At 69.2% G+C, this 42,621-nt stretch carries 31 protein-coding genes; 16 read left to right on the plus strand and 15 right to left on the minus strand.

Annotated elements, in window-relative coordinates:
- Positions 1 to 139: 139 nt before the first annotated feature.
- On the minus strand, positions 140 to 1,132 hold the full coding sequence (locus tag ESP51_RS15610) for a lipid II:glycine glycyltransferase FemX (RefSeq protein WP_164990552.1): 993 nt from the start codon (positions 1,130 to 1,132) through the stop codon (positions 140 to 142).
- Positions 1,133 to 1,334: 202 nt separating this feature from the next.
- On the opposite strand from ESP51_RS15610, the gene ESP51_RS15615 reads away from it, so the two are divergent.
- Genes ESP51_RS15615 through ESP51_RS15625 form a run of 3 tightly spaced genes read left to right on the plus strand, consistent with a single transcriptional unit; the run spans position 1,335 to position 4,696 of the window.
- Complete coding sequence (locus ESP51_RS15615; protein WP_129521822.1) at positions 1,335 to 2,147, plus strand: spermidine synthase; 813 nt, start codon at positions 1,335 to 1,337, stop codon at positions 2,145 to 2,147.
- A 3-nt stretch (positions 2,148 to 2,150) separates the two neighbouring features.
- A complete protein-coding gene (locus ESP51_RS15620) occupies positions 2,151 to 4,040 on the plus strand; it encodes an LVIVD repeat-containing protein (RefSeq protein ID WP_129521823.1) in 1,890 nt (629 codons plus the stop codon).
- Positions 4,037 to 4,696, plus strand: a complete 660-nt coding sequence (locus ESP51_RS15625; protein WP_164990553.1) for a DUF305 domain-containing protein — start codon at positions 4,037 to 4,039, stop codon at positions 4,694 to 4,696. The genes ESP51_RS15620 and ESP51_RS15625 overlap by 4 nt, the downstream gene beginning before the upstream one ends.
- 5 nt (positions 4,697 to 4,701) lie before the next feature.
- On the opposite strand, the gene ffh is transcribed toward ESP51_RS15625, so the two are convergent.
- From ffh to ESP51_RS15665, 8 genes are all read right to left on the minus strand, one after another.
- Positions 4,702 to 6,285: a signal recognition particle protein gene (gene ffh, locus ESP51_RS15630; protein WP_129521825.1), complete on the minus strand. Its 1,584-nt coding sequence runs from the start codon at positions 6,283 to 6,285 to the stop codon at positions 4,702 to 4,704.
- Positions 6,286 to 6,297: 12 nt separating this feature from the next.
- Positions 6,298 to 7,527 (minus strand): ROK family protein, encoded by a 1,230-nt coding sequence (locus tag ESP51_RS15635; RefSeq protein ID WP_129521826.1) that lies wholly within the window; start codon positions 7,525 to 7,527, stop codon positions 6,298 to 6,300.
- Positions 7,528 to 7,529: 2 nt separating this feature from the next.
- Positions 7,530 to 8,963: a GH1 family beta-glucosidase gene (locus ESP51_RS15640; protein WP_129521827.1), complete on the minus strand. Its 1,434-nt coding sequence runs from the start codon at positions 8,961 to 8,963 to the stop codon at positions 7,530 to 7,532.
- Positions 8,960 to 11,281, minus strand: coding sequence for an alpha-xylosidase (gene yicI, locus ESP51_RS15645; RefSeq protein WP_129521828.1), 2,322 nt, complete (start codon positions 11,279 to 11,281; stop codon positions 8,960 to 8,962). Before yicI ends, ESP51_RS15640 begins: the two co-directional genes overlap by 4 nt.
- Positions 11,281 to 12,198, minus strand: coding sequence for a carbohydrate ABC transporter permease (locus ESP51_RS15650; protein WP_422386857.1), 918 nt, complete (start codon positions 12,196 to 12,198; stop codon positions 11,281 to 11,283). The genes yicI and ESP51_RS15650 overlap by 1 nt, the downstream gene beginning before the upstream one ends.
- Positions 12,195 to 13,175 carry a carbohydrate ABC transporter permease gene (locus ESP51_RS15655; protein WP_241843205.1) on the minus strand — a complete coding sequence of 327 codons (981 nt, stop codon included), beginning with the start codon at positions 13,173 to 13,175 and terminating at the stop codon, positions 12,195 to 12,197. The genes ESP51_RS15650 and ESP51_RS15655 overlap by 4 nt, the downstream gene beginning before the upstream one ends.
- A gap of 66 nt (positions 13,176 to 13,241) precedes the next feature.
- A complete protein-coding gene (locus ESP51_RS15660; RefSeq protein WP_129521829.1) occupies positions 13,242 to 14,534 on the minus strand; it encodes an ABC transporter substrate-binding protein in 1,293 nt (430 codons plus the stop codon).
- A 107-nt stretch (positions 14,535 to 14,641) separates the two neighbouring features.
- Positions 14,642 to 15,688, minus strand: coding sequence for a LacI family DNA-binding transcriptional regulator (locus ESP51_RS15665; protein ID WP_129521830.1), 1,047 nt, complete (start codon positions 15,686 to 15,688; stop codon positions 14,642 to 14,644).
- Between the two features lie 190 nt (positions 15,689 to 15,878).
- Between ESP51_RS15665 and ESP51_RS15670 the strand changes: the two genes are divergently transcribed.
- The 7 genes from ESP51_RS15670 (at position 15,879) to ESP51_RS15695 (ending at position 25,966) form a co-directional block, all read left to right on the plus strand.
- The gene (locus ESP51_RS15670; protein WP_129521831.1) at positions 15,879 to 18,368 is read left to right on the plus strand and encodes a glycoside hydrolase family 3 protein; all 2,490 of its coding nucleotides are present in this window, start codon (positions 15,879 to 15,881) and stop codon (positions 18,366 to 18,368) included.
- Positions 18,365 to 19,789 (plus strand): glycoside hydrolase family 43 protein, encoded by a 1,425-nt coding sequence (locus ESP51_RS15675; RefSeq protein ID WP_129521832.1) that lies wholly within the window; start codon positions 18,365 to 18,367, stop codon positions 19,787 to 19,789. The genes ESP51_RS15670 and ESP51_RS15675 overlap by 4 nt, the downstream gene beginning before the upstream one ends.
- A 197-nt stretch (positions 19,790 to 19,986) precedes the next feature.
- The gene (locus tag ESP51_RS15680; RefSeq protein WP_241843206.1) at positions 19,987 to 21,024 is read left to right on the plus strand and encodes an ABC transporter permease; all 1,038 of its coding nucleotides are present in this window, start codon (positions 19,987 to 19,989) and stop codon (positions 21,022 to 21,024) included.
- 13 nt (positions 21,025 to 21,037) lie between these two features.
- Positions 21,038 to 21,958: a carbohydrate ABC transporter permease gene (locus tag ESP51_RS15685; protein ID WP_129521833.1), complete on the plus strand. Its 921-nt coding sequence runs from the start codon at positions 21,038 to 21,040 to the stop codon at positions 21,956 to 21,958.
- A gap of 31 nt (positions 21,959 to 21,989) precedes the next feature.
- Positions 21,990 to 23,741, plus strand: a complete 1,752-nt coding sequence (locus tag ESP51_RS15690; protein ID WP_129521834.1) for a type 2 periplasmic-binding domain-containing protein — start codon at positions 21,990 to 21,992, stop codon at positions 23,739 to 23,741.
- A gap of 274 nt (positions 23,742 to 24,015) precedes the next feature.
- Positions 24,016 to 24,186 carry a hypothetical protein gene (locus ESP51_RS20680; protein WP_164990554.1) on the plus strand — a complete coding sequence of 57 codons (171 nt, stop codon included), beginning with the start codon at positions 24,016 to 24,018 and terminating at the stop codon, positions 24,184 to 24,186.
- 31 nt (positions 24,187 to 24,217) lie between these two features.
- Positions 24,218 to 25,966, plus strand: coding sequence for an extracellular solute-binding protein (locus tag ESP51_RS15695; protein ID WP_129521835.1), 1,749 nt, complete (start codon positions 24,218 to 24,220; stop codon positions 25,964 to 25,966).
- Positions 25,967 to 26,057: 91 nt separating this feature from the next.
- On the opposite strand, the gene ESP51_RS15700 is transcribed toward ESP51_RS15695, so the two are convergent.
- From ESP51_RS15700 to ESP51_RS15710, 3 genes are read right to left on the minus strand one after another with little or no spacing between them, the layout of a single operon-like run.
- The gene (locus ESP51_RS15700) at positions 26,058 to 26,663 is read right to left on the minus strand and encodes a YesL family protein (RefSeq protein ID WP_129521836.1); all 606 of its coding nucleotides are present in this window, start codon (positions 26,661 to 26,663) and stop codon (positions 26,058 to 26,060) included.
- On the minus strand, positions 26,660 to 27,664 hold the full coding sequence (locus ESP51_RS15705; RefSeq protein WP_129521837.1) for a LacI family DNA-binding transcriptional regulator: 1,005 nt from the start codon (positions 27,662 to 27,664) through the stop codon (positions 26,660 to 26,662). The genes ESP51_RS15700 and ESP51_RS15705 overlap by 4 nt, the downstream gene beginning before the upstream one ends.
- Positions 27,658 to 29,991 carry a glycosyl hydrolase family 95 catalytic domain-containing protein gene (locus ESP51_RS15710; protein ID WP_129521847.1) on the minus strand — a complete coding sequence of 778 codons (2,334 nt, stop codon included), beginning with the start codon at positions 29,989 to 29,991 and terminating at the stop codon, positions 27,658 to 27,660. The genes ESP51_RS15705 and ESP51_RS15710 overlap by 7 nt, the downstream gene beginning before the upstream one ends.
- 54 nt (positions 29,992 to 30,045) lie before the next feature.
- Here ESP51_RS15710 and ESP51_RS15715 point away from each other — a divergent pair, with 54 nt between their 5' ends.
- The 4 genes from ESP51_RS15715 to ESP51_RS15730 all read left to right on the plus strand — a co-directional run bounded on the left by ESP51_RS15715 (position 30,046) and on the right by ESP51_RS15730 (position 37,458).
- Positions 30,046 to 32,130, plus strand: a complete 2,085-nt coding sequence (locus tag ESP51_RS15715; RefSeq protein ID WP_241843207.1) for a beta-galactosidase — start codon at positions 30,046 to 30,048, stop codon at positions 32,128 to 32,130.
- The gene (locus tag ESP51_RS15720) at positions 32,127 to 34,712 is read left to right on the plus strand and encodes a glycoside hydrolase family 3 C-terminal domain-containing protein (RefSeq protein WP_241843208.1); all 2,586 of its coding nucleotides are present in this window, start codon (positions 32,127 to 32,129) and stop codon (positions 34,710 to 34,712) included. Before ESP51_RS15715 ends, ESP51_RS15720 begins: the two co-directional genes overlap by 4 nt.
- 113 nt (positions 34,713 to 34,825) lie before the next feature.
- Positions 34,826 to 36,019 carry a xylose isomerase gene (xylA, locus tag ESP51_RS15725; protein WP_129521838.1) on the plus strand — a complete coding sequence of 398 codons (1,194 nt, stop codon included), beginning with the start codon at positions 34,826 to 34,828 and terminating at the stop codon, positions 36,017 to 36,019.
- Between the two features lie 5 nt (positions 36,020 to 36,024).
- Positions 36,025 to 37,458, plus strand: coding sequence for a xylulokinase (locus ESP51_RS15730; RefSeq protein ID WP_129521839.1), 1,434 nt, complete (start codon positions 36,025 to 36,027; stop codon positions 37,456 to 37,458).
- Positions 37,459 to 37,460: 2 nt separating this feature from the next.
- On the opposite strand, the gene ESP51_RS15735 is transcribed toward ESP51_RS15730, so the two are convergent.
- Positions 37,461 to 37,943, minus strand: coding sequence for a DUF2004 domain-containing protein (locus ESP51_RS15735; protein ID WP_129521840.1), 483 nt, complete (start codon positions 37,941 to 37,943; stop codon positions 37,461 to 37,463).
- 15 nt (positions 37,944 to 37,958) lie between these two features.
- Positions 37,959 to 38,834, minus strand: a complete 876-nt coding sequence (gene ftsY / locus ESP51_RS15740) for a signal recognition particle-docking protein FtsY (RefSeq protein WP_129521841.1) — start codon at positions 38,832 to 38,834, stop codon at positions 37,959 to 37,961.
- Between the two features lie 109 nt (positions 38,835 to 38,943).
- Between ftsY and ESP51_RS15745 the strand changes: the two genes are divergently transcribed.
- Positions 38,944 to 39,912, plus strand: coding sequence for a TIGR03885 family FMN-dependent LLM class oxidoreductase (locus ESP51_RS15745; protein WP_129521842.1), 969 nt, complete (start codon positions 38,944 to 38,946; stop codon positions 39,910 to 39,912).
- Positions 39,909 to 41,573, plus strand: coding sequence for an alpha-amylase family protein (locus ESP51_RS15750; protein ID WP_129521843.1), 1,665 nt, complete (start codon positions 39,909 to 39,911; stop codon positions 41,571 to 41,573). The genes ESP51_RS15745 and ESP51_RS15750 overlap by 4 nt, the downstream gene beginning before the upstream one ends.
- A gap of 30 nt (positions 41,574 to 41,603) precedes the next feature.
- On the opposite strand, the gene ESP51_RS15755 is transcribed toward ESP51_RS15750, so the two are convergent.
- On the minus strand, positions 41,604 to 42,621 hold a 1,018-nt coding region (locus ESP51_RS15755), incomplete at its 5' end, for an AAA family ATPase (protein WP_164990555.1).

Genomic DNA, 42,621 nt, shown 5'->3' on the forward strand with positions numbered 1-42,621 from the left:
GAGGCCGCCGGCGGCGACCTCACGGCCGTGGTGGCACACCTCGCGCGCGAGCTCCGCGCCGGGGTCACGCCGACGACGGGCGCCGCGGCATCCGCCTCGTGACGCCGGTGCCCGAGGTGCCCGCGTCACCGGCGGGCGCTCAGTACCAGTCGTCGCCGGTGCGCTCCCGGTAACGGGCGACGAACCCGCTCTCGCCGAGGCGCCACTCCTCGGCACGGTCGGCGTGCGAGAGCTGGAACGCCGGCATGTACTCGATCACGTCGCTCGTGAATGCGCTCTTGAAGGTGAGCACGCCCTGGCCGGGTGCTTCGGGCTCGGCCGGCGGCGGCACGTGCCCGAGGTCGTAGCGTTCGATGCCGGATGCCGCGAGGTCGCGCATGATCGCCCACTGCAACAGTCGCGAGGCCATGAGCTGCGGCTGGTCGCGCAGCGAGCCGCCGTCCTTGAACCACGCACTCCTGCCGAAGAGGGTGACGAACGCCCCAGCCACCACCCGACCGTCATGCCAGGCGAAGTACAAGCGGCCGCGGTCGTCGTCGACGAACGTCTGCCACACCCGATCGAGGTAGGCGGTCGGCCGGAAGAACGCGCCCGACCGCTCCTCGGTCTCCCGCACGAGCCCGAGCATGCACCGCCGGTTCTCGTCGGTGAGCGGCACGCGGCCCGTCACGACGCCGTTCCGCTCGGCGATCCGAATCTCGTTGCGCGCGCGCTTCTTCATGCCCGCGAGGATCCGCTCCTCGCCTCCGGCGGTCTCGACGACGACGGCGTATCGGTACTGGGAAGCGCGGGTGGGGAGCCATCCGTGCGATTCGAAGGCGGCGACGAGCCGCTCGTCGCGCGGCTGGTACACCTCGATCTTCGTCGCGAACGCCGTGCCGCGATCGGCGCGGATGCGCTCGGTGAGTTGCGCGACGTCGTCGGGAGCGAGTCCGCTCACGCGCGCCAGGTGCTGCAGGGTGCCGAACCCCTCGGCGTGCCGCTCGAACACGAGCACGGGGTAGTCGCACTCGGTGCCGAAGCCGCGCTGGGACGCATGCCATGGGCCATCGGACCGGACGGAACCCCACGTGCTGCTCTGCATGAAATGCGGCGACGTGTGCGTTGCGAGCACACGATCGTCCCACTCCACCGAGACATTCTCCGTTTGAGCCGTTCGCACTGTGCCCCCATCCCCGGACATCCCAGATCGATCCGCCCCCGCCGTTGGGATGTACGGCTCTTGGCGCACAGCTTAGGGCGTGGACGCGTCCGGCAGGCGGACTCCACCCCGATGGTTCGGATATCGCCGCGTCGTCTGGCCTGCCGGCCCGAGCCGACCTAGTGTGGTGGACATGGGCGAACCCCGGCTTGAACTCGACGGCGAGCAGGTGAGCGCTCGGCTGCTGCCCGAGCGCGGAACGCACGGCGGATACAGCCTCGTGATCGAGGGCACGACGCAATCGCACGTCAATCCGCTCGATCCCCTCGATCTCCAGCTCGAGTACACGCGCGTGATCGCAGCGGTGATCGACGGATGCCGCGAGCGCGGGCTCCCCATCCGCGTCCTGCACCTCGGCGCGGGCGGCCTCACCATCCCGCGCTACGTCGGCGCCACCCGCCCGGGCTCGGTGCAGCATGTCGTCGAGCTGCACCGCGAGCTCTTCGACTTCGTGCTCGACGCGCTGCCGCTCGACGACGAGATCGAGCTCACGGTCGAGTTCGACGACGGTCGAGCCGCGGTCGAGCGAGCGGCGCGCACCGGCGGCGGCTACGACCTCGCGATCGTCGACGTCTTCTCGGGCAGCGTGGCTCCCCAGCACATGTCGACGGCGGAGTTCTTCACCGAGCTGCGGCAGCTCCTCGCGCCCGACGGCGTCATCGTGGTCAACACGCTCGCCGCACCCGGACTCGTGATGAGCCGGGAGGTCGGCGCGACGCTCGCGTCACTGCATCCCGTGGTCATCGCCCTCGCCGCTCCCTCTGTCGTCCCCGACGCGAGTCTCGGCAACGTCGTGTTCGCGGCATCCGGAGTCCCACTGGCCGAAGACGAGATCGAGCGGGGTGCGAACAGCGGCCCGCGCCCGATCGACCTCTTGCGCGGTGCCGCGCTCGACGCGTTCATCGACGGCGCTCCGGTGCGCCGCGACGACGACACCCTGGACTGAGCCGTGCCCGGCCGCGGCGCCGTGCAGCGCGCGAGGTCGGTCGCGCTGGGAGCCGTGATCGTCGCCGTCGGCGCTGCCCTGATGGCATCGCCCGCCACGGCACAACCAGCCGACCGCGAGCCGTCGATCGGGCCTGGACTCGAGTGGGTCGCGCACCGGGACAATCCCTTCCGGCAAGGTGACGATCCGAACTTCATCAACGCCGATCTCGCGTTCACGGGCGACTATCTCGTGCAGGGCAACTTCGCCGGGTTCTCCCTCTGGGACATCGCCGACCCCGCGGCGCCCACCCTCGCGAGCGCCGTCTCGTGCCCCGGGGGCCAGGGCGATGTGAGCGCTGTCGGCGACCTCGTGTTCGTCTCGATCGACGAGCCCATGTCCGACGACTCCTGCGAGGCCGCGCGCGTGCCCGAGACCGTGGAGCACTGGGAGGGCATCCGGATCTTCGACATCAGCGATCCGAGCGAGCCCCGCTATGTCGCTGCCGTGCGCACGCGCTGCGGTTCGCACACGCACACGGTCGTGCCCGATCCCGCGAGCTCGGCGCGGGTGTTCGTCTATGTGAGCTCGTACAGCCGCGGCGCATCCATCGACTGCACGGGCCGGAACCCACTGCAGATCGTCGAGGTCCCGCTCGACGCCCCCGAGGACGCCGCCGTCGTGGGGGCCCTCGACCTCTTCGACGATGCCACGGCATTCCGGCCCGAGGATCGCGTCGCGGGCGGCGCCGAGACCCGGTCGACCACCGGATGCCACGACATCACCGCCTACCCCGCCAAGGCGCTCGCCGTGGCCGCGTGCCGCGGTGACGGGCTGCTCCTCTCGATCGCCGACCCGCTCGCCCCCGTCGTCCTGCACCGCGTGCGCGACCCCGCCGTCGCGTTCTGGCACTCCGGGATCTTCGACAACGACGCGACCCGGATCGTGTTCCAAGACGAGCTCGGCGACGGGTTCATCAACACGTGCTCGCCCGCCTTCGGCGCCGATCGCGGCGCCGACGCGGTCTGGCTCATCGAGCCCGGCGGCCTCGCCAAGGTCGGGACGTTCAAGCTGCCGCGCGCCCAGTCCGACCTCGAGAAGTGCGTTGCCCATTCGGGTGGACTCGTGCCCGTGCCCGGGCGCTTCATCGTGGCGCAGGCCTGGCTCGAGGGCGGGGTATCCGTCATCGACTTCACCGACCCGGCCGCACCGGTCGAGCTCACGTGGTTCGACCGCCCGGGCTACGGCTACTCGATGGACTACACGGCGGGCATCTGGGCCGTGTACGCGTACGACGGGTACCTCTACGCGAGCGACATGTACGAGGGGCTCGAGGTGCTGCGTCTCACGGATCCGCTCTTCGCCGACGCGGCCCGGTACGACAGCACCGGCTTGAATCCGCAGACGCAGCCCGAGTACGCGTGGGTGTGGCGCGAGGCGCCCGTGGTGCCGACGGCGAACGCCGAACGCGCCCCGCTCGAGACGCTCTCGGTTGAGCCTGCCGAGCTCGAGCCCGCGGCCACGGCGACCGTGACCGTCTCGCTGCCGCCCGGCTCGCTCACGCCCGGCGAGACCGCCGACGTCTGGTGGATGCCGACGCAAGCGGTGCTCGCGACCCTCACGGCAGGCGAGGACGGCTCCCTCGCCGCTGCCGACGTGACCGTGCCCGGTCCGCTCGAGCCCGGACGGTACGACCTCGTGGTGCGCGGCGACGTGTCGGCGCCGCGTATCGCGCTCGCGAGCGTGGAGGTGGCGGCACCTGCCCCGACCCCCGAACTCGCACCCGCCGACGGCGACGACGCGCCATGGTGGCCGTTCGTGGTCGTTCCGGCCGTGGTGCTCCTGATCGCGGCGGGCGTCGTGGTGGCGCTGCGCCGAAGAGCGGTGCTGCGGCGCCGCAGGACCGCGACATGAGCGAGCGGATGCCGCGGCACGGCCTCGCCCTCAGCGCCGCCCTCGCGGCCGCACTGTCCGTCACGGGGTGCACGGCGCAGGCGCCCGACGAGACCGGCACGGCGACCGGGTTCGTGACCCCTTCTCCGCCCGGAGGCGGAACCCGCACCGACGATGAGCGCCGCGACGACGTCACCTCGGAATCGGAGACGACGGCGGCCGACCTCGCATTCATCGATGCGATGATCGCGCATCATGAGCAAGCCGTGGAGCTCACCGCCCTTGCGCACGGGCGCGCAGCCGACCAGGAGCTCGCCGACCTCGCGAGCCGGATGCACGCGGTGCAGGCGGCAGAGGCGGAGGCGATGCGCTCATGGCTCGACCGGCGACGCACGCGCGACCTGCCCGGCGACGAGCACAATCACGACGAGACGATGCGTGGAGAGATCAGCCGCTCGACCCTCGACCGCGCCGCGGAGCTCGAGGGGGCGGCCTTCGACGAATTGTTCGTCGACACGATGGTGGCGCATCACCGTGGTGCGATCGAGATGGCCGAGGCTCGACTCGCGGAGCAGGGAGACCCCGCGGTCGCGCGGTGGGCGCGTGCGATCGCGACGGCCCAGGCGCTCGAGGTCGATCGGCTCCTCGAGATCGAGACGCGACTCGACTCGGAGTAGGCGCGCTATCGCCCGAGGAGCTTCTGGAGCGCCGCGAGTTCCTCCTCGCTCGGTGCGCCCTTCGCCCCTGCCGCTCCGGCACCAGCACCGAGGCCGAAGCCGGATCCGGCGGGAGCCGCAGGCCCAGCGGGCGCCCCAGAGGCGAGCGCCGCGTTCTCGGCCGCTCGCTTCGCGGGATTGCCCGAACGGGAGCCCGAGGACTTCTTGCCCTTCGGCGGCCGCTTTCCGCCGCCGGAGAAACCCGCGCCGGGGATGGGGCCCATGCCGGGGATCTGCGGCATGCCGCCGCGCGCGACGGTCTTCATCATCTTCGCGGCCTGCTCGAAGCGGGCGACGAGCTGGTTGACGTCGGTCACGGTCATGCCGGAGCCCCTCGCGATGCGAAGCCGTCGTGACCCGTTCAGGAGCTTCGGATTGCGCCGCTCGGCGATGGTCATCGACTGGATGATCGCCTCGGTGCGCACGATCTCGCGCTCGTCGAAGTTCTCGAGCTGCTGCTTCATGCCGCCCGCGCCGGGGAGCATGCCGAGCATCTTCTTGATCGAGCCGGCGCCGCGCAGCTGCTGCATCTGGGCGAGGAAGTCTTCGAGCGTGAACTGATCGGTCGCGAACTTCTCGGCGACCTTCATCGCCTCTTCCTCGTCGAAGGCCTGCTGGGCCTGCTCGATGAGGGTGAGGATGTCGCCGAGGTCGAGGATGCGGCTCGCCATGCGGTCGGGGTGGAACGGCTCGAAGTCGTCGAGCGACTCGCCGGTGGAGGCGAAGATGATGGGACGGCCCGTGACGGACGCGACCGAGAGCGCGGCGCCGCCGCGGGCATCGCCGTCGAGCTTCGTGAGCACGACGCCCGTGAAGTCGACGCCCTCCTGGAACGCCTTCGCGGTGGTCACGGCGTCTTGGCCGATCATCGCGTCGATGACGAAGAGCACCTCGTCGGGCTTCGTCGCGTTGCGGATGTTCGCGGCCTGCTTCATGAGCTCGGCGTCGACGCCGAGACGACCCGCGGTGTCGATGATCACGACGTCGTGGTGGCTGCGCTCGGCATGCTTCACGGCGTCTTTCGCGACCTTCACAGGATCGCCGACGCCGTTGCCGACCTCGGGCGCGAAGACCGGGACCCCGGCCTGTCCGCCCACGACCTGCAGCTGGTTCACGGCGTTCGGGCGCTGGAGGTCGGCTGCGACGAGGAGCGGCGTGTGCCCGTCTTTCACGAGCCACTTCGCGAGCTTGCCGGCGAGCGTGGTCTTGCCGGTTCCCTGGAGGCCGGCGAGCATGATGACCGTCGGCGGGTTCTTCGCGAACTGCAGGCGGCGCTGCTGGCCGCCGAGGATGCCGACGAGCTCTTCGTTGACGATCTGCACGACCTGTTGCGCGGGGTTCAGCGCACGATTGACCTCGTCGCCGAGCGCGCGCTCGCGCACCTTGGCCGTGAACTGCTTGACGACGTCGAACGAGACGTCGGCGTCGAGCAGGGCCCTGCGGATCTCGCGCACGGTGCCGTCGACGTCGGACGCCGAGAGCTTGCCCTTGGTGCGGAGGTTCTTGAAGGTCTCTGCGAGCCGGTCAGAGAGGGTTCCGAAGGTAGCCATGATCCATCGATTCTAAGCGAGCGCGCCGAACCCGCTCGCCGATCGGGCGACCGTGGGTCCGCGGCCGCGCTCGAAGGCGGCCGGGTCGGCGAGCACCGGTTCGAACGCGAGCTCGGCGGCGCCGATCATGAGGATGTCGCGGCCGAGCGCCGGTCGCTCGAGTCGCACCGAGGCGAGCGGTGCATCGAGCGACGTGGCCGCGAGCGCTGCCTGCACCGTGTCGGGCGCCGCATCGAGCAGGATGCCGAGGAAGCCGCCGAGCAGCACGAGCTCGGGATTCAGCACGTTCACGATGCCGCCGATGGCGACGCCGAGGTAGCCGGCCTGACGCTCGATCTCGGCGCTCAGGGCACCGCCGTCGGCGCGCACGCGACGCTCGAGCTCCGCATCGTCGACCGTTCCGAGCTCGCCGAGCTCGAGCAGCCGGCTTCGGCGCACCTCAGACTCGAGGGTGCCGGAGAGGCCGGCCGTGTCGACGTGGTCCGATCCGCCGACCCGCAAGTGCCCGAACTCCCCCGCGTACCCGTCGAGACCGCCGAGGAGACGATCGCCGGCCATGATGCCGCCGCCGATGCCGCTCGCGCCGCCGTTCACGTACACGAGCTCGCCGATGCCGCGCCCGGCGCCGAAAAGTCGCTCGGCGAGCGCGCCGAGGCTCGCGTCGTTGGCCGAGAAGGCGGGCAGCGACGTGGCGGCGGCGAGCTCGGCGGCGAGCGGAGCGTCACGCCAGCCGAGGTGAGGGGCGTGCCGCACGAGCCCGTCGGAGGCGCGCACGAGCCCCGGCACCGCGACGCCGATGCCGGCAACTGTGGCGCCGCCGCCGGCAGGGACCTCGGCCGACGACCACTCCGCGAGCCGGCCCGCGACGAGTGCCACGACGGAGTCGACCGACGGCACCTCGCGTTGCACGTGCCGTTCCCGCCGGAGGATCTCACCGCCGAGACCGACGAGCGCGAGCTCGACGGCGTCGACCTCGGGGTTGAGCGCGAGCACGGCGACATCCGGCCGGGGGGCCACGACGGGCGACGGCCGGCCGACCTGCTTCGTCGACTCGGGCTCGGTCTCGGCGACGAGCCCGAGTTCGACGAGCTCGGCCACGAGCGCGGCGATCGTGGAGCGGTTGAGGCCCGTCGCCCGCGTCAGCTGCGAGCGCGCGGACCCGCGATCGTGGTGCACGAGGCGCAGCACGGTGGCGAGGTTGTGCCGCCGCACGTGGTCGAGGTTGTTGCCCCGTGCACTCATGATCACTCCGGAATCGTGCGCGTGCGGATGAGCTCGGCGTACCAGCGCGCGCTCGCCTTGGGAAGCCGCTCGAGGGTGTCGTAGTCGACTCGCACGATGCCGAACCGCTTCGAGTAGCCGTAGCCCCACTCGAAGTTGTCCATGAGCGACCACACCTGGTAGCCCCGCAGGTCGACTCCGCGGTGGATCGCCCGGTGCGCGGCCGTGAAGTGCCGGCGCAGGTAGTCGATGCGATCGTCATCCTGCACGACCGGCCCATCGGGGCCCTCGGTCACGACGTCGTCGAAGGCGGCGCCGTTCTCGGTGACCATGAGCGGCAGCGACGGGTAGGTCTCGTGCAGCGAGACGAGCAGGTCCTCGAGGCCCGAGGGGTCGATGTTCCAGCCCATCGCGGTGTAGGGCCCCGGTTGCACGAGGAACTCCACGTCGTCGGATCCGGGCCAAGTGGTGCCGCCCATGTCCTTGTGCCCGTCGGCGTTCGCCTTCGGCGACGTGCCGTCCCACATCTGCACGGTGACCGTCGAGTAGTAGTTCACGCCGAGCAGGTCGATGGGCTGCGCGATGAGCTCCGTGTCGCCGGGGAGCACGAAGGACCAATCGGTCACGTCGGCGGTGTCGGCGATGACGTCGGCCGGATAGCCGTCGCCGAGCAGAGGTCGGAGGAACACCCGGTTGGCGAGCCCGTCGATGCGGCGTGCCGCCTCGGCGCCCGTCGGGCCCGACGGACGGATGACGTGGAGGTTCAGCGTGATCGAGTACCCGGGGTCGTTCGTGACGACCTCGCGCAACGCAGCCACCGCGAGTCCGTGCGCGAGGTTCAGGTGATGCACGGCGGCGAGCGCCTTGGCACCATCGGTGAGTCCGGGGGCGTGCGCACCCGAACCGTAGCCGAGGTACGCGCTGCACCACGGCTCGTTGAGCGTCGTCCACACGGCGACGCGGTCGCCGAGGCGCTCGCCGACGAGGCGCGCGTACTCGGCGAATGCCTCGGACGTCGCACGATTCGTCCAGCCGCCCTCTTCTTCGAGGGCCTGCGGCAGGTCCCAGTGATAGAGCGTCGCGATGGGACGGATGCCGCGGGCGATGAGCCCGTCGACGAGGCGCTCGTAGAACGCGAGCCCCGCCTCGTTCGCCGGCCCGCGGCCCGTCGGCTGGATCCGCGGCCAGGCGATCGAGAACCGGTACGCCTCGAGCCCCAAGTCGCTCATGAGGTCGAGGTCGGACTCCAGACGGTGGTAATGGTCGTCGGCGACGTCGCCGGTGTCGCCGTTCCAGACCTTGCCGGGAGTGTGGCTGAACGTATCCCAGATCGAGGGCCCGCGCCCGTCTTCGTCGACCGCCCCCTCGATCTGGTATGCCGCCGTCGCCGACCCGAACACGAACGCGTCGGGGAAGACGAGGCCGGCGTCGCGGTAGTCCGCATTGCCCGTGGTCATCTGTGCAACTCCACTTCACCGTCGACCGACTCGATCTCGCCGGGCGTCCCGATCACCTTAGCGACGAAGTCGCGCCCGTCGAGCGAGCGCAGCCGCACCCGACCGCCGCGGCGCTCCGCCTCGAAGGCGATGACGGTTCCATCGGGCTCGACGACCTGCACGGACTCGACACCGTCGACGCCGCCCGGCGCGACAGCGAGGGTGAGGCCGGTGCCGTAGGCGTAGTCGGGCCGATCACGGCGCGCCCCGAGCGGCAGCACGGCACCCCCGCGCACATAGAGCGGCAGCGAGTCGAACCCGTGCTGCTCGCGGCGCCAGCAGCCACCCTCGACGACCTCGCCGCTGAGCAGCGACGTCCACGTACCGGCCGGGAGGTAGACGTCGACCTCGCCGTGCTCGGAGAACACGGGGGCGACGAGCAGGTCGGGGCCGAGCAGGTACTGCCGGTCGAGGTAGGCGGCGCCGGGGTCGTCGGGGAACGCGAGCTGCATCGGCCGCATCACGGGGATCCCGCGCTCGTGGGCCTCGATGCCCGCCCGGTAGAGGTAGGGCATGAGCGACATCTTGAGCTCGGTGAACTCGCGAGCCACGTCGACCGCTTCGTCGTCGAACGCCCACGGCACCCGGTAGCTCGTCGAGCCGTGCAGGCGCGAGTGGCTCGAGAGCAACCCGAACGCGAGCCATCGCTTGAACACCGCGGCGTCCGGGGTCCCCTCGAAGCCGCCGATGTCGTGGCTCCAGAACCCGAAGCCCGACATCGCGAGCGAGAGGCCGCCGCGAAGGCTCTCGGCCATCGACACGAAGCTCGAGGAGTTGTCGCCGCCCCAGTGCACCGGCATCCGCTGTCCGCCCGTCGTCGCCGACCGCGCGAAGACCACCGCCTCGCCCTCGCCGCGCTCTTCCTCGAGCACCGCGAAGACGGCCTCGTTGTAGCGCTGCGTGTAGAGGTTGTGCATCGTCTCGGGGTCGGAGCCGTCGTGCCAGACGACGTCGATCGGGATGCGCTCGCCGAAATCGGTCTTCAGCGCATCGACGCCCTGGCGCAACAGCCCGCGGAGCTGCTCCTGGAACCACGCCGTCGCGTCGGGGTTGGTGAAGTCGACGAGCGCCATGCCGGCCTGCCAGAGGTCCCATTGCCAGACGGTGCCGTCAGGACGGCGCACGAGGTAGCCGGCGTCGCGGGCGACGTCGAAGAGCGCCGAACGCTGGGCGATGTATGGGTTGATCCACGCGCTGACCTTGAGCCCGCGATCACGGAGGCGGGCGAGCATGCCCTCGGGGTCGGGGAAGGTGCGCGGATCCCACTCGAGGTCGGTCCAGTTGAACTCGCGCATCCAGAAGCAGTCGAAGTGAAAGACGGAGAAGGGCAGTTCGCGCTCGCGCATCCCGTCGACGAACGACGCGACCGTCTCCTCGTCGTAATCGGTCGTGAACGACGTCGAGAGCCACAGCCCGTACGACCACGCGGGCACGCGAGCGGGGCGCCCGGTGAGCGCGGTGTAGCGCTCGAGCACCTCGACCGGGGTGGGGCCGGCGATCACGAAGTACTCGAGCGACTCCCCCGCCGTCGAGAACTGCACTCGCTCGACGGCCTCGGAGCCGACCTCGAACGACACATGCTCGGGGTGGTTCACGAGCACGCCGTAGCCGCGGTTCGACAGGTAGAACGGCACGTTCTTGTAGGCCTGCTCGCTCGAGGTGCCGCCATCGGCGTTCCAGATGTCGATGGTCTGGCCGTTCTTCACGAGCGGGCCGAAGCGCTCGCCGAGGCCGTAGACGAGCTCGCCGACGCCGAGGTCGAGCTGCTCGTGCACGTAGTGCGCGGCGGTGGCCAGTCCCGTCGTCGAGATGCCCGTGACGCCTGTTGGCTCTGCGATCACCGGCGCGCCTGCGCCCAGGCTCATGTATCCGACGGACTTCGGCCCGCTCCCCGTGAGCAGGCGGCCCTCATGGGAGAACTCCAGGCGCCACGGATGCCCCGCGGTGACGCGTGCCGTGAGGCCGCCGGTCGTGAGCGTGCCGCCCGCGGCATCCGTCTCCGCCGTACCGGCTCCCTCGACGGCTCCGGGCAGGTCGAAGCCCGGCGAGGACTTGCCACCGCGGTGATGCTCGATGCGCACACGCACGACGCCCTCGAGGGGCGAGGAGAGCGTGACGGTGAGCACCGGCCGGTTCAGCACGTCGCCACGCTTCTCGATGACCTTGGTGGGCGCGGTGACGACCAGCCGGTCGCCGCGGGCATCGAGGTCGTACGCCTCTTGAGCGTAGAGCGCGGTGACGCCGGGGCGAACCTGCCAGAACCCGTCGGTGAACTTCATTACTTGACTGCTCCTGCCGTGATTCCCCTGGTGAGGGTGCGCTGGAAGATGAGGAAGAAGATGAGCGTGGGAACGAGGCCGAGCAGTGCCGAGGCGCTCGTCGTGGTGACATCCATGAGCCGATCGCCCTGCAGCACGCTGATCGCCACGGGAACCGTCTGGTTCTCGTTGCTCACGAGGAAGGTGAGTGGGATCAGGAACTCGTTCCACGTCCAGATGAAGAAGAAGATGAGCAGCACGCTGATCGTCGGACGAGAGATCGGCACGATCACCTGCCAGAGGATGCGCCAGCGCCCGGCGCCGTCGATCGCGGCCGCCTCGAGCACGGACTTCGGGAACGTCCCGTATACCGCGGAGAGCAGGTAGGTGCCGAAGGCGCTCTGGATGACCGTGAAGATGATGATGACCGCCCACACGTTGTTGTACAGGCCGACCTGTTTGAACATGTAGTACAGCGGGTAGAGCAGCGCCTCCTGGGGCAGCATGTTCGCGAGCAGGAAGAGCCCGATGACCCACGTGCGCCCGCGCACTCGCCCGATGCCGATCGCGAAGGCGTTCAGCACGCTCACGACAACGGCGAACACCGAGACGAGGCCCGAGATCAGGACGCTGTTCCAGAGCTTCTGGGGGAAGTCGACGCGTTCCCAGAACGCCACGATGCCGTCGAGGTAGATCTCGGCCGGCAGCTGCAGCGGCCCGCCGCTCGAATAGTCGGAGGGCGACTTGAACGAGTTGATGAGGATGAGCAGGAACGGGAAGGCGATGACGATCGCGACGAGCACCGCCCCGAGGAGCAGCACCCACTCGGTCACGGTTTGCGGCCGGCGGCGCCGCTTGGGCACCACCCGGTTCGCGTCGTCTGGCCCGTGGGCCGAGGTCGGCCGTGCGGGCCGGCCGGAGGTCGAGGTGGCGGTCACGATGCCGACTCCTTCCGCTCGGAGGAGAGCTGGAACCTGATGAACACGAAGGCGACGACACCGATCACGATCGTGAGGGCGGTGGCGATGGTCGCGCCGTAGCCGACCTGTTGTGCCTGGAAGAACTCGCTGTACGCGTAGTAGGCGGGCACGATCGTCGAGTCGCCGGGCCCGCCGCGCGTGAGCACGTAGATCGGGCCGAAGACCTTCAGCGCCGCGATCGTGCAGGTGAGGGTCACGACGAAGATCTCGGGACGGATGATGCTGAGGGTGATCGCGCTGAACCGCTGGAACCAGTTCGCGCCGTCGAGCTCGGCGGCTTCGTAGAGCTCGGGATCCACTCGCTGGAGCGCCGCCATGAAGACGACGATCGGATACCCGAGCTGCACCCACACGAGCACGACCATGATGCTCGCGAGCGCCGTGTCGGGATTGCCGAGCCAGTTCTGGGCGAGGAAGCCGAGCCCGACCGCCTCGAGGATCTGGTTGAGTGCGCCGTCGCCTGGCCGCAGCACCCAGCCGATGACGATACCGGCGATGACGACCGGCAGGATCTGGGGCAGGTAGTAGGTGGCTCGCAGGAAGCTCGCCAGCCGGCCGCTGAAGCGCCGCCCGATGAGGTCGAAGAGCAGTGCCGCGAGCACGAGGCCGACCACGGTGGGCAGCACGACCATCGCGACGATCATCGCGACGGAGTTGCGGAACGAGGCCCAGAAGGTCTGGTCGCCGAAGAGCTCGACCCAGTTCTCGAGGCCGATGAACTCGGGCGGTCGGATGCCCCGCCACTCCGTGAAGCTGAGGTACACGTTCCAGCCGAGCGGGATCAGCACGATCACGGTGACGAGCACGAGTCCTGGCACGAGGTAGAGCCAGTACCCGAGGCTCGCGCGGTCACCCCGATGCGGGATGAGCGGTTCCTCGGCGGCTCGCGCCGGTGCGCGCGTGCGCGGCGCACGGATGAGCGGGATGGTTGCCACGGGAGTTGTCCTTTCGGGCCGGCGGAGGCTGCCCGGCCGGTCGAGCCGACCGGCCGGGCAGAAGGGTCACTCGCGGAAGTCCGCGACGTACCCGTCGTACTCCTCGCCGAGGCTCGTGAGCACGTCATCGGGCGACTTCGTGCCGTTCACGAGCTCCTGGAGTTCGGCGACGATCGTGTCGTAGAAGGTCGGCGTGGGCCAGTCGGGGTAGAACGACAGGCCGTCGCGCTCGTTGATCGTGTTGAACTGCTCGATGAGCTCCTTGCTCTTCTCGTCGGTGATGTCCTCGATGTCGGCTGCGACCGGGAGGCCGCCGTTGTTGCCGAGGATCGCCTGGATCTCGGGCCGCATCGTGATCTCGATGAACTCGTAGGCGAGCTCGGGGTTCTTCGCGTTCGTCGGGACGACCCACATGTTGCCCGCGGAGCCGAGGTTCAGCTGCGACTCGGGGAACTCGAAGATGCCCCACTCGAAGCTGTCGGCGATCTCTTCTTGGAACCGGCCGTACCACCAGCTGCCCGACACGAACATCGGCGCTTCGCCGCTGATGAACGATACACCGGCATCCTCGGCCTTCAGGCCCGTGATGTCCTTGGAGATGTAGCCTGCGTCGACCCAGTCGACGAGCGTCTGCGTCGCCTCGGTGAGCTCGGGCCCGTGCCAGTCGACCTCGCCCGTGTAGAGCTGGTAGTCGTCGACGAACGACCGGTCGGCCTTGCTCAGGGCGAGCTGGTACCAGAGCTGGCCGAGCGGGTACTCGAGCGCGGCCTCGGCGAGCGGCGTGGTGCCGGCAGCGGTGAAGGTCTGCATCGCAGCCACGAATTCGTCGTAGGTCGTCGGCACCTCGACGCCGTTGGCGGCGAACAGGTCCTTGTTGTAGTAGACGGTGACGAACTCGCCGTAGTTCGGCACGCCGTACCAGGGGCCCGAGCCCATGATGCCGTCTTCGTCGTAGCGGGCGGTCGTCTGCAGCGCGGGGGCGAGCTTGTCGTCCCATCCGTGCTCCTCGACCGCATCGGTGATGTCGGTGAGGAGGCCCTGGCTCGCGAGGAGACCGGCGGTGCCGTTGCCCTTGGCATACTCGAGGATGTCGGGCGCCTCGTCGGAGTTCAGCACCTGGCTCGCGGTCGAGCGGATCTGCTCGAATCCCTTCGCCTCGAACTCAACGGTCGCGCCGGTCTCCTCTTCGAAAACCTTGATCGCCTCGTCCCAGGCCTTGCCCATCGCGCTGTCTTCACCCTCGAAGTGCCAGAGGGTCAGCGTGTTGTCGTCGGCAGTGTCGCCGCCGCCCGCGCATCCGGAGAGGACGAGCGCGCTCGCGGCGATGACCGCCGCGAATGCCGTGGTCGTTTTCTTCATTTCTGCTACCTCCTTGTAGGGCCGCGGGTGCGGCTACTGGTGCATTTCTTGTTGCTGGGTTCTCGAAGCGTTTCGATGCCGCTGAGTGCTCCGGGTTTCGGGGGCCGTCACACTCGGGCGCCCGTTCGTGGGCTGGCTTCAGATGCCGCGCGGGCGACGACCGAGCCTCGGGTGACGTATCGGGGGGCGATGAGCTCGACGAATTCGCCGGCGTCGCCGTGCTCGATGGACTCGACGAGCAACTCGACGGCGCGCTCGCAGGATTCCTCGGCGATGAGCGGGATGACGTCGAGGGGCGGCGCGAAGTCGCGAGTGCTGTAGTTGGCGCCGCCGGCGACCACCGAGACGGCGCCCGGCACGTCGATGCCCCGCGCCGTCAGCTCCGCCAGGATGGCGCGAGCCACCGGCTCGTTGCAGTTCAGCACGAGTCCGTCGAACTCGGGAAGCCGCTCGATGAGGGTCGCGACGGCCGAGCGCGTCGCGGCCCGGGTCTCCTCGGGGTAGACCTCGGCGTGGGCGACGCCACGTCGCTCGACGGCCTCGCCGAATCCGCGGCGGAATCGCAGCGGGAAGTTCGAGCCGCGCCCGTAGAGTCCCTCGGGGTGCCCGACGAGCCCGATACTCCGCCGGCCGGCGTCGGCGAGCCGGTCGACGGCGAGCTCCGCCGCAGCCTCGAAGTCGAGGTCGACGCAGCGCAGCCCCGTCGTGTCCTCGGGGATGCCGACGAACACCGAACGGGCGCCGAGCGAGCGCAACCGCTCGATGCGCTCGTCGTGCATGTCGACGTCGAGCACGACCACCCCGTCGGCGAGCGCGCTCGAGGTGACGCGCTCGAGCCCCGCGGTGGCGTCGTCCTGCACGAGTAGGAGCGTGTCGTAGTCGCGCGCCCTCGCCGCCTTCGTGACGGCCATCACGAAGCGCATGTGCGCCGGGTGATACGTGTCTTCATGCAGCGGCGCCGTGAGGGCGAGGATGTTCGTGCGGCTGCCGGCGAGCATTCTCGCACCGGCGTTCGCGCGATAGCCGAGCTCGGCGACCGCCGCGTCGATGCGCCGACGGGTGTCGGCGCCGATCGATCGCTTGCCGCTCAGCGCGTACGACACGGTGCTGATCGACACGCCGGCGGCCTTCGCCACATCGTGGATGCTCGCCATCTCTACCTCACTGTGCGGGGGCGATTGGTGAAACGCTTCGACTCCACCTCAGTGGACTTTACGCAGAGGCCGGAGGCAACCGCAAGTTGGTTTGTCGTTTTTGTGAACAAATGGCATTCGCCCTTTGCCTCGAAGCGCTTCGACCCCATACTGGAGCCGACCATCGTTCCTCTCTCCACGGGATGCCCACATGACCCCCACACCAGCCGTCGAATCCGGCGCCCGTTCGCATACGCTCGTGCCCGTCGAATCCGTCGCCCAGATCTCGAGCATCCTGCGCGACGCCGACCCCACGCTCGATCCCCGGCTCGCAGCGCTCGCCCGCCAGGCTGCAGCCGACGGCACCGTGCTGCTGCGCAACGACGGTGTCCTGCCGTTCGGCCCGGACAGCCGGGTGGCCGTGTTCGGACGCGTGCAGATCGACTGGTTCGCCGTGGGCTACGGTTCCGGCGGAGACGTCAAGGTCCCCTACGTTTGGAACCTGCTCGCCGGCCTGCGCGACGCCGGCGTGCGCATCGACGACGAGGTCGCCGAGACCTACGCTCGCTGGACGGCCGCGCATCGACCGGCGTCGTCGGACGTGTGGGGGCGCTGGCCGCACCACCTGCCCGAGATGCCGATCGACGACGCCTTCGCGACCGCCGCCGCCGGGCGCAACGACGTCGCACTCCTCGTCGTCGGTCGCGCCGCCGGCGAGGCCCGCGACAGCGTGCTCGAACCCGGCAGCTACTACATCACCGCCGCCGAGACCGAGCTGCTCGATCGGGTCACCGCCGCCTTCGAGCGCACCGTGGTGGTCGTCGACGCGGGCAACGTCATGGATCTCGGATGGCTCGCCCGCTACGGCGACCGCATTGCCGGCGTCGTCTACGCCTGGCAGGGCGGCATGGAGGGCGCCCGTGCCGTCGCGGCTGTACTCGCCGGCGAGATCGCTCCCACCGGCCGCCTCACCGACACCATCGCGGCGGCGTACGAGGATTACCCGAGCGCCGGGCACTTCGGCGACGCCGACGCGACCGTCTACGCCGAGGACGTCTTCGTCGGCTACCGATACTTCGAGACGTTCGCGCCCGAGCGCGTGCTGTTCCCGTTCGGGTTCGGCCTCGACTACGCCGAGTTCGAGCAGACCGTCATTCGCGCCACGACCGGCGCCGACCGCATCGAGCTGGAGGTCGAGGTCGCGAACATCGGCGCCGTGCACTCGGGCCGCCAGACCGTTCAGGCATACGTCTCGAAGCCGGGCACGACACTGGCGCAAGCGGCACGCGAACTCGCCGGCTTCGCGAAGACCTCACTGCTCGCGCCCGGAGAGCGCGAGCGCGTCTCCATCGCGATCGACCTCGCCGACCTCGCGTCCTACGACGACGACGGCTCGACCGGGCAGCGCTCGTGCTGGGTGCTCGAGCCCGGCGAGTACCGCTTCTTCGTCGGTACCGACGTGCGCCGCGCGGTACCGGCGGCGTCACTCACCCGCGACACGCTGCGCGTGGTGCGTCGCGTGCGAGAAGCGGCCGCCGTCGACCCGACGACGCCGTTCCGCCGCATGATCGTGCAGCGCGGTGCCGACGGTGGCGCCCTGGTCGGCTGGGAGGACGTGCCGGTCGCGACGGTCGACCGGCGCGAACGGGTACTGGGCGACCTGCCCGCCGCGATCCCGCTCACCGGGGATCGCGGCATCGTCCTCGAGTCGGTCGCCGCGGGCACCGCCTCGCTCGACGAGTTCGTCGCGCAACTCGCGGTCGACGAGCTCGCGCTGCTCTCTCGCGGCGACCTCACCATGGACAGCCCACTCGGCACGCCCGGCAACGCGGGAGTGCTCGGAGGCATCTCGGAGTCGCTGCGCGCAAAGGGCGTGCGCCCCGTGACCGCCACCGACGGGCCGAGCGGCATCCGGCTGTCCGCGTTCGCCTCGCTGATTCCCTCGGGAACAGCGCTCGCCTCGACGTGGGATCCGGGACTCGTGCGAGAGCTCGCCGCCCTGCACGGGCAGGAGATGGTGCGCAAAGGCTCGGACGTGCTGCTCAGCCCCGGCATGAACATCCACCGGAACCCGCTCTGCGGGCGCAACTTCGAGTACTTCTCCGAGGATCCGCTGCTGACCGGACGGATGGCGGTCGCCGTCGTCGCCGGCGTGCAGTCGCAGGGCGTCGCGGCGTGTCCCAAGCATTTCGCCGCCAACAACCAAGAGGAGTCGCGTACCCGAAACGACTCGCGGGTCTCGGAGCGTGCGCTGCGCGAGATCTATCTGCGCGGGTTCGAACTGTGCGTTCGCGAGGCGCGGCCGATGGCCATCATGACCTCGTACAACAAGGTCAACGGCGTGTGGTCGCACTACCACCACGACCTGGTCACGACGGTGCTGCGGCACGAGTGGGGCTACGACGGCTGCGTGATCACCGACTGGTGGATGGAGTCCGCCGTCGACCCCGACTTCCCCGCGCTCGAGGACAACGCGTATCGGGTCCGCGCCCAGGTCGACGTGCTCATGCCGGGCGGAGTGAAGACCGAGGACGGGCCGGAGGCGTACGCCGACGACACCATCCAGGACTCGATCGCGCGAGTCGATGGACTCACGCTCGGCGAACTCCAGCGGGGTGCGCGGAATGTGCTCCGACTCGTTCTGAGCCTCGCGCCGGTGATCGATGCCCGCACCGGCGAGGGAAGCGGAGCCGCACGATGAGCCGCACCGCCGCGACCGTGCCGGTCATCCCAGGCTTCCATCCCGACCCGAGCGTCTGCCGGGTCGGCGACGACTACTATCTGGCCAACTCCTCGTTCGAATACGTGCCTGCGGTGCCGATCTGGCATTCGCGGGACCTGGTGGCGTGGACGCAAGTGGGCAACGCGCTCGTGCGGGACGAGCAGTTCCCCGCTGCACGGGCCGGAGACAGCGGCGGCATCTACGCGCCGACACTGCGCCATCATCGCGGACGCTTCTGGTTGATCACCTCTGACGTCGGGGATCCGCATGGCGGCCAGCGGCTGTTCCGGGCCGATGCGATCGAGGGGCCGTGGTCGGATGCGATCGAACTGCCCGAACTCCGGGGCATCGACCCCGACCTGTGCTTCACCGACGAGGGCGAATGCCTCGTCACCTATTGCTCGTGGACGGGCGGCCCGTCGGCCGTCTGGCAGGCCGCGATCGACGCCGACACGGGGCGCGTGCTCGATCCCCCACGCCTGCTGTGGGGCGGCACCGAGCTCGGCCACACCGAAGCTCCGCATCTGTACCGCCGAGGCCACTGGTGGTACCTGGTCGTGGCGGAAGGCGGTACCGAGCGCGGCCACGGCGTCTCCGTCGCCCGGTCGCGGAGTCCGCGCGGTCCCTTCGAGTCGGCACCGCACAATCCGGTCTACACGCATCGGAGCACGGAGCGCCCCGTGCAGAACGTGGGACACGCCGACCTGGTCGAGCGGCCCGACGGCACCTGGGCAGCCGTGCACCTGGGCGTCCGGCCGCGCGGCATGACGCCCTCGTTCCACGTGAACGGCCGGGAGACGTTCCTCGCGGAGGTCGACTGGGTCGACGACTGGCCGGCGTTCCGGCCTTCCGACGCCATTCCGCCCGCAGGCGCATGGGACGTCGACGACCGGTTCGATCGCCTGCATCCGCGCTGGGTTTCGCCGCGGGCCCGCATCGAGGACTTCGCCAGGCCGGTGCAAGGTGGCCTCGAGGTGCGCGGCGTCGAGGGCTCGGGCGTATACACCCGGCTCCAGGCGTTGCACTGGACCGCCGTGTTCGACGTCGACTCCGCGGACGCCGATTCGGTCGTGCACGCGGAGATACGGCTCGATGACCGGCACCGGGTCGGTGTACGGATCGCGGCGGGGACCGCCACGGCCATCTGGACGGTCGGCGGCGCGATGGTCGAGCTCGGCAGCGTCGACGCGACGCGCGGACGCCTGGAGATCGCATCCGTCGCATCCGCGACCGGTGGCCCCGACGACGTGATGCTCACGGCCGACGGGCAGTCGCTGGGGACGATCGACGGTCGCTATCTCTCGACCGAGGTCGCGGCCGGCTTCACTGGGCGGGTCGCCGGTGTGCGCGTCGAGCGAGGCGTCGCCATCGTGCGCCGTATCGCGATCACAGAGTCGTGAGGTCCCGGATGAAGCCCCGGCCCCCCGGCTTCGCCCGGCGCATTTGAGAGCGCTCCCAGCGTTCTCGCGCCGTTCTCGACGAGTTGTCAACAAGGGTTTGACGGATCCGGCTCGGCTGGTTATTGTCGAAGCGATTCGATTGTTGGAACACCGAACAAATTGTCGAACACACGATCACAAGGGAGTGACATGAATGGGTGCGTGAATACCCGGCGAGCCGCGGCGCGGCGGGCGACGACATGACCAGCCAGCTCGTCCTGCAGGAGGTCGCCGCGACTGAGCTCGAGGAGAGCCCGGCGGCCGAGAAGGCGTCACGCAAGCAGCGGCGCCAGGCCGGTGGCCGCCGCTCGTACACCATGTTCCTGTGCATCCTGCCGTTCATGGTGCTGGTGTTCGTCTTCTCCTACTTCCCGCTCTACGGCTGGATCTACTCGCTGTTCGACTACCGGGCGGCCCTCGGGCTCTCCGGCAGCGAGTTCGTCGGACTGCGGTGGTTCGAGCTCCTGGTCAGTTCGCCGACTCAGGTGGCGCAGATCGGCCAGGTGCTGCTCAACACGCTTGCCATCAGCTTCCTCGGCATCGCGACCTCGGTGCTCCCGCTGTTCTTCGCGGTCTTCCTCAACGAGGTGCGGGCGCCGTGGTTCCGCAACGCCGTGCAGACGCTGACCACGCTCCCGAACTTCATCTCCTGGGTGCTGGTCTACATGATCGCGTTCTCCCTGTTCTCCAGCTCCGGCCTCGTGAACAACGTCCTCAACGACGCAGGACTCATCACCCAGCCGCTCAAGTTCCTGGACACCGATCAGAACGTCTGGCTCACGATGACGCTCTGGAGCGTCTGGAAGGGGCTCGGCTGGGGTGCGATCATCTACCTCGCCGCCATCGCCGGTATCGACCAGTCGCTGTACGAGTCGGCGAAGATCGACGGCGCCGGGCGATTCCAGCTGATGCGGTACATCACCATCCCGCAGCTGATGCCGACGTATCTCGTGCTGCTGCTCCTGTCAGTCGCGAACCTGCTGAACAACGGCATGGAGCAGTACTTCGTGTTCCAGAACGCCTTCAACAAGGAAACCATCCAGGTTCTCGATCTGTACGTCTACAACATCGGGATCACGGGCAACAGCCTCTCGATGGCCACGGCGATCGGCATGCTGAAGAGCGTCATCTCGGTGGCTCTCCTGCTCACCGTCAACTGGATCGCCAAGCGCGTCCGCGGCCAGTCGATCGTCTGAGAAGGAGACAACCATGAGCAACACGACCTTCGGGGTACGCCGGCGCGGTGGCGGCGACCTCATCTTCGCGATCACGAACTACTCGGTATTCATCGCGCTCGCGTTCCTGTGCGCCTACCCGTTCTACTTCCTGATCATCAACTCGATCAGCGCCAACGACGTCTCCGCCCTCGGGCAGGTGCGCTGGCTGCCGGTCGACGTCCACCTCGAGAACTACGAGCAGGTGCTGCAGCTGAACGGCCTGCCCATGGCGGCCATCGTCAGCATCGCGCGCACTGCGATCGGCACCCTGGCTGCGGTGCTCGCCTCTGCCTTCCTCGGCTTCATGTTCTCGCAGGGCAAGATGTGGGGCCGGCAGTTCTGGTACCGGTTCGTCATCATCACGATGTACTTCAGCGCCGGACTCATCCCCGTCTTCATCGTGATGAAGACTCTCGGCCTCACCAACAACTTCTGGGTGTACGTCCTGCCGTTCATCGTGCAGCCGTTCTTCATCATCCTGGTGAAGACGTACGTCGAGGCCATGCCGGAGTCGCTCCAGGAGGCCGCCGAGATGGACGGCGCGAACATCGTGCAGATCTTCTTCCGCATCTTCCTGCCGAACATGACGCCGATCCTCGCCACGGTGGCCATCTTCTCGGCGGTCGCCCAGTGGAACTCCTTCCAGGACACCTTGATCTACGTGACCGATCAGAGTCTGTACACCCTGCAGTACCTGCTCTACATGTTCATCAACCAGGCCAACAGCCTGGCCCAGGCCGCGCAGAACTCCGGCGGCAACCTTTCCGGCATCATCACGGCGGCGACCACCCAGACGCCGACGTCGATCCGGATGACCGTCTCGGTACTCGTCGTGCTGCCGATCATCTTCATCTATCCCCTGTTCCAGCGCTTCTTCGTGAAGGGCATCATGCTCGGCGCGGTCAAGGGCTGACCGCCTCCGGGCTCAATCTGAAAGGAATGCAATGAAGCTCCCTAAAAAGGCGGTCGCTGTAGCGTCCGCTCTGGCGATGGTCGGCCTGCTGACCTCGTGCATCGGCGGCGCCCCAGAGGCCGAACAAGCCGCCATCTCCGAGTTCCCCGAGAAGTGGGACGAGGAGATCACGGTCGACGTCTTCGACGAACTCGCGAACTACATGGGCGTTCAGGAGGGATGGTTCGGTGATCTCGTGAAGAAGAAGTTCAACATGAAGCTGAACATCATCGCCCCCAACGTCGCCGGCGGCGGCGACACCCTCTACAACACCCGCGTCTCAGCCGGCGACCTCGGTGACCTCATCGTCACCTCCAAGGGGAAGAAGCTCAACGAGCTCGTCGAAGGCGGCCTGGTGCTGGACAGCGCGCCGTTCTACCCGGCGATGAAGAACGTCGAGAAGTTCGACACCGCGGTCACGCATCTCAACGACGGAAAGGACGGCGTGTACGCCTTCCCGACGTCGGTGTCGTCGATCAAGCCGACCGAGCCCTCGGAGGGGATCGACCCGACCTTCGGGCCGTATCTTCGCTGGGACCTCTACAAGCAGCTCGGCTATCCGGAGCTGAACACCCTCGAGGACCTCCTTCCCGTGCTGAAGGACATGCAGGACCTCGAGCCCACCGCCCCCAACGGCGCCAAGGTCTACGCCATCTCCCTGTTCAAGGACTGGGACGGCAACATGATGGTCACGGCGAAGCAGCCGACCACGTTCTACGGCTACGACGAGCGCGGCTTCGTGCTGGCGAAGGCGGACGGCTCGGACTACCAGAGCATCCTCGACGACGACGGCGAGTACCTGCGCACGCTGAAGTTCTACTACGAGGCCAACAAGCTCGGGCTGGTCGACCCCGAGTCGACGACGCAGAACTACGACACCATGTGGTCCAAGGTCCAGAACGGGCAGGTGCTGTTCTCCTGGTGGCCGTGGCTCGGCCAGGCCGCATACAACACCGACGCCAACACCCAGGCGGGCAAGGGCTTCCAGATCGCCCCGCTCAAGGACATGAAGGTGTTCGCCTACGGAGCCGAGGCGTACGGTGCACAGCAGGTCATCACGATCGGCTCGAAGGCGGAGGACCCGGAGCGCATCGCCGCGTTCATCGACTGGCTGTACTCGCCCGAGGGCACCTACGCCAACAACAGCCAGACCATGGGGGCCGCGGGTCCGCAGGGCCTGACCTGGGATCTCGACGACTCCGGTCAGCCGGCGCTCACGGAGCTCGGCCAGCAGGCCTTCATCGGCGGCGAGGCCGAGGTTCCGGCCGAGTGGGGTGGCGGCAGCTACATCGATGGCGGATCGACGCTGAACGTGTCGGCTGTGCTTCCGGCCGATGTCGACAAGGAGACCGGCTTGCCGTTCAACTACAAGACGTGGCCGACGTACCAGGAACTCGTGAAGACGCCGCTCTCGGAGGACTGGAAGGCAAAGATGGGCGACGCGCCGACGAGCATGGACTACCTGAAGGACAACGATCAGCTGCTCGTCGCGCCCGGCGCCAGTTACACGCCGCCGACCGACCCGTCGGAGATCGAGACGCTGCGCAACCAGGTCAAGGCCGTGATCGTCCAGTACTCATGGAAGATGTCCTTCGCCGCCAGCGAAGCGGAGTTCGAGCAGCTGAAGAGCCAGCTGCAGGAGGAGGCCGAGGGCCTGGGCTACGACAAGGTTCTCGAGTTCGACATGGAGTCCGCCAAGGCGCAGAACGAGGCGCGCGAGAAGGTGGCCGAGAAACTCGGCTGATCTCCGCGTAAGACAGAACACCCCCGGACATGCGTCCGGGGGTGTTCTGCGTTCGACGGGGATGTCGAGCAGAAGAGCGCTCTCCAACGTTATCGAGGCGTTATGGACGAAGGTTTGACGAATCCGGTCTCAACTGGATATTGTCGAAGCGATTCGATTGTTGCAATGCCAAACAAATTCGAGTCGCGCATCATGACAAGGGAGTGACATGAGTGGGCGCCATGGACCTCTTCTCCGCGTCCTTCAGCCGAACATGACACCGATCCTCTGGGCGGTGGCCATCTTCTCGACAGTTGCCCAGTGGAACTTCTTCCAGCACACCTTGATCTACGTGACCGATCAGCGTCTTGTGCACCCGGCAGCATTTGCCGCGGGTCATCTTATCTATCCCCTGTTCCAGCGCTTCTTCGTGAAGGGCATCACGCTCGGCGCGGTCACGGGCTGACCGTCTCCGGGCACCATCTGAAAGGAAAGCAATGAAGCTCCCAAAGAAAGTGGTCGCCGTTGCGTCCGCTCTGGCGATGGTCGGCCTGCTGACCTCGTGCATCGGCGGCGCCCCAGAGGAACGCGCCGCCATTTCCGAGTTCCCCGAAAAGTGGGATGAGGAGATCACAGTCGACGTCTTCGACGGGGTCGCGAACTACATGGGCATTCAGGAGGGCTGGTTCGGCGACCTCGTGAAGAAGAAGTTCAACATGAAGCTGAACTTCATCGCCCCGAACGTCGCCGGCGGTGGCGACACCCTGTACAACACGCGTGTCTCGGCCGGCAACCTCGGCGACCTCATCGTCATCGACAAGGGGATGAAGCTCGACGAGCTCGTCCAGGGCGGCCTGGTGCTGGACAGCGCGCCGTTCTACCCAGCGATGACCAACGTCGAGAAGTTCGACACCGCTGTCACGCATCTCAACGAGGGCAAGGACGGAATCTTCGCCTTCCCGACGATGATGTCGTCGATCAAGCCCACCGAACCCGATGGGGGGGTCGACCCGTCGTTCGGGCCGTATCTTCGCTGGGATCTGTACAAGCAGCTCGGCTATCCGGAGTTGAACACGCTCGAGGATGTCCTTCCGGTGCTGAAGCAGATGCAGGACCTCGAGCCCACGGCTCCGAACGGCGCCAAGGTCTATGCCCTCTCGCTGTTCAAGGACTGGGACAGCAACGGGATCGTCACGGCGAAGCAGCCGGCGGCGTTCTACGGCTATGAGGACATGGGCTTCGCTGTGGCCAAGGCGGATGGTTCGGATTACCAAGCGCTGCTCGACGACGACAGCGAGTACATGCGCGCGCTGAAGTTCTATCACGAGGCCAACAAGCTCGGCCTCATCGACCCCGAGTCGACGACGCAGAACTACGACACCATGTTCTCGAAGGTGCAGAACGGCCAGGTGCTGTTCTCCTGGTGGCCGTGGCTCGGACAGTCCGCGTACAACAACGACGCCAACACCCAGGCCGGAAAGGGCTTCGAGATCGTCCCGCTCAAGGACATGAACGTGCTGACTTTCGGTGCCGAGGTATACGGCGGAGCGCAGACCTTCGCGATCGGCTCGAAGGCGAAGGACCCCGAGCGCATCGCCGCGTTCATCGACTGGCTGTACTCGCCGGAAGGGCGCCACGCCAACGACGGCAAGGTCATGGCGGCCGCAGGTCCGAAGGGTCTCACCTGGGAGCTGGATGACTCCGGCCAGCCCGCGCTGACCGAGCTCGGCAGGAAGATCTTCATCGAGGGCGATGCCGAGGTTCCGGCCGAGTGGGGCGGTGGCAGCTTCGTCGACGGGGGGTCCCAGATGAACGTATCGGCGGTTCTCCCGGCCGACATCGACAAGGAGACCGGCCTGCCCTTCAGCTACAGGACCTGGCCGACGTATCAGGCGCTCGTGGAGACGCCGCTCTCGGCCGACTGGAAAGCCAAGATGGGCGGCGCGCCGACCACGATGGACTACCTGAGGGACAACGACCAGCTGCTCGTCGCGACCGGTGCCAGCTACACCACGCCGACGGACTCCTCGGAGATCCAGACATTGCGCAAGCAGGTCGAACCGATCGTCGTTCAGTACTCCTGGAAGATGGTGTTCGCCGGCACCGACGCCGAGTTCGACCAGCTGAAAGCCGACATGCAGGAAGAGGCGAAGGGCCTGGGTTACGACAAGGTCCTCGAGGTCGACCTGGAGCGCGCCAAGGAGCGCAACGAGGAGCGCGAGAAGGTGGCCAAGGAATTCGGCTGATCCTCGCGTGAAGGAGAACACCCCCGGGCATCTGTCCGGGGGTGTTCTGCGTGTGCGGTGGACTGGGGAACGCTACGGGATCTCGCGGAAGCTACGGGCGATGCCGTGCAAAGGCGCTGCGGAAGAGGAAGGCGGCGACGTAGGCGCCGACCGAGAAGCCGATGGTTCCCATGATCACCAGGAACGGCGGGAAGAGCACGCTGATGCACACGAGCGCCACCGGGATCATCACCAAGCCGAACGTGCGCACGGGCTCTGCGGCGGCGAGCAGCATGGCGTTCTTCAGGGTGCGGCGGATGCCGTCGTCGAATGTCGCCACGAGTGCCATGGCATAGAGGAACGCCGCGAAGAGGAAGACGGCGGCGAGCGCGGAGATCACGCCGGCAGCGGTGCCCAGCGCCGTGGGCGTGGACAACCAGAACACGGCGCTGAACAGCAGCAGCGCGATCGGCACCAGCAGGGCGAGGCCGGTGAGCGCGCCGCGGCGGAAGTTGCGCATGAACGCGGGGAAGAAGTCGGCCACAGGTCGGCCGGTCTCGTCGTCGGAGTAGCGGATGGCGACCTCGAACAGCGCACTCGTCGCGGCGCCGATCGTGACGATCGGAATGCACGAGACGAGGTACATCAGATTCAGTGCGACGAACTCGATGAACGTCGACAGGCCCTGCACGGAGCGACTGTTCGGGTCGATCCTCATCGGCCGGCGACCTCCGCCCGCTCGGGCTCGGACGCGCCGCGCGACGAGGCGAGAACCGCCGGCAGCAGGCGCACCTTCGGAGTGCTCTCACCGGCGAGCAGCGCGATGATCGCCTGCGTGGCTGCGCTTCCGAGCCCCTCCGCCGGCAGGTCGATGCTGTCGACCAGGGTGGGCACGGTGCGCGCGATGTCCGACGGGCAGAGGGCAATGGCCTCCAGGCCGTCGATCGTCGCGGCGCGCGCCGCGATGTGCGCGAGTGCACCCTCGTTGTGGATGAAGAGTCCCGTCACATCGGGGTGCTCGGCGAGCACGGCGTTCAGCACCCGGACGGACTCGTGAGTGGTCGGGCACTGATGCACCGTCGCCGGGACGTCGTGCTCCGCGCACGCGGCGAGGAAGCCGCGGGAGAGTCGTTCGGCATAGGAGGTGTGCCGGTCGATCACCTCGCGCGGCGAGCCGAGCAGGGCGACCCGGCGGTGGCCCAGTGCGATCAGCCGCTCGGCGGCCATGCGGCCGGCGGCCTCGAAGTCGAAATCGACGCAGGTCAGTTCCTCAGCACCGCGGGGCAGGCCGACCAGCACGCTCGGGGTGGCGAGTTCACGCAGTGTGGCGATGCGGGGATCGTCGGACTCGACATCCATCAACAGCAGCGCGTCGACCATCGAGGCGCGGGTCGCCCGGTGCAGACCCTCGGCGTCGTCGCTGGTCAGTAGCAGGATGTCGTACTGGTGCATGCGTGCCTCGCGCACGATGCCGGCGACGATCTCCATGACGACGTGCACGTCGACTCCGGAGCGCAGCGGTGCCTGCAGCCCGATCACGTTCGTGGATCGCGACGCGAGAGACCGGGCGCTCGCGTGCGGTCGGTACTCGAGTGCGTCGATCGCGCGTTCGACGCGTTCCTTCGTGTCCTGCGAGATCGTTCTCTTGCCGCTCATCACATATGAGACGGTCGAGATGGAGACCCCGGCGGCCTGTGCGACGTCTGCGATGGTCACCATCGGTTCCCCCTCGGTTCAATGAGAGTGGGCTGTCCTGCAGTGAGGACGACGGATCGGATGCCGATCCCGGGCCCGCTCATCTCTATTGTGGTGTGCCCATCGCTGCGAAGCCGCACGTTCGCCACCTCGCCGCGCTCCCAGTCGATGTCGACGGTCACGCCGCCTCTCGCGCACAGTCCGCGCACGCTTCCGGTCGGCCAGTGCGGGGGCAACGCGGGCAGCAGCAGCATCCGCTCTTCGTGCGATTGCAGCAGCGCCTCTGCGACGCCGGCGGTGAGACCGATGTTCCCGTCGATCTGGAACGGCGGGTGTGCGCTGAACCCGTTCGCGTACAGGCCGCCGCGGTGCCCGTGGCCGTCGACGGGCGCCGGACGCAGGGCCATCGTGAGCTGTTCGTGCACGCGTGCGCCGTCGCCGAGCCGCGCCCACATCGCGGTGCGCCAGGCCAGCGCCCATCCGGTCGATTCCTGCCCGCGGGAGAGGATGGATGCCGCCGCTGCGGCGGCGAGCGTCGGGGTGCCGGACGGTGTGATCTGGGCGAGGGGGAACAGGCCGACGAGATGCGACAGGTGCCGGTGGTGCGGCTCGGTGTCCTCTCGGGGCCGGTCCCATTCGCGCAGGGTGCCGTCGTCATCGACCGCGAGGTCGGGGAGCGCGGCGACGAGAGCGAGCAGCTCGGCGATCCACGACTCGTCGACGCCGAGCACGGTCGCCGCCTGCGCGCAGGCCGTCGCCAGGGCACGCAGGAGCGCGACGTCCATCGTCGAGGACTCGCCGACGCCGGTCACGGTCCCGTCGTCTGCGAGGAAGTGGTTCTCGGGCGAGGTCGAGGGGCTGGTGTACGTCCGGGAGCCGTCGCCCTGGATCCACGACAGCGCGAACTGCGCGGCCGAGGCGAGTACCGGCCACGACTGCGCGCGCAGCTCGTCGAGGTCGCCGGTGAACGCGTAGCGGTCCCACAGGTGCAGGCTCAGCCAGACGCCGCCCATCGGCCAGAACGCCCAAGCCGGGTCACCGTGGCCCGCTCCGACCGGTGCCGCGTGCCCCCAGGCGTCGGAGTTGTGATGCGCCACCCAGCCGTCGGCGCCGTGCAGCTCGCGCGCCACGGTGGCACCGGATCCTGCCGCGAGTCGCCGGATGAACCGCAGCAACGGGGTGTGGCACTCGCTGAGCGCCGTCGTCTCGGCGGCCCAGTACGCCATCTGCAGATTGATGTTCGTCGTGTACGCGCTCGACCACGGGCCTGGAAGCTCGGCGTTCCACAGGCCCTGCAGCGTGAGCGGCAGCCCGGTGTGCCGCGACGAGGACAGCAGCAGATAGCGGCCGTAGTGGAAGAGGAGGGCGGCGAGCCCGGGATCGGGGCGCTCCTGCGCGGCCGAGATGCGCTCCTCGGTGCTGAGCTCGACGGCATCGTCTGCGGACGGGAGCGTCACTGCGCAGCGCAGATACAGCTCCCGGTGTGCGGCGACGTGCGCCTCGTGTCGCCGGGCGGCCTCGGCGGCCGCATCGGCCCCGATCTCGCCCAAGGCCGCGACGGCCCTGGTCGCGGCATCGGCATCCGACTCCGGCTCACCGGGAATCGACGGCGCGGTCGCGGTGCCGATGACGAACGTGTGGGTGCGCGCGGGCTCGGTGACCAGCATCCCGTGCTCGATGGATGCCGCGCCCGCCGACCGTACGGCGAGCGCGCCGCTGCGCCCCTCGCCGTAGCGGACCGGCTCGGGCGTGGTCGCATGCCCCGGGGCCACGTCGATCGGCAGCATCAGTTCACGGACGAGGCCGTTCGTCACGGCGGTATCCGGCCCGGCCGGTCGAAGCAGGCTTCCGACGCGCAGCCGCACGCGCACCGGAGCATCCGACTCGATTCGATGCACGATCGCGCCGCCGGCGGAGTCGGCCCAGGTCTCGTGGCGCACGCGCCCGTATTCGAGCCGGGCGGTCGCCGTCGTGAGGTCGAGACGGCGCCGGCATTCGTCGTCGAAGACGCCGTCGACCTCGACGTCGATCCAGCCGAGCGGCAGGAACGCCTGCACCCACGGAGTCTGCTGACGCAGGAGGAGCCGTTCGGCCTCTGCTGCATCGCCGCGAGCGATGGCGGCGCGCACCGTTTCGAGTGCAGCGTCACCGCGATCGGCCACGCCGGCCAGTGGATCGCCGGGAATGCCGGACCACGCGGTGATGTCGTTCAGCCACAGCCGCTCTGCGCCGCTGCGGCCCTGACAGGATGCCCCGCGCACGCCGTTGCCCACCGGAAATGCGTCGGTCCACCGCGCGGCGCTGCGATCGGAACGCAGCACGTGGAGGGCTTCTCGAAGCGTCGTGGACATCGGCACGTGGCTAGTATATGGTCTCGTTGTTGAAGCGCTTCGACAATCGCGAAGATGAGAGAGAAGATGTCGATGGAGACACCTGCCACCGGCGCGTTCGGGACCTTGACGGCCGAACGCGGCATCCTGTTCGGCGGCGACTACAACCCCGAGCAGTGGGAGCCGTCTGTCTGGCTGGAGGACGTCGAGCTGATGCAGCAGGCCGGCGTCAACCTGGTCACGGTCGGCGTCTTCAGCTGGGCGCGCATCGAGCCGTCGCCCGGCGTGCGCGACTTCGCCTGGCTCGATGAGGTGCTCGACCTGCTGCACGCTGCCGGCATCGCCGTCGACCTCGCCACGCCCACCGCGTCGCCGCCGCCCTGGCTCGGCGTGCGGCATCCCGAGACCCTGCCCGTCGACCCCGACGGCGTGCGCCTGGTCGCCGGCTCGCGCAACCAGTTCTCCCCCGCGTCGACGGTCTATCGCGAGCACGCGCTCGCGATCACGCGCGACCTCGCCGCGAGGTACGCCGATCATCCGGCCGTGCACATGTGGCACGTCGGCAACGAGTTCGGACAACTCGACTTCGGCGATGAGGCCGCCCGCGAGTTCCGCAGCTGGCTTCGTGCTCGCTACGGCACCATCGAGCAGCTCAACGAGGCCTGGGCGACGACCTTCTGGTCGCAGCGATACGACGACTTCGAAGAGATCATGCCGCCGCGGCGAATGCCGTACCTCGTCAACCCGACGCAGTCGCTCGACTTCCGTCGGTACACCTCCGACCAGTTGCTGCGCTGCTATGTCGAACTCCGCGACACGATCCGGGACGCCGGGGCCAGGCATCCGATCACGACGAACTTCATGGGGCTGTTCGACCATGTCGACTACCGGTCATGGGCCGGCGAGGTCGACGTCATCGCCGACGACCAGTACCCCGACCCGACCGACCCGGACTCACCCGCCGACTACGCCCTCGTGCAGGACCTGATGCGCTCCCTCGGCGGGGGGCGTCCGTGGATGCTCATGGAGCAGGCCGCCACCATGTCGTGGCGGCCGCACAACGTGCCGAAGTCGCCCGCGCGCGCCCGGCTCGACTCGCTGCAGGCCGTCGCGCGCGGCGCCGACGGCATCTGCTACTTCCAGTGGCGCCAGTCCCGCGCCGGGTCGGAGCGCTTCCACTCGGGGATGCTGCCCCACGCCGGCGCCGATACCGAGGTCTTCGCCGGGATCTGCCGGCAGGGCGCCGAGCTGCAAGCGCTCCGCGAGGTCGTCGGCACCACGGTATCCGCCGACGTCGCACTGCTCTTCGACTGGACGAGCTGGTGGGCCGGCGAGACACAGGGCCGGCCCACCGATCGGCTCTCCACCCTCGAGCAGCTCAGGCGTTGGTATCGCGAATTGTGGCGACGCGGCATCTCCGCCGACATCGTCGCGCCGGGTGACGACCTCTCGGCCTACCGCGCGATCATCGTGCCGCACAGCTACGTCATCGAGCCGGCCGCCGCCGCCGCGCTGCACGAGGCCGTCGCCGCCGGCGCTCACCTGGCGATCGGTCCGTTCAGCGGTGTCGCCGACGCACGCGGTCACATCCTGCAGGGCAGATCGCCGGTGCTGCTGCGCGACCTCGTCGGCGTGAGCGGCGAGGAATGGTGCCCGCTGCCCGGCACGACGCCGATTCGCGCCGCGGCGGGCTGGACTCCCGACGGCGAGCTCGCGGCCTCGATCATCGCGGAGAAGCTGCGCGCCGACGGCGCCGAGGTCTGCGCGACGTTCGCGACCGGCCTCCTCGCCGGCCGTCCCGCGGTCACCCGGAACGCAGTCGGGAAGGGCGTCGCCTGGTACGTCGGCGCGGTGCCGTCGGACGACCTGCTGTCGGCGGTGCTGCACGAGGTGCTCGCACGCTCCGGGGTGCGCGGCGCCCTGCAGCCGTCTGCCGAGGCACACGACCTGCCTGCCGACGCGCGCGACGGGCTCCTGCCACCCGGCCTCCAGGCGGTGCGTCGCGGTTCCCTCCTGTTCCTGCTGAACCACGGGGACGAACCCGTCTCCGTCGCCGTGCCGGCCGGCGCGGTCGACCTCCTGACCGATGAGCGCACCGGAGCCACCATCGTCGTGGCACCCGAAGACGCGAGAGTGCTGAGCGAAAGGCGAACGGCGTGAACTTCACGGATGAGTACGTTGACGAGACCGGGCAAGACGTCCCTGCTCGCGCCGCGATTACGGGCGACGCGTTCCGCCACGCGTTCCGCGACCCGAGCAGACCGGTCGCGGAACGTGCCGGCGACCTGCTCGGCCGCCTGACCCGCGAAGAGCGGATCGCGATGCTGCACCAGGTGGCGCCCGCGATCGAGCGGCTCGGGATCGCCGAGTTCCACACCGGCTGCGAGGCGCTGCACGGTGTGGCGTGGCTCGGCATGGCGACCGTGTTCCCCCAGCCGGTGGGCCTGGCCGCCTCGTGGGATGGCGACCTCCTCCGCCGAGTCGGCGAGGTCGTCTCCACCGAGGTCCGCGCGAAGAAGGCCGCCGACCCGTTGGTCAGCCTCAACGCGTGGGCGCCCGTCGTGAACACCCTGCGCCATCCCGCCTGGGGGCGCAACGAGGAGGGATACGCCGAGGACCCGCACCTGACGGCCCACCTGGCGACGGGGTACTGCCGCGGCATGCGTGGCGACCACGAGCGGGTCTGGCGCACGGTGCCGGCGCTCAAGCACTTCCTCGCCTACAACAACGAGACCGACCGCTCGGCCACGTCGTCGGAGATGTCGCTGCGCACGCTGCACGAGGAGGAGTTGCCGGCGTTCCGCGAACCCATCGAGGCGGGCGTGGCCGGCGGCATGATGCTCGCCTACAACCGCGTGAACGGCACGCCCGCGCATACGCAGCCGGAACTGGTCACCGAGGCGCGCAGCTGGTCGGACGAATCGCTTGCGGTCGTCTCGGATGCCGGTGCGCCGACGTTCCTCGTCAACATCCAGCGCGCGCAACCCGATCACGTGCACGGCGCCGCGGCGCTCGTGCGGTCGGGCGTCGACTCGTTCACCGACGACGGTGCGAACGCCGTGCCCACCATCAACAACGTGACCGCTGCGCTCGAAGCGGGCCTGCTCGAGGAGGAGGACGTGGACCGGGCGGTGCTGCGGATGCTCGAACTGCGGGTGCGCACCGGCGAGTTCGACGGCGACGGCGACCCGTACGCGGCGATCGGGCCTGACGCGATCGATCTCCCGGCGGCCCGCGAGCTGGCCAGGGAGGCCGTCGGCCGCTCGGTGGTCGTGCTGCGCAATGACCGGCGTGTGCTGCCGCTGCGCCCGCCCGCGTCGATCGCGGTCGTCGGGCCCATGGCCGACGCCGTGCTGACCGACTGGTACTCGGGCACGCCGCCGTACTCCGTCGGACTCGCCTCCGCGCTCGCGGAGCGCTTCCCCGAGGCCGGCGTCGAGGTCGTGACCGGTGCTGACACGGTCGCGTTGCGTGCCGCCTCGAACGGCCGGTACGTCGTCGCCGACGAGGCCGGCGCCGTGGTCGAGGCGGCGGGCGACGGCGAGTCGGCCGCATCGCTCTTCGACGTCGTCGACTGGGGCGACGGCATCCTGACGCTGCGCTCCCACGCCAGTGGGGGCCTGCTCACGGGCGGGTCCTGGCCGATGCGGGCCGACGCCTCCCGGGTCGGCGGCTGGGTCGTGCAGGAGAGCTTCCTCCGTCACGTGCACGCCGACGGCACGTGGTCGCTGCTGCACCGCGGTTCCGGCCGCTGGGTGCGGGTAGTGCGCGATGCGGGCCTGCTCGTCGCTGAGGCGGTGACGCTCGCCGAAGCGGAGCGGTTCGACGTGCGCACCGTGCGAAGCGGAGTCGATGCGGTGGCGGATGCCGCGGCCGCGGCCGAGGTGGTGATCGTCGCCGTTGGCAACGATCCGCATCTCTCCGGCCGTGAGACGGAGGATCGCCCGCATCTCATGCTGCCCGACGCGGCGGTCGACGTGTGGCGGGCCGCCAGCGGGTCCTCAGAGCAGGCGGTGCTCGTGATCGTGTCGAGCTTTCCGTACGTGCTCGGCGACGCGGATGACGCGGCGACGATCGTGTGGAGCAGCCACGGCGGTCAGGAGCTCGGGCGCGGCCTCGTCGACGTGCTGTCGGGCGACCGGGAGCCCGAGGGACGCCTCACGCAGTCGTGGCCGGCCAACCCGGCACAGGCCGGCGACCTGTTCGACTACGACACGCTGCGCCAGCAGGCCACCTATCGGCACCGGCCCGGCCGGGCGGCCTTCGCGTTCGGACACGGGCTGACGTACTCGAACGTCGCCTACGAACGCGTCGAGCTCGTCGAGTCCGAGACGACGTCGCCGGCGCCGACGCACCGGCATCCCGCCCTCGTCGCCGCCCCCGGCGACCGCGACGTTCGCGCGCTCGTCACGGTGCGCAACCTCGGCGACCGGGCGGCCGAGGAACTCGTGCAGCTCTACGCGCTGCCCGACCCGGCACTGCCCCTGGCGGCCCCACGCCGCCTGCTCGTGGCCTTCGAGCGCGTGCGCCTGGAGCCCGGCGAGGTGCGCGTGGTCGAGCTCGGGTTCGCGGCCGAGCGGCTCGCCGTGTGGGACGACGAGGTGCGCATCGACGGGGCACCCGACGACTGGGTGCACGCCGGGGCCCTGCGGGTGCAGCCGGGTGCGTACCGGATCGCCGCGGGTCCCTCGTGCGACGAACTGGCGCTGTCGGAGGTCCTGCACGTGGTCCCTCCGCGCTGACGTCGCGATCCGCAGCGCTCGCCCCGTGCGTCTGGCGGCTTGCATCCACACCAGGATCACGTATATGTTGATCTTGCCAACAAATCACCGAAGACGCTGAAAGGCGGATCTCCATGGCCAGCGCGCCCACCCGCGACGACAAGTTCTCATTCGGCCTCTGGACTGTGGGCTACAACGGTACCGACCCCTTCGGCGGCCCCACCCGCGAGGCGCTCGACGTCGTGCACGTCGTCGAGAAGCTCTCAGAGCTCGGCGCCTACGGCCTCACCTTCCACGACGACGACCTGTTCGCCTTCGGATCGACGGATGCCGCGCGCCAGACCCAGATCGACCGGCTGAAGCAGGCCCTCGCCGATACCGGCGTCATCGTGCCGATGGTCACGACGAACCTCTTCAGCGCGCCCGTGTTCAAGGACGGCGGGTTCACCTCGAACGACCGTGCCGTGCGACGCTTCGCGCTCCGCAAGGTGCTCCGCAACATCGATCTCGCCGCCGAGCTCGGCGCGAAGACCTTCGTCATGTGGGGCGGCCGCGAGGGCGCCGAGTACGACGCGGCGAAAGACATCCGCCAGGCGCTCGAGCGCTATCGCGAGGCCGTGAACCTGCTCGGCGACTACGTCACCGACAAGGGCTACGACCTCCGGTTCGCGATCGAGCCGAAGCCCAACGAGCCGCGCGGCGACATCCTGCTGCCGACGGTGGGCCACGCGCTCGCGTTCATCGACTCGCTCGAGCGACCCGAGCTCGTGGGGCTCAACCCCGAGGTCGGCCACGAGCAGATGGCGGGCCTCAACTTCGCCGCCGGCATCGCGCAGGCGCTGTACCACGACAAGCTCTTCCACATCGACCTCAACGGCCAGCGCGGCATCAAGTACGACCAGGACCTCGTGTTCGGGCACGGCGACCTGCACAACGCCTTCGCGCTCGTCGACCTGCTCGAGTTCGGCGGCCCCGACGGCGGCCAGACCTACACCGGTCCCCGCCACTTCGACTACAAGCCGAGCCGCACGGAAGACGAGACCGGCGTCTGGGACTCGGCCGCCGCGAACATGCACACCTACCTGCTGCTGAAGGAGCGCGCCGCGGCCTTCCGCGCCGACCCCGAGGTGCAGGAGGCGCTCGAGGCCGCGAAGGTCTTCGAGCTCGGACAGCCCACCCTCAATGAAGGCGAGTCGTACGACGACCTGCTGGCCGACCGCAGCGCATTCGAGGACTTCGACGCGGCGGCCTACCTCGGCGGTCACGGCTTCGGCTTCGTGCGACTGCAGCAGCTCGCGACCGAGCACCTGCTCGGCGCAAGGGGCTAGCTCCGATGCCGCTCGTCGCCGGCGTCGACTCATCGACGCAGTCGTGCAAGGTCGTCGTGCGCGACGCCGCGACCGGTGCGCTCGTCCGCACCGGTCGCGCGTCGCACCCCGATGGCACCGAGGTCGATCCCGAGCACTGGTGGGTCGCGCTCCAGGCCGCGATCGACGACGCGGGCGGGCTCGCCGACGTCGCGGCGGTCTCGATCGCCGGGCAGCAGCATGGCATGGTCGCGCTCGACGCGTCGGGCCGGGTCATCCGTCCCGCCCTCCTCTGGAACGACACGCGCAGCGCCGATGCCGCTGCAGCCCTCACCGAGGAGCTCGGCGCCGACGCGTACGCGCGCCGCACCGGCCTCGTGCCGGTGGCCTCGTTCACTGCGACGAAGCTGCGGTGGCTCCGCGACCACGAGCCCGAGAACGCCGAACGCGTCGCGGCGGTCGCCCTCCCCCACGACTGGCTCACGTGGCGACTACTGGGCTACGGCCCTGCGGATGCCGCGGATGCCCCGCTCGGCCCTGACCTCGATGCCCTCACGACCGACCGGTCCGACGCGTCGGGCACGGCCTACTGGAGCCCCGAGACCGGCGAGGTCGACGCCGAGCTCCTCGAACTCGCGCTCGGCCACACGCCCCGCACTCCGCGAGTGCTCGGGCCCGCTGCAGCGGCCGGAACAACGCCGGCCGGGCAGCTCGTCGCGGCCGGCGCCGGCGACAACGCCGCCGCGGCACTCGGACTCGGCGCCGGCCAGGGCGATGCCGTCGTCTCGATCGGCACGAGCGGCACGGTCTTCGCGGTCACCGGGCGACCGGTGCACGATCCGACGGGCGCCGTCGCCGGGTTCGCCGACGCAAGCGGCGCGTTCCTGCCCCTCGTTGCCACACTGAACGCGGCGCGCGTGCTCGGCTCGATCGCGTCCCTCCTCGGCGTCGACGCCGACGAGCTCGCGACGCTCGCCCTCGCCGCGGAGTCGGGTGCCGACGGGCTCGTGCTCGTGCCGTGGTTCGAGGGCGAGCGCTCCCCCGACGTTCCGAACGCGCGCGCCCAGCTCAGCGGCATGTCGCTCGCCTCCACGACCCGCGAGAACCTCGCACGAGCGGCGGTCGAGGGCATGCTCTGCGCACTCGCCGACGGGCTCGACGGCATCCGTCGCGCCGGCGTCGTGGTCGACCGCGTGCTACTCATCGGCGGCGCGGCTGCGAATCCCGCGGTCCGCGAGATCGCGGGCCGGGTCTTCGACGTCACTGTCGACGTGCCCGAGCCATCCGAGTACGTCGCCGACGGCGCCGCGCGGCAAGCCGCTTGGGCCCTCAGTGGGGCGCTCCCCACATGGTCGGCCGAGATCGCGACGTCGGTGCCCGCGCGCCCCGACGGCGCGCTGCGGGAACGCTACCGCGACGCCGCAGACGCACTCGCGGCGCGCGCCGGCTCGCGGGCCTGAGCTCAGGCGTCGAAGCGCACGTCGACGATCTCGCGGCCGATGTCGATCGACGCGACGAGCCGGGCCTCGGTGTCTTCGGGGGCGAGCCCGTACTCGAACTCGGCGAAGACCTCGCCGGGGCCGTCGGCGTCGGGCCGCAGGTCGACGCGAACGAGGCTCAGCGAGCGAAGCACGTCGATGTCGTGATCGCCCGAGTCGCGGTTGACCGCCGCGCGGGCGGCATCCGCCTCTTCGCCGTTCAGGATCGCCTCGAGAAAGCGCATCACCGCGCTGCCGCCCGAGTCGATCTGGTTCACGAATGACGAGCGCAGTTCGTCGTCGATGAGCTCGAGCTCGCCGACCATGCCGGCTGCGGCGTCGAGCGACGCCGTCGATACCCTGTCGTCGTCGGCGTCGAGCACGACCTCGACGTCTTGGTCGCCGTACTCCTTGCGCTCGGCCCAATAGTCGCCGATGAGTCCGAAGTAGTCGTGTTCGATCGCCATGTCATTCCTCTCCTGTCAGCCGACGAGCTTCTGCGCGAAGACGTGGGGGGTGAATCCCGTGAGGTCGCCGATGCCCTCGCCCTGGCCGATGAGCTTGATCGGGAGACCGGTCTTCTCCTGCACGGCGATCACGAAGCCGCCCTTCGCCGATCCGTCGAGCTTCGTGAGCACGAGCCCCGTGACGCCCGCGTGCAGGATGAACGCCTCGGCCTGCGCGAGCCCGTTCTGGCCCGTGGTGGCGTCGAGCACGAGCAGCACCTCGGAGATCGGCGCCTGCTTCTCGATTACGCGCTTGATCTTGCCGAGCTCGTCCATGAGCCCGCCCTTCGTCTGCAAGCGGCCGGCGGTGTCGATGATCACGATCTCGGTGCCGTCGCGCTTGGCCTGCTCCACCGTCTGGAAGGCGACGGATGCCGGGTCTTGCCCCTCGCGCTCGGGCCGCACCACCTGTGCGCCCGCTCGCTCGGCCCACGTCGCGAGCTGGTCGACCGCCGCGGCGCGGAACGTGTCGGCCGCGCCGACGACGACGCTGCGGTCGTAGTTGCGCAGGAACTTCGCGAACTTGCCGATCGTCGTGGTCTTCCCAACCCCGTTGACGCCGACGACGAGCACCACGGCGGGGCGCTCGGTGAGCTTCAGCGTGGGATCGTACTTCGAGAGGCGCTCCTCGATGAGCTCGCGCAGCATCCGTTGCACGTCGCGCGGGTCGGTGGTCTTGAACCGCTCGACCTGCGCCCTGATCGACTCGACGATCTCTTCAGTGACGGTCGGACCGAAATCAGCCCGGATGAGCGCGGCCTCGAGGTCGTCCCACGTCTCGTCGTCGATCGTCTTGGCCCCGAAGACCCCGCGAAGGGCGGATCCGAGCGACCAGGATGCGCGTTCTGCCATACGTCCAGCCTAGGGCGCGGCGGCGGCTACACCGGTCGTGCGCCACGACGCAAGGGGTTGTCGCCCTCGACCCTCCACGAGAGCCTCGAACTCGACGAAAGGACTGCGGATGACGATCGTGGGATTCCACGCCTCGCACGAACAACTCCCGCCCGCCCGATTGCTCCGGGCCGTGCAGCTCGCCGAGGGAGCGGGCTTCGACGCCGCGATGTGCTCGGACCACTTCGCACCATGGAGCGTCCGCCAGGGCGAGTCGGGCTTCGCCTGGAGCTGGCTGGGTGCCGCCATGCAGGCGACACGGCTGCCGTTCGGTGTGGTCACTGCGCCGGGACAGCGTTACCACCCGACGCTCACGGCACAGGCCACCGCGACGCTCGCCTCGATGTTCCCGGGCCGGTTCTGGGCCGCGCTCGGCAGCGGCGAGGCGATCAACGAGCACGTGACCGGCGAGCCCTTCCCACCCAAGGAGGAGCGCGACGCGCGGCTCCGTGAGACGGTCGACGTGATCCGGCGCCTCCTCAGGGGCGAGGAGGTGACGACCGACGGCCTCGTGCACGTCGACCGGGCTCGGATCTGGAGCCTGCCCGATGTTCCGCCGCCGCTCATCATCGCGGCCGTGAGCGCCGAGACCGCGCGTGATGGAGCCGAGTGGGCCGATGGCCTCATCACCGTCGACCAGCCCCGGGGCACGCTCCGCGACGTCGTCGCGGCGTATCGCGACGCGGGCGGCCAGGGTCCCACTGCCGTGCAGGTGCACCTGAGCTGGGCGCCGACAGAAGAGGAGGCGCGGGCGATCGCGCACGAGCAATGGCGCAGCGGGCTCGTGCCCGCTCCGCTCGCCTGGGAGCTCGATACGCCCCAGGCCTTCGACGAGCGCACGGCGGATGCCACACCCGACGACGTCGCCCGGACCGTCCAGGTCTCTGCAGACCCGGCGCGCCATCTCGAGAAGCTCGCCGAACTCGCCGAACTCGGCTTCGACCGCATCTACCTGCATCACGTCGGCACCGAGCAGGACGCGTTCATCGACACCTTCGGCGAGCACGTGCTGCCGGCGCTCAAGGCGGTCGGCCGATGAAGGTCACCGATCGCAGCGACCTCTGGTGGAAGACCGCCGTCGTCTACTGCCTCGACATCGAGACCTACATGGACTGGAACGACGACGGCACCGGCGACTTCGAGGGTCTCGCGCACCGGCTCGACCACCTCGCCGAGCTCGGCGTCACGTGTATCTGGCTGATGCCGTTCCAGCCCACGCCCGACCGCGACGACGGCTACGACATCACCGACTTCACGGGTGTCGACCGTCGACTCGGGTCGCTCGGCAACGTCGCCGAGTTCACGCGCACGGCACGCGACCGTGGCATGCGGGTCATCATCGACTTCGTCATGAACCACACGTCGGACCGGCATCCGTGGTTCACGTCCGCGCGGCGGAGCCGGACGGCACCGTTCCGCGACTTCTACGTCTGGCGAGACGAACCGCCCGCGAAGCAGGCGAAGACGGTCTTCCCGGGCGAGGAGGACAGCGTGTGGGAGCTCGACGAGCGCACCGGCCAGTACTACCTGCACAGCTTCTACCGCCACCAGCCCGACCTGAACATCGCGAACCCGGCCGTGCGCGATGAGATCGCGAAGACCATCGGCTTCTGGCTGGAGCTCGGCATCTCGGGGTTCCGGGTCGACGCCGTGCCGTTCCTCATCGAGCCGCCCGAAGGGGTCGAGATCGGCGACCCGCACGAGTTCCTCCGCGACATCCGATCGTTCCTGCAGCGTCGCTCGAGCGAGGCGGTGCTCCTGGGTGAGGTGAACCTGCCGTACGACCAGCAGGTCGAGTTCTTCGGCCGCCCGGGCGATCCGCCCGAGCTCACGATGCAGTTCGACTTCCTCGCGATGCAACGGCTCTACCTCGCGCTCGCCCGGGAGGACGCCCGTCCGCTCGCCGAGATGCTCGCCCGGCGTCCGGTGCTCGAGCCCGAGGCGCAGTGGGTGAACTTCGTGCGCAACCACGACGAGCTCACGCTCGACAAGCTGAGCGACGCCGAGCGTCAGGAGGTGTTCGACGCGTTCGCCCCCGAGGAGTGGATGCGCGTCTACGGACGCGGCATCGCTCGGCGCCTTCCGCCGATGCTCGACGGCGACCCCCGCCGCATCCGCATGGTGTACAGCCTGCTCTTCTCGCTGCCAGGAACCCCGGCCCTCTTCTACGGAGAGGAGATCGGTATGGGCGAGAACCGCGAGGAGGGCGGCCGGATGACGGTGCGCACGCCGATGCAGTGGACCGGCGAGGCGAACGGCGGCTTCTCCCGTGCCGCGCCGCGCAAGCTCATCGCGGCGCCGCCGACCGACGGCTACGCACCGGCGCACGTGAACGTCGAGGCGCAGATGCACGACCCCGATTCACTGCTCGGCACCATCAGGAGCTTCGCGGCACGGTATCGCAGCTCTCCCGAGATCGGCTGGGGCACCCTCGACGTGCTCGAGAGCGGCGATGATGCGGTGCTCGCGCATCGCATCACGGCCGACGTCGGCCGATTCGTCGCGCTGCACAACTTCGCACCGAAGCCGGCGATCGTCAGGCTGGAGCTCGGACCGGTCGCCGAGGAGTCGGTCCTCTCCGATCTCCTCCATGAAGATCGCTACGACCTCGATGCGTCGGGGCGCATCGACGTGCAGCTCGAAGCCTACGGCTACCGCTGGTTCCGCATCGTCGAGCCCGACGACCGCAGGCTCACCTGAACACGGTTGAACGGATGCTGCGGCATCCGCTCAGCTCGCGCGCGCCTCGCGGTCCTCGCGCACGCGCTGCCCGACGACGGCCGAGACGCCGTCTTGACGCATCGAGACGCCGTAGAGGGAGTCGGCGATCTCCATCGTGCGCTTCTGGTGCGTGATGACGATGAGCTGGCTGGACTCGCGCAGGTCTTCGAGGGTCGTCAGCAGTCGGCCGAGGTTCGCGTCGTCGAGCGCCGCCTCGACCTCGTCGAGGATGTAGAACGGGCTCGGCCGAGCCTTGAAGATGGCGATGAGCAAGGCGACGGCCGCGAGCGAGCGTTCGCCGCCCGACAGGAGCGAGAGGCGCTCGATCTTCTTGCCCGCCGGCTTCACCGACACCTCGATGCCCGTCGTGAGCATGTTCTCGGGGTCGGTGAGCGAGATGCTGCCCGTGCCGCCCGGGAAGAGCACCGGGAACACCGTGGCGAACGCCTCGCGGGTGTCCTCGAAGGCGCCCCGGAAGATCGACTCCATCTTGCCGTCGATCTCGTCGATGATCGTGAGCAGGTCTTTGCGCGTGTTCGCGAGGTCGGTGAGCTGCTCGGTGAGGAACACGTGGCGCTGCTCGAGCGCGGCGAACTCCTCGAGCGCGAGCGGATTCACCCGGCCGAGCTGCGCGAGCTTGCGCTCGGCGACCTGCAGCCGGCGCTGCTGCTCCTCGCGGCGGAACGGGCGGGGCTCGTCGTCTTCGGTCTCGGCGGGGATCTCCTCATCGGGCCCGTACTCGGCGACGAGCACCGCTTCGGTGAGCCCGAGCTCAGACTCGGCACGCTCGACGAGTCCGGAGACATGCAGTTTCTTCTCGTAGATGCGCAATTCGAGGCCGTGCACGTCTTCGGTGACGGCGTGCAGGCGCTCACGCACCGCGGCCTCCTGGCGGCGGAGTCCCTGGAGCTCCTCGTTGCGGCTCGCCCGCTCCGCCTCTGCGCGCCCGAGCGCGACGCGCGCCTCGGCGACCGAGGCGTCGACGGAGGCGAGGGCCGCCGGCAGCGATTCGGCGACGCGAGCGGCC

Origin of the sequence: Agromyces albus, from assembly GCF_004134825.1 — a bacterium.
GTDB classification, from domain to species: domain Bacteria; phylum Actinomycetota; class Actinomycetes; order Actinomycetales; family Microbacteriaceae; genus Agromyces; species Agromyces albus.

Excerpts from the sequence above, each read along its gene's own strand:
- ESP51_RS15695 (WP_129521835.1), top strand. The coding sequence starts at position 24,218 with ATGAAGCTCCCAAAGAAAGTGGTCGCCGTTGCGTCCGCTCTGGCGATG.
- ESP51_RS15660 (WP_129521829.1), bottom strand. The coding sequence starts at position 14,534 with ATGAAGAAAACGACCACGGCATTCGCGGCGGTCATCGCCGCGAGCGCG.
- ESP51_RS15635 (WP_129521826.1), bottom strand. The coding sequence starts at position 7,527 with ATGAGTGCACGGGGCAACAACCTCGACCACGTGCGGCGGCACAACCTC.
- ESP51_RS15675 (WP_129521832.1), top strand. The coding sequence starts at position 18,365 with ATGAGCCGCACCGCCGCGACCGTGCCGGTCATCCCAGGCTTCCATCCC.
- ESP51_RS15640 (WP_129521827.1), bottom strand. The coding sequence starts at position 8,963 with ATGACCACGGGCAATGCGGACTACCGCGACGCCGGCCTCGTCTTCCCC.
- xylA (WP_129521838.1), top strand. The coding sequence starts at position 34,826 with ATGGCCAGCGCGCCCACCCGCGACGACAAGTTCTCATTCGGCCTCTGG.
- ESP51_RS15665 (WP_129521830.1), bottom strand. The coding sequence starts at position 15,688 with ATGGCGAGCATCCACGATGTGGCGAAGGCCGCCGGCGTGTCGATCAGC.
- yicI (WP_129521828.1), bottom strand. The coding sequence starts at position 11,281 with ATGAAGTTCACCGACGGGTTCTGGCAGGTTCGCCCCGGCGTCACCGCG.
- ftsY (WP_129521841.1), bottom strand. The coding sequence starts at position 38,834 with ATGGCAGAACGCGCATCCTGGTCGCTCGGATCCGCCCTTCGCGGGGTC.
- ESP51_RS15710 (WP_129521847.1), bottom strand. The coding sequence starts at position 29,991 with ATGTCCACGACGCTTCGAGAAGCCCTCCACGTGCTGCGTTCCGATCGC.
- ESP51_RS15735 (WP_129521840.1), bottom strand. The coding sequence starts at position 37,943 with ATGGCGATCGAACACGACTACTTCGGACTCATCGGCGACTATTGGGCC.
- ESP51_RS15715 (WP_241843207.1), top strand. The coding sequence starts at position 30,046 with ATGAGAGAGAAGATGTCGATGGAGACACCTGCCACCGGCGCGTTCGGG.
- ESP51_RS15625 (WP_164990553.1), top strand. The coding sequence starts at position 4,037 with ATGAGCGAGCGGATGCCGCGGCACGGCCTCGCCCTCAGCGCCGCCCTC.
- ESP51_RS15700 (WP_129521836.1), bottom strand. The coding sequence starts at position 26,663 with ATGAGGATCGACCCGAACAGTCGCTCCGTGCAGGGCCTGTCGACGTTC.
- ESP51_RS15615 (WP_129521822.1), top strand. The coding sequence starts at position 1,335 with ATGGGCGAACCCCGGCTTGAACTCGACGGCGAGCAGGTGAGCGCTCGG.
- ESP51_RS15745 (WP_129521842.1), top strand. The coding sequence starts at position 38,944 with ATGACGATCGTGGGATTCCACGCCTCGCACGAACAACTCCCGCCCGCC.
- ESP51_RS15670 (WP_129521831.1), top strand. The coding sequence starts at position 15,879 with ATGACCCCCACACCAGCCGTCGAATCCGGCGCCCGTTCGCATACGCTC.
- ESP51_RS15705 (WP_129521837.1), bottom strand. The coding sequence starts at position 27,664 with ATGGTGACCATCGCAGACGTCGCACAGGCCGCCGGGGTCTCCATCTCG.
- ffh (WP_129521825.1), bottom strand. The coding sequence starts at position 6,285 with ATGGCTACCTTCGGAACCCTCTCTGACCGGCTCGCAGAGACCTTCAAG.
- ESP51_RS15690 (WP_129521834.1), top strand. The coding sequence starts at position 21,990 with ATGAAGCTCCCTAAAAAGGCGGTCGCTGTAGCGTCCGCTCTGGCGATG.
- ESP51_RS15685 (WP_129521833.1), top strand. The coding sequence starts at position 21,038 with ATGAGCAACACGACCTTCGGGGTACGCCGGCGCGGTGGCGGCGACCTC.
- ESP51_RS15750 (WP_129521843.1), top strand. The coding sequence starts at position 39,909 with ATGAAGGTCACCGATCGCAGCGACCTCTGGTGGAAGACCGCCGTCGTC.
- ESP51_RS15730 (WP_129521839.1), top strand. The coding sequence starts at position 36,025 with ATGCCGCTCGTCGCCGGCGTCGACTCATCGACGCAGTCGTGCAAGGTC.